Raw genomic sequence first — 55,668 nt, 5'->3', positions numbered from 1 at the left:
ACAGCACCGACATGAGCGCGAACCAGCCATAGGCCGTTTCGCGCCGCCGCAATAGCCACAGCGCAGCGAAGAAGGCCGACACCGCCGCGCTCACCGCCAGGCCGAGCATCTGGAGATCGCGGCGCAAGAGGCGCTCATGCCCGTATGACGCCTGCATGGCCGCCGGCGGACCGAGGCTGACCGGACCGAGCCCTGCCTGATAGGCCGAAAGGCCCGAAACCCGTATCAGCAGCGTGTTGCGGCCCTCGCGCAGCAGCGGCGGCGCCAGCAGCCAGTAGCGCGGGCTGTTCCAGGCCCGCGTCAGCGGTTCGACGAGGCTTTCGTCGCGCCAGATGGGGGTGCCGTTGAGCGACACCGCACCGGCCATGTTGAGGTAGTGCAGCAGCAGGCCGGTTTCGGCAACGTGCGCGGGCTGGTTCCAGGTCAACCGGTACCAGACCACGCCATCGAAGCCGGGCCAGCGCGCGGCCCAGCTGTCGGGCAGGGTGACGGGCGTCCAGTCGCTGGAGGGCGGCGCGGTCTGGTCCCAACCGCTGCCACGCACGGCTTCGACGTACAGCTCAGGGGAAGGCTGCGCCAGCACCTTTCCGGCAATCAAGAGAAGAAGGAGGAAGAAACAGACGCCGATCGGCGCAACAAGCCATGCCGCGAGGCTTGGGCGCGCGGCCCGCGAGGGAGATCGTTCGTATGGCAATTACCAGCTTTCGGGGATGGCTTGGTCGAAATCGGAAATACACACTTCGTCTTACTTGTTTTATTTGCTTTCAAGAAAGATGTCTATGCCCACACGAATTCACACCGGCGGCTTCTTGGGCGGCTGGTACACGGCGCGGTGCCTGTCTGTGGTCGCGTTGCTGGCAGGAGGGAACGTCTACGCGGCCGGATTTGTCGACGGCTCCGCGGGCAATGCCGGGCCCGAAACCATCAACGGAACGGCGGGAACGGGAGGCGCTGCGGCCAGTGTTTCGGGAGACGGGGCCACCGCACTTGGTGCGGGCGGCGATGGCGGCTTGGGAACGGCCGGTGGCACCGGCGGCACGGGCGGAGCAGGGGCCAGCGCAACTGCGAACGGCGCAACGGCTGTGGGCGGTGGTGGCACTGGCGGCGAAGGCGTCGCCGGGGGAACGGGAGGCACGGGAGGACGTGGCGCGCAAGCCTCGGCGGGCGGTGCGATTGCGCTCGGTGCGGGAGGCACAGCCCTCGCGGCGTGTTGCGGCAACACCGGACCGGCAGGTGGCAGCGGCGCGCAGGCTTCGGGCACTTCCGCGATAGCCATCGGGAGCGCTTCAGGCACCAGCCAAGGCGCCGTGGCATCCGGCAGCGGCAGCACTGCGATCGGCGGCGCCAACGGCGGCGCGTCGGGCGCGGCCGCATTGGCCACGGGCAGCGTGGCGATGGGTTCCGGCAGCCGGGTTGCAAGCGGCGCGAACGGCAGCGTGGCCATCGGCGCGAATTCTGTCGCCACGGCGGCCAACACGGTGTCTTTCGGGACCGCGGGCCAGACGCGTGGCCTGGTCAACGTGAGCGCCGGAGCGGTGACCGCCGCAAGCACCGATGCAGTCAACGGCAGCCAGCTGTACACCGTGCAGCAGACAGCCAACACGGCGGCATCCGCAGCCGCGGCCGCACAAGGCACGGCCGACTCCGCACTCGGCCTGGCGCAGAACTCGGCGCAGTACGGCGCGGGTGGCACATCGCTGCAACTCAATGCGAATGGCGGCGCCGGCACGACCATCAGCAACGTCGGCGCAGGCCAGGTGGCAACCGATGCTGCCAATGTCGGCCAGGTACAGCAGGCCCAGCAGACCGCCATCACCACGGCAAACAACTTCACCGTCCAGCAGGTCACCGCATTGCAGGCCTTGATGAACCAGGCACTGTCCAGCGGGGTCTGCGCGGTGGGAGCGGGCGGCGCCGTGGCCTGCGGGCCTGGGGCGGGCGCGAGCGGTGCCGGCAGCACGTCGATGGGCACCAATGCACAGGCCAATGGCCAGGACACCGTCGCCGTCGGCAACGGCGCACAAGCCAGCCATGCGGGTTCGGTAGCCATTGGTGCCGGCGCCAGGGCGCTGGCAGACCCCACCACGGCCGTCGGCAACAACGCGGTGGCCACAGGCAACAACGCCGTGGCGCTGGGGGCCAACACGCTGGCAGCGGGCAGCAACGCGGTCGCGCTGGGGCAGGGTTCGGTGGCGGAACGCGACAACACCGTGTCGGTGGGCAACGCCGCCACCGGTCTGTTGCGCAGCATTGCGAATGTCGCGCCCGGCCTGCTGGGCACCGATGCCGTCAACGTCAACCAGCTGCAGCAGGCGGTGAGCAACGCGACCAGCCAGGCCAACGCCTTTGCAGCGCAAGGCGTTGCGGCCGCACTGGCCATGCCTTCGATGCCGACCTTGGCCGTGGGCAAGAAATGGATGGGGGCCGCCATGGGCAACTACGCCGGAGCTTCGGCCGTCGGCTTTGCTTTTGGCTATCAGGTCAGCGACAACTTCAACCTGGGGCTGGGTGTTTCCACCGCAACCAGCAGCGGCAGCGGCAACCGCGTCGCCGCTCGCGTGCAGGCGGGTTACGCCTGGTAAGCCGCGGAGAGAATAAAAAAGCCGGCGCCGCTCACTGCAGCAAGCCGTGCCTGCGGGCCTGGTAGACAGCCTCGGTGCGTGAGTTGACGGCCAGCTTGCGGTAGATGTTCTTGGTGTGGCATTCAACCGTCAGCCTGGAGATCGACAGCGACTCGGCCATGCTCCGGTTGCTGAACCCTTGCGCCACCAGTTCCAGAATCTTTTGCTCCCGCGGTGTCAGCGCCACGGGAAGCGGGGCCGGCGCATCGGCCGCCACCGCCGGCAAAGCCAGCTGCGTTGCCAGCCAAGCGAGGATATGGCGTGCAATGGCCGGGTCGATCGGCGCGCCGCCTTGTTCGATGCTGCGCAGCGCAATGCTGAGCTCGAGGTCGTCGCGCTCCTTCAGCAGGTAGCCGATGGCGCCGGCTCGCAGCGCCGCAAAAATGGTTTCTTCAGTGCGCCAGGCTGAAATCACCACCGCAGGCACCTTGGGATGGGCCGCCTGCATCCAGCCGATGAGTTCGACCCCGCTGCCGTCCGGCAGGCCGATGTCGACCAGCGCGACCCCAAAGCTCTGTGTGCGAAGCAGTTCCTTTGCCGAGGCAATGCTCTCCGCCCAGGCGATCTGCGGCCCACCGTAGCCGAGCATGGCCAACACGCGGGCCAGGCGCTCGCGCATTGCGGGGTCGTCTTCGACAACCAGCGAAGGGTTCAGGGAGACCGCTTCGATCACTGCCGATTGCGAGGAAGGCATGGGGCTCCAATCAGTCCAGCAGATTGCGCAGCGCGGCCTCGACGGCCGCTGCAGTGGCCAGCGGCTTTTCCATGGGAAACAGGTGCGTGCCGTCGAGCATTGCAATGCGCCCCTTGGTCACCTTCTGGGTCATGGCCATGCCCACCTGCTTCATCTCGGCCGACTGGCGCCCGCCGATAAAGGCCACCTTGCATTTGAGCGGATGGCGGCGCAGCAGGGCGCCCAGGTTGTGGGGCAAGGTGTTGTAGATGGCCGTTTCCACGTTGCGGTCGAAGCTCAGTTCGCGCGTGTCTTCGCTGTCGAATGTGCCGTGGTCGATGTAGTCGTGCAGCACCTGCTCGTCCCACTTGGCAAAGGCCTTCTTGCTGCGGAAGTGCTCGAACACTGCTTCCCGGTGGGCCCAGCTGTTCTTGCGCTTGCGGCTGACGGCACCGGGAGACACGGTCTTCATCAGCGGGGTGCGCTTCACAAGGTTCAGCGTGTTCGCGCGCCAGCCGCCCAGAATCGGCGAGTCGAGCAGCACCACGCCACAGGCGAGCGCCGGATGCAGCGCCGCGCACATCAGGCTCAGAAACCCGCCGAGCGAATGGCCGACCAGAAACACCGGGCCGCCGGCGCGATCGGCGCGCTGCTGGGCAAAGTCGGCCAGCTGCTGCACCAGGTGCGGCCAGTTGTCGGTAACGGGGTACTTCGGGTCGTGCCCGAACTTCTCGATTGCGTCGACCTCGAAGCCGCGATTGCGCAGGCTGTCGAGAACGACGCGGTAGGTGCTAGCCGGAAAGCTGTTGCCGTGCGAGAAGACGATGGGCGGCATCGCCATGGCTGCAGCCGGGCTCAGATGAGCTTTTCGTCGGGCGTGGAAATCTTGCGCAGCGGGCTGTGCCGCGTGGCCGGCATCTTCAGCGGGTGCTCGGTAGCGGAGTCGTCCCACACCGGGTCTTCGATGCTGTCGAACACCTCGCGCAGCTTCTGGCCCCAGCTGTTGTGCATCATGCGGTAGTAAGGGTTGTCGGCGTCGATGCAGATCACGCGGTCTGTCTCGAACTTGTTGGCCTCGTACACCACCAGATCGAGCGGCAGGCCGACGGAAAGGTTCGACTTCATGGTCGAGTCCATCGACACCAGCGCGCACTTGGCGGCTTCGTCGAGCGGGGTTTCGGGCGTGAGCACCCGGTCGAGCACCGGCTTGCCGTATTTCGACTCGCCCACCTGGAAGTAGGGCGTCTCGGTGGTGGCCTCGATGAAGTTGCCGGCCGCATAGACCAGGAACAGGCGCATGCCTTCGCCCTTGACCTGCCCGCCGAAGATGAACGACACGTTGAAGTCGAGCCCCGCATGCTTGAGCGCCTCGGCGTCGCGGTCGTACACGTGGCGCACGGCCGAGCCGAGCACGCGCGCGGCATCGAACATGCTCTTGGCGTTCCAGATGGTGATGGGGTCGCCCTGGGAGCCGTCCTCGCGGGTTTCGCGCAGTTCCTCGATCTGCAGAATTTCGCGCACCGACTGCGAGATGCTCAGGTTGCCCGAAGACAGCAGCACCATGACGCGGTCGCCCGGCTGCTCGTAGACGATCATCTTGCGGAAGGTGCTGATGTGGTCCACCCCCGCATTGGTGCGCGAGTCGGAGAGAAACACCAGTCCGGCGTTGAGTTTGATGCCTACGCAATAAGTCATTTTTTCATCTCGCACGAAGAATGCCCGCTCACATGGCGCTGCGTTCGCGCGTGTTCAGTTTTTGTAAGGCATAGAGCGCGTCGAGCGCCTCCCGTGGCGTCATCGCATCGGGGTCGAGCGCGGCCAGGGCGGATTCTACGGCGCTGGCCATCGGCGTTTCGGCCACCGGCGGAGGCGCGAACAGATCGACCTGCGCGCGCGTCTGGGCATGCTGCGACTCCAGCGCCTCGAGCGCCTGGCGCGCGTGGTTGACCACGGCGGCGGGCATGCCCGCGAGCCGCGCCACCTGGATGCCGTAGCTCTTGCTGGCCGGGCCGGGCTGCATTTCGTGCAAGAACACGATGTCGCGGCCCGCCTCGGTGGCGCTCACGTGCATGTTCACCGCGCAGTGGTGCGTGGCCGGAAACTCGGTCAGCTCGAAGTAGTGCGTGGCAAAGAGCGTGAAGGCCTTGCTGCGGTCGTGCAGCTGGGCCGCAATGCCGGCGGCCAGCGCCAGGCCGTCGAAGGTGCTGGTGCCGCGGCCGATTTCGTCCATGAGCACCAGCGACTGCGCGGTGGCGCTGTGCAAAATTTGCGCAGCCTCGGTCATCTCGAGCATGAAGGTCGACTGCGCATTGGCCAGGTCGTCCGCCGCGCCAATGCGGGTGTGAATCGCGTCGATGGGCCCCAGTCGGCAGGCCGCCGCCGGCACGTGCGAGCCGATGGAAGCCAGCAGCACGATGATCGCCACCTGCCGCATGTAGGTCGACTTACCGCCCATGTTGGGGCCGGTAATGACCTGCATGCGCTGCTGCGGCCCGAGCACCGTGTCATTGGCAATGAACCCGCCGGACGATTTTTCGGCCAGCCGCGCTTCGACCACGGGGTGGCGGCCCTGCTGGATTTCGATGCACGGGTGCGAAACGAAGCTCGGCGCGCGCCAGTGCAGGGTGTGCGAGCGCTCGGCCAGCGCGCACAGCGCATCGAGCGTGGCAATGGCGCCGGCCAATTGCGTGAGCGCCGGCACCGAGGGCTGCAGCGCATCGAGCAGCTGCTCGTAGAGCCATTTCTCACGGGCCAGCGCGCGGTCTTGCGCGCTCAGTGCCTTGTCTTCGAAAGCCTTCAGCTCGGGCGTGATGAAGCGCTCGGCGTTCTTCAGCGTCTGGCGGCGGCGGTAGTTGTCGGGCACCTTCGAGAGCGCGCTTTGCGTCACCTCGATGTAGAAGCCGTGCACGCGGTTGAACTGCACCCGCAGGTTGCTGATGCCGGTGCGCTCGCGCTCGCTCACTTCGAGCTTCAGCAGAAAGTCGTCGCAGTTCTCGCTGATGGCGCGCAGTTCGTCGAGTTCGGCGTCGTGGCCGGTGGCGATCACGCCGCCATCGCGCACCAGCGCCGACGGATCGGGCTTGATGGCGCTCACCAGCAGGTCCGCGCAGCCGGGCGGCGGCGCGAGGCGTTCGGCAATCTGGTCGAGCAATGCAACCGATGGCGGCAGAAGCGGCGCCAGTTGCTCCGCCTTGGCGAGCGCGAGCATTAGCGCCAGCAGTTCGCGCGGGCGCACCTGCCTGAGCGCAATGCGCGCCGCAATGCGCTCCACGTCGCTCGTGTTCTTGAGCTGCTCGCGCAGCGTGCGCCAGGGCGCGGCCGTGCCGCCCAGCACCGTGGACTGCAGCGCGCCGATGGCTTCGAGCCGCGCCTGCGCCTCGCCGCGGTCGCGTCGGGGCGAGAGCAGCCAGCGCTTCAGCAAGCGGCTGCCCATGCCTGTCATGCAGGTGTCGAGCAGCGAGAACATGGTGGGCGAATCTTCGCCGCGCAGCGTCTGCACCAGCTCGAGATTGCGCCGCGTGGTGGGCGGCAGCTCGATCAGGTCGCCGTCGCGTTCTACCGAAAGGCGCTGCACGTGCGAGAGGGCGCGGCCCTGCGTGTGCTCGGCATAGCCCAGCAGCGCGGCGGCCGCGGCATGCGCGTTGGTCAGCGATTCGGCGTTCCAGGCGGCGAGGCTGTTGCTGCCCATCTGCTCGCTGAGCTTGCGTTCGCCCAGGCGGCCGTCGAACTGCCAGGCCGGGCGAATCGAGAGCGTGAAAGGCGTGGCCGAGCGCGCGGCCTTCAGCCGCTGCTCGAACGCCGGCGTGACTTCGGCGCTGTAGAGCAGCTCGCTCGGCGCGATGCGGGCAATCCAGGTTTCAAGCGCATCGGCCGGGCACTCGGCCAGCCGCAGCTCGGCACCCGTGACGCTGAGCCACGCCAAGCCGCAAAAGTTGCGCGTGCCCGCGTGCACCGCGAGCAGCAGCGATTCGCTCTTGTCGTTGAGCAGCTCCGAATCGGTCAGCGTGCCGGGCGTAACCACCCGCACCACCTTGCGCTCGACCGGCCCCTTGCTCGCGCCGACTTCGCCCACCTGTTCGCAAATGGCAACGGATTCGCCCAGCTTGATGAGCCGCGCAAGATAAGTGTCGACCGCATGAAAGGGCACGCCACACATCACCACCGGCTGGCCCGCCGACTGGCCGCGCTGCGTCAGCGTGATGTCGAGCAGGCGCGCGGCCTTTTCGGCGTCGGCCCAGAACAGTTCGTAGAAATCGCCCATCCGGTAGAACAGCAGGGTGTCCGGATGGTTAGCCTTGAGGCCCAGGTACTGCGCCATCATGGGTGTGTGCCCCGAGAAGTCGCTGGTCGAGGGGGAGGGTTGGGCAGTCGTCGTTTTCACTCGGGCGATTATCGGGGACGAGCGGGCGGCAAGCCGGTGCGCATTGCGGCGGTTGCGGCCGGCCGGCGTGCACCCGCCGCTCTAAAATCCGCCGACGCAAACCCCGCGTGAAGAACAAGGCGCCCATGGCCCACCCGGATGAATTCAAAGGCCCTGAAGCGGACGCGCTGCCCGACACCGCCACCTTGCCCGCAGAGTTTGCCGCGCTGTACCTCTGCATGTCGCCTGCCCAGCTTGCCGACTTGCGCAAATCGAAGCGGCCCGACGGGCGCGCAGGCAACGGCCCGCCCGTCATCAGGCCGGTGGAAGGCGGTGCAGCCGGGCCGAAAGACCCGCTGCTCTACACGCTTGGCACATTGCGCGACTTCGCCAAGGCGCACACCGCCCCCACCGCCTTCGACACCGCGTTGAACTCCGGAATGCTGGGCTGGGTGTCCGCCAAGCTGCCGTTCTTCGCCGAGCTGGAACCCCGCATCAAGCGCGGCCGGCGAGTGCTCATCGGCGGCGCCTGGGACCGGGCCGACCCCCTGCGCGAAAAGCGCTTCACGGAACTGGCAAGGGGCCGTATCCGCTTCACATCATTGACATGCGCCGAAGCCGCAGGCAGCCTGTGGGCCGACGTTGCAAGCCACTCTGCGTTGGCCGAGAAAGGCCTGGCGCTGCTCAGGAGCGAGACGCAGGCCATCGAAGTTTCGCTGGCCGCCACCGCGGCGCTGGCGGCCGCTTCGAATCCGGCCGCGGCGGCCTGACTCCGATTCAAAGATCGACCATGGACGAGTACCGATGCTGATCAACTGCGTGGCCTATGAAAACGGCGCCAAGCTCGGCGATATCCCGGTCGAGGACATCAGCGAATACATCGTCCGCCCCGGCTGCTTTGTGTGGGTGGCGCTGAGCGACGCCACGCCCGAAGAGCTGGCGCAGATGAAGGACGAATTCAACCTGCATCCTCTGGCGGTAGAGGACGCACACCACGGCCATCAGCGGCCCAAGGTCGAGGAATACGGCGATTCGCTCTTCGTGGTGATGCACCTCGTCGAGCCCTCTACCGAAGGCGGGCATGCCTTGAACGTGGGCGAGGTCGACGTGTTCGTCGGCAAGAACTACGTGCTTTCGGTGCGCAACCGCAGCCAGCAGGGCTTTCTGGGTGTGCGCGAACGCTGCGAGCGCGAGCCCGACTTGCTGCGCAACGGCGCGGGTTTTGTGCTGTATGCGCTGATGGATGCGGTGGTCGATCGCTACTTTCCGGTGATCGACGCGCTCGAAGTGGAGCTTGAATCCATCGAGCAGCAGATCTTTACGCAAGGCGGAGCGGCGCGCGACAAGATCAAGCAGCTTTACGACCTGAAGCGGCGCAGCATGATCCTCAAGCGCGCGGTGGCGCCGCTGACCGAAGCGGCCGGCAAGCTGCACGGAGGGCGGGTGCCGCAGATCTGCGTGAGTTCGCAGGAGTACTTTCGCGACGTGGCCGACCACCTGGTTCGCATCAACGGCTCCATCGACGCGATGCGCGACACCATTGGCACGGCCATTTCGGTGAACCTGTCGATGGTCACCATCGAAGAGAGCGAAGTGACCAAGCGGCTTGCCGCCTGGGCCAGCATTTTTGCGGTGTGCACCGCGTTTGCCGGCATCTGGGGCATGAACTTCGAGCACATGCCGGAGCTGAAACTCCGCTACGGCTATGCGGCCGCGCTGGCACTGATGGGCGGCACCTGCAGCTATCTTTACTACCGCTTCAGGCGCGCCGGTTGGCTCTGAATTTCTTTCTCCCTCCCCCTCTGGGGGAGGGCAGGGGTGGGGGCAGGCGGCGTATCAAGAACAGCGAACGCTTGATACGCTGCGTGCCCCCATCCCTACCTTCCCCCAAAGGGGAAGGAGCAATGCGGGTTACTCGTCGTGCGTGTCGTGCGTGGCCACGGCACCGCGGCGCCAGTAGCCTGAAGCGCGAACCCACTTCGGATTGGCGCCGCGTTCGCCCACCAGGTGCGCGCGCAGCGCCTTCGCAATGGCCGACTCGCACCCCACCCAGGCGTGAAAGTCACCCGCCGGCAGCTTCATTGCCTTGAGCGCGTCGAGCAGCACCGGGCTCAATCCCGGTTCCGCGCCCTTGCGGTGCACCCACTGCAGCGTGAGCTCGGCCCGCGTTTCGAACGGCACCTGGTCCGCCTCGCTGTCGACCTCGGCCAGCACCACCACTCGCGCACCGGCCGGCAGCTCGGCCAGGCGCCGTGCGATGGCCGGCAGGGCGGTGTCGTCGCCGATCAGCAGGTGCCAGTCGAAATCGGTCGGCACGATGAACGAGCCGCGCGGCCCGCCCACGCCGAGCACGCTGCCGGGCTTGGCCTGTTCGGCCCACTGGGTGGCAGGGCCGGCTTCGTGCAGGGCGAAGTCGAGCTCCAGCGTGTTGGCCTGTGCGTCATACCGGCGCGGCGTGTAGTCGCGCATGGTCGGCCGGCCGCTTGCGGGCCACACCGGGCCGTCGGGCCCCGTGGTCGGCAGCGTGAGCTCGCCTGTCGCGGCATCGGGAAAAAAGATCTTCGAGTGGTCGTCGAAGCCCGGGCTCGTGAAGCCCGTGAGGTCGTCGCCCGTGAGCGTGACGCGGATCAGGTGCGGCGTGATGCGCTGCACGGTTTTTACCGTGAGCTGCCTGAAGCGAAGCTCGTGCCGCACGCGGCGCGGCGTGCGGTCGGGCAAGGAGGATGCTGTAGGTGTGTCGGTCGAGAAGTCGGTCATTTCAGAAAAAGCCTTCTAGATGCGTTCCAGTTGCTGGGCGGCGCTGTCGAGCACCGCGGCGAAATCGTGGGCTTGTTGTTCTGTGAGGGGCGGGCCCGAAAGGCGCATGCGCATGGCGAGCTTCAGGTTCTCGATGGCGCGCGTTACCTGCGGCGGGCGCCCGCCGCGCGGGCCGGCACCGTCTACGCCGCCGTTCATGCGGGCCATCATCGCGTCGGCGGTGTCGCTGTTGGCGGCCAGAAACTCCTGGCCGCTGGCCGTGATGCTGTAGCGCTTGCGCCCGCCTGTGTCGGCGGTTTCCACGCTCAGGTATCCCATTTCTTCGAGCAGCGTGAGCGTGGGGTACACCACGCCGGGGCTCGGCGCATAGCTGCCGCCCAGGCGGTCTTCAATGGCCTTGATGAGCTCGTAGCCGTGGGCTGGCTTGTCGGCAATGAGCCGCAGCAGCACAAAACGCAGGCCGCCATGGCCGAACACCCGCCCGCCGCCGCGCCCGCCACGGCCACCGGAAAGGCCGTCTTCGTGCTCGCCACGGGGCGTGTGGCAGTGGTGGTGATGGTGGTGGCCGAAGTGGGGGTGTCGCATATCGATGTCCTCTCGAAGTATGTCGAAATTATTTTCGATATATCTAAAAAAGTCAAACGACTGTGCCTGCCGCATCGTCGTGCGGCACCGTTCAAGGCGCGGTCAGAGGGGAGAGGAAGAAGGAGGCGCTGGCCGGAGCCAGGCAAAACAGGGCGGCAGGCACCGCCCTCAACGGGCAGTCAAACGACGATCAGGCGATCATCGATTCCAGGTCGGACGCCAGTTCACGGGGGGCCGGCATGTCCTGCATCACGTCTTCAGAAAGACCGATGGCATCGGCCGGTTGCGCCGGCCACACGTGCTGCGCGTCCCCAATGCGCAGGCCTTCGCGCTCCAGCGCAACGCGCCAGACGGCAAGGTGCAGCACATTGGCCAGCGGGTCGACCTGCTCGGCTTCCATCGGGTTGGCAAAGCAAGAGAGGGCGCTGATGAACTCGGGCGCAAACTCCCATCGGGCAGCCAGCCGGGCGCCCACTTCGCCGTAGTGAAAGCCGAACTTCTGCCGCTCGACCTCGAGCCGGCCCATCATGTCGAAAGGATGCACGGCGTTGAGCTTGGCCATTTGCTCCTTCATGGCGCCGGCCATGATCAGGTGGCCGATGGCGTGCATGCTGCCCACGGTGAACGCAAGGCTCTGGTCCACGCTGCGGGTCTTGCCGGCAAGGTAGCGCGCCACCGCCGCCACGCGCAGGCTGTGCGACCAGAAAGACGGCAGGTGCACCCCGTCGACCTTGCGGAACGTACCCGTAAGGCCAGAGCTCACCACCAGCGAGCGGATGGACGAGAAGCCCAGCAACTGGATCGCGTCCTGAATCGAGAGGATTTTGCGGCGCAGCCCGAAATACGGCGAGTTGGCCATGCGCAGCACCCGGGCCGTCAACACCTGGTCGAGCTCGACCTTGCGTGCAACCACGGGAATGGAGGCGTCCTCGTTGCGCAAGAGCTCGATCAAGTCGAACACCACCTTGGGCACCGTGGGAAGCAAATGGCTTTCGGCAAACAGTTCATCCAGGGTCATGGCGATCTCAGGCTGTAGTTTTCGCTGCCCGGAATTGTGCTGCAACTATAGTGTTACATGTTGATGTCTTCAGGGATCGGGTCAACTCCCATAGCCTGAATGCAGACTTCCAGCAACAAAGCCGCCATTGTCCGGAGCCGCCTGCCTAATGCCATACCGCTTTTGAGTGATGCGCCTGCACCCCGCGCTGCTAAAAGTGCGGGATTCGTCAAAAAACGAGGGGGCGGGCGCATGGCAGCACACCGGTTCGTCAGTTTGCGCGCGGACGGAAGCCCCGTTCACCTCTTCGACGACAAGAAGAAAAAGATTCGCGAAGTCATCTGGGGCGACTTCCTCAAGGTCAAGAAAGACCTTGGCGACGGCTGGCTAGAAATCGACTGGGCCGCCCGCTCGTCCACCAGCGACCATTACCTGGGATTCAAGGACATCTTTGCAGACCCCGGCATCGGGTTCGGCGCGGTCTATCACAACGGGCTCGTCGAGCGGCCCGTGAGCGGAACCTGGGAGAAGCTGGGCGGCAAGCCCGTGAAGGAAGACGGCGCTTCCGTTGCCTACATCGGCGACCTTGCGACCGACTACGCAACGGTAAAGACCATCTTCGAGAACGCCGGCACCAACCACCTGTTTCCGCAGGTCATGAAAGCCGCGCTCGAGAACCCGAAGATCCAGGACATCTGCATGCTCTCCGTGCAGCACGCGACAGTGGAAGACGACATTGCCTGGATGCCCGACTTTGCTCCGTCCGACGACCGCGGCTACACGATTCGGGTGCTGGCCCCTGTCGTCGAAGAAGGCCCCGACGGCATGCCGGCGCTGCGGCAGCTGGGCTCGTTCAACGAAACCAAGAATGGGCATTCCGTCATCCTGCGGCTCCAGTACGGCAAGTTCAGCGTGCTGTTCGGCGGCGACCTGAACGAGGGAGCCGAAAAATTCCTGCTGCAGCACTACACCGGCGCGAGCAAGTTCCCGAAGACCGGCACGACGGCCTACGACGACATGGTGACCAAGGCGCGAGATACCTTCAGGTCAGACATCATGAAGTCGTGCCACCACGGCTCCGAAAAGGTGACCGACGCGTTTCTGGACGCCGTGAACCCCGCCGCCTTCATCATTTCGTCAGGAGACGAAGAGGGCCACATCCACCCCAGGCCCGACCTGCTCGGCCGCCTGGGCCGCTTCGGCCGCGGTGGCGCGCCGGTGATTCTTTCCACCGAGCTCCAGCGCTCCTCGCGCGCGATGGAAAACAAGAACTCCGTCGACAAGCTGCTGGCCGGCATCGACAAGCTCGCCGCAGGCACGCTTTCGCCGGACAAGATCACCCAGCTCAAGGCCGACGTGAAAGAACTCGCGCGCAGCAACGTCGAGGTGTACGGCGCGATCTATCTGAAGACCGATGGGGAAAGGCTGATTACGGCTTTCCGCATGGAGGCCAAGTCGGAGATTGAGAAGTGGTTTTATTTTCGGTATCGGTTTGAGGGGGATGTGCTTGTTCGGGAGGATTGAGGGCGCGGAGGTCCGTTTTTGGCTCTCTCAACCACTGCAATTTGCGCCCATCTGGATTGCGTGCAGCTGAGTGCCTCCGTGGCTGGCGTTGTCGGCGGAATTGGGCACGCATTCAGGTTGCTTCGATCACGAACACGAACACGGACTCGAAGTTCGATTCGAAGCGACAGCGGACGGCCAATACAAGCCGTGGGACGGAGTAGCGCTCAAAAAATGAAGCGGTCATAGAAACTTCGCTTGCTGTGGTCGGTTGTTTTGGGGGATGGTTTCCTAAGCCAGCGCGGTGGTGCGAATGGGTCGGTAGGAAACAGGTCGACGGAGTTGGGCAACTTCGAGGACGAATTAAGACCTCGGCCGGCGAAGCAAGAAGAGCTACTCTGCTTGACAGTAAGATCGGGAAACCCCTGTTGCCGCTTGCATTAGCTTCTCCGAAACCCTTTTTCTGAACTGACCAATGAGCGATCACAAGATCCGATTCTCGGTGGACACGCACCTCTTTCGAGAACTGGGCGAGTTGCTTGTGGGCCGAGAATCTACTGCCCTGATTGAGCTTGTAAAAAATGCTTATGACGCGGACGCAACCGAAGTCACTGTCTACGGAGAGGGGTTGGACGATCCAGAGCACGGAGTGATCCGCATCTCGGACGATGGTGTGGGAATGACGCCTGACACATTCGAGCGGGGATTCCTGCGGATAGCAGGTCGCTTGAAGGGCGAGGGGTCTCGAAGATCAAAGAGGTTTGGGCGCCGCTATACAGGAGCCAAGGGCGTTGGTAGGCTCGCCGCCCACAAGCTTGCAAGAGAACTTGGCGTTGTTTCAACTCCGTGGCATGAAGCCAGTGATGCAATTGCTGCAGAGAGTCTGGAGTTCAAGGGCGTTTCCGGCAGCATCAAGTGGGACCAGGTAGAGTCTGCTGAAACACTTGACAAGATCGCCGACGACGCCGTCGTGGTGAACGAGATTTTGTTAGATGTACCCACGAAGGCAGGGACTACGCTGACGCTTACCCGCTTGCGGCGAAAGTGGAGCAAGTCCCAGTTAGGCCGGTTCTTGCTCGAAGTGGAAGCGTTACAGGCACCTCCCGTGATCACCGGGGTGCTCCCAAAAGCGGTCTTGAGTGATGCGGGATTGTTCGAGTCGCCGATGGTGGTCGACGCCAGCACGCAGGATCCGGGCCTGAAGGTCAAGCTGGAAGGTGCCTTCGAGACCGGAGATAACTACTGGACCTCAGTAGTCGACGCAGCTCACTGGATACTTGAGATTGACGCCTCGATCGAGGGCGTTCGATATTTTGTTTCCCCCACGGCTCAATGGACTAAGAAGAACGGTGCATTTGAAGCGCGGACTTGGTTCGAGGAGCACCCATCCCCTGAAGAGGGGCCGTTCTTTCAAGGTCGACTTCTAATTCGGGAAGGGTCGGCCAAGGGGCGCAATGACACACGCGCTTGGGCATCGCGAGTCAGCGGCGTTCGCGTCTATATGGAGGGATTTCGGGTACTTCCGTACGGAGACGAGTCGGACGACTGGCTGTTCCTCTCGCGTGATGTCACCGCCCGCGACCGAAAGCTTCGATTCCTCTCCGACGACATAGACAACTTGCCAGAAGCTGAAGATGAGGGGCTGCTGCTGCTACCAAGTAAGCACTATCTCGGTGGCGTATTTCTGACAGTTGATCGAGCGGGCTCCCTAGACATGCTTGTTAACCGGGAAGGATTTGTTCCGGGGGAAGCTCTCGATCGCTTAGTAACCGTCGTCCGAAAGGGCATTGACCTGGCGACAAGAGTTCGCGCATCAGCGAAGGCCACTCCGCCGTTACCGCTCCCTATTCGTGAGACGCAGGGCTCCCTTGAATGGCAAAATGAAAAGGCTCAATCCGGCCCCCGCGATGCACTCAAGGGCCGAGCTGAAGCGACGTTTCAGACGCTAGAAAATCAGGCGACCAATCTTGAGCGGCTTGCACAATCGCTGCCCATTGCCTTTCGGCCGCAGCTGCTCAATGCAGCGAGCGAAATTCAACATGCGGCATCCGTATCACGGGAGTTGATGCCATCCGCGTCGATGGTTTTGGTGCTCGCATCGGTTGGTACCCAGTTGGCTGCGTTTACCCACGAGGTCAGCAGACTGGTGTCGACCGCATCAGATTTCGAAGCTCTTTTGGGGACCATCAGGGCTCAGGTTCCATCACCCGTGTCACAGCAGCTTTCTAAAGTTTCCAGCGCTGCTGCCGACCTCAGAAGAGCCATCGAGCGGCAAGCCGCATATTTGCTGGATATCGTCACGCCGGACTCACGACGCCGCCGCTCGCGACAACCGTGCTCTGAAATATTGGACGCGGCTTGGCGGCTTGTATCTACCTCTGCAGAACAGCGAGGCATCGTGTGGCAAAACAACGTGTCCGCCGACGCGCGCACTCCACCAATGTTTAGGGCGGAGCTAATGGCCATCTTTAGCAACCTCTTGACAAATGCAGTGAAAGCGGCAGGAAAGAATGGGCGCATCCAGGCGCTCGACACGCTACACAGCGATGGCACGCTGGTCCTGCATATCGAGAATACTGGGGCGGCTGTTGACCCCTCGGAAGGCGAACGATGGTTTCGGCCGTTTGAGTCCAGTTCTGTTGAAGTAGACCCGGTGTTGGGCCAAGGGATGGGCTTGGGCTTGGTCATCACGCGCGACCTATTGTCTGACGTCGGAGGGACCGTTGAGTTTGTGCGGGCCCATCATGGCTTTGCCACTGCGCTGGCACTAAAGTTTCCGGGAGCACATAGAGAATGACACAGCAGGCCACTCCATTTGTCCTTCATGTGGATGACGTCCCAGACGACCTGAGAGCTTGGGAGGAATTCGTCAATGGGAAAGGTGAGGTAAATATTCGGGTTTGCCACCCCGAAGCGGTCAGTGAATCAGACCTCCGAAGGGCTTGCGTGGTTCTGGTCGATTTCAAGATCGAACATTGGCCAGCGCGAAACGAGCTTGATCAAGTTGGACTCAAGCCGTCCAATGGCTTGGCTCTGCTGCCAGTGCTTCAAGAGGCGGCGCATGCTCTGGATCCACAAACACCTCGAGCGTTCGCGCTGTATACGGCTGAAACTGTTTCAATAGCCAGAGGCCTCTCTCAACAGCCACATATCGTTGCTCGTGCTCACAACCTTGAGTGGGTTTTTTACAAGCGTGCAACGACCGATCAGCGCTACGCTGCAGTTGTGGATCTCGCGAAGTCTGTGGCAGACCTGCCTAAACCTTGGCCCGAAAAATCCCCTGAGGCAGGTAGCTCTCTGCGCAACTGGCTTGGACTTAATCCGGATTGGCCTTGGTGCGACTTCGCGTGGGAAGCTATCCAGCGGTGTCACCCTCCCATTCACGAATTCGCTAAACACACCAATGGGGTGGGCGTGATTCGCTGGCTACTTCATCGGATTCTTCCCTACCCCACCTTCTTGGTCGATGATTCCCATCTTGCGGCGCGTCTTCGCGTCGAGGTTCAATCGCTGAAAGCCAGCCTCATAAAGGTCGATTCGCCATTCTCCGAAACTCTTTCGACTGCACGGTACCAGGGACACCTATTCAATGTGGTCGGTCGTAGATGGTGGCGTGCTGCAGTTGACGAGATGGTGTTTTCGCTCGTACCGGAAGACCCAACAAATCTGACGAAACTGCACGAAGCAATTCGCAAACTCGATCCAGACTTAAAGACGCTCGAAGCAGCCAGGCTCTTTCCCGTCATTGATCACAATTTCTCCGCTAGCGAAGTGCTGGCTACAAATGAAGAGGTAGTACAAGTCGCACCGGACGACTGGCCTCCGTTTGCCGAGCCCGCTTGGGCGAGGAAGAGCGACGTGAACAATGATGAAGTACTACGCGCAATCGTAGTTAACCCTCAAACGTTGCAGAGCCATTGATGCCTCCCCGTGGACTGATATTCGCGTTTGCAGACGTGGCCCGCGAATGCGAGGCGTTAAGGGGCATTGCCAGTGGGTTCATTGACATGAACACCGCGTATGTTCTCGACCAAGCTGCTGACTTTCTGAAGCGCATTCAAAGAAGCGGTTCGACCACTACAACTACGAGATGGTCGATACCTGTTGAACAGCCACTTTGCACAGTCTGGAGCGAAGGGGAAAGCCAGCGCGACAAAAAGAGTGGCTTTCATGCACGCGCTGAGTTCTCTTTTTGTTGGGAGATTCGAGCGCTCGACGAAGTGCAATGGGCAGGTCGCAGGCACTTTCTCTTGGATGGTCTCGCGTCATCCGTAACTCGAATCGTCTCGAAGGAGGGAGCTACGCTTGCATGCTGGAGCACCGATGTTGGTGATCATCAATCACCAGGTACTCACTTCCACGCCCAATTTAATCATTTCGATGCGCCACCTTTTCCCAAGGGGTTCGACGTTCCACGGCTGCCCGCGCTGCCGATGAGCCCCTTCTTGGCGTTCGAGTACGCAATCGGCGAACTTTTCCAAGACCGATGGGCTAAGCACGCTGCTTCAGATTCACACGACATGCAGCAATGGCGAGGTATTCAAGCGCCGCGGCTTGAGAAGTTTTTTGAATGGCAGACCCAGCAAATGCGCGAGCAACGCACCGGAAGTCCTTGGATGACCCTTAAGCTTCTCAAGCCGGCGCCGAATCTCTGGGTATGAGTCTGGTGATGGCCCATACGCTGATTCCAGCTTCCTCGACCGTCTACACGCCTCAAGCCCTAGCACACGCCATGGTTGAAGCGGCGAACGATGGACAAAGGTGCGTCTGGCTCGACCCTTGTCTTGGCGACGGCGCGTTCGTCGCGGAGATGGCCGCATTGGGCATCGCGAAGGACCACATACTCGCGCTCGACATTTCAGTGAAGAGCTCTCAGAAAGACGCAATGGCATTGACTGAGCGCGGAGTGGACTTTATTGCATGGGCTAAAGGTCATGCCAGCTCCGTGGACCGGGTTGTCATGAATCCACCATACGTGGGCCTAAGCAAGATCAAGGGGGCTCCTCTTGAGCAGGCACTTCAAGTCTCCCTGCCACAAGGCGATCGTCTGACCCGACGTTCAAACTACTGGTGTGCCTTCATCCTCCGCGCCATCGAATGCCTTCGGCCTGGTGGTCACTTGGTAGCAGTACTCCCAGCAGCGTGGGACTACGCGATCTATGCTAGGCCGATCCAAGAGGCGGTGTACCGGGCGTTCGGACTGGTGGGTGTAGTGAGGTGCTCCAAACCACTGTTTTCGACGGTGCAGGAAGGGACGGTAGTCCTCGTCGCACGCAATCGGGGAGCGCCAGAGTCAACCCGAGTTCGCGTGGAGGTATCTGACCTTCAGGAGACCATCGACGCACTGCGCGTGCTCGGTGCCGGCGGTCGCCCATCATCTGCTGCTGTGGTCCATGCGCTCCCTGCGCAGCCCTCCTCTTTTCGGCGCCTAGATGAATTGATGAACATTCGAATAGGCGCAGTAACTGGAGATTCAAAATACTTCCTGCTCTCGGAACAAGAGCGCGCAACCAACAACCTTCCGGTTGGTGCATGTACGCCGGTGCTCACCCGAGCACGTCATCTGACTTCAGCGTTCATGGACCGTTCTGCTTGGGAACGCTTGAGGGATCGTGGTGAAAGAGTATGGCTATTTAGACCGACCCCGACTACGCAAGCTCATGCCGCGGTGATTCGGTATCTGCAGCGAGGACTGGATGGAAGCTGCAACGTGCAGGCGCATAAGGTTAGATCGAGGGATCCGTGGCATCGGACGCCACTGCCACCAAAAGCGGACGGTTTTATCTCTGGAACTGCTGGAGGACTCCCGTTTCTGGTTCTCAAAGAGATGAAAGGCCTCTCAGCAACAAACACGCTCTATGTTGTTTCGTTCAGTAGAAGGGTCGAACTCTCTGAGCGCGCAGCCATCGGAATTCTTTTGCTAACGTCGAGCGTGCGACGACAACTGGTCGATGGTGCTCGAATTTATGCCGACGGCCTGCGAAAGTTTGAGCCTTCCGACCTTGGAAGAATAAGAATTCCTGTCGTCAGCAAGCTGAGTGAGAACACCGCTGACGTCTTCAAGTCCGTTTGCGAACGTGCTGCCACTGGGCGAATCGAGGAAGCTCAGCGCATTGCTGACCAATGGTTGACAGAGAATCTGAGAGAGCCGGAGGCGCTTCCGCTACGGCTGCCGTGCAGATCCGCAGCTTAAACACAGTTGCATTGCACCAGCATCGTAGGCTCTCAACCGCGTGATTAGTCTGTAGTGAGGCGCGAATAAACGACGCCCGATCGTTGGTACCAAACGTTAAGCGGCCCGCCCCCGGCTTGCCCTAAAGCTAATACCAGTCTTAAGCAGTCGCTGATCCATGCCCACTCAGCCTACCTCTGCGGCATATCCTTAACCGAATACCCCAAACTAACAGTCGCATCCTCCGGAATCCCAGGCATCGTTGCATTCCACGCCGCCCAGTCTTCCCGCATCGCGGCCAGCCTCTCCGGCTCCTTCTTCCCCAGATTCGCCCGCTCGCGCTCATCGGCAGGAACGTTGAACAGGTACTCGTTCCCGTCCACCTTCAGGTACTTCCAATCCCCATCGCGCATCGCTTCCTGCCCGCGATGGTTCATGCGCCAGTGCAGCGGCCTGCGGAAGCTGTGCTTCGGGTCCTTCAGCACGGGCATCAATGACACGCCGTCGAGCGGATAAGCCGCATCGGCCTGCACGCCGGCCGCGTCGAGCATGGTGGCGGACCAGTCCATGGTCATGCACAGCTGCTTGCTCTCGCTGCCCTTGGCGATCACTGCGGGCCAGTGCGCGATCCATGGCACGCGGATGCCGCCTTCGGTCAAGTCCATCTTGCCGCCGACCAGCGGCCAGTTGTCCGAGAAGCGTTCGCCGCCGTTGTCGCTGGTAAACACCACCAGGGTGTTGTCGGCTAAGCCGTGCTTTTCGAGCGCGGCCATGATCCAGCCAATGCCTTCGTCCATGTGATGGATCATGCGGCGGTACACGTGAATGTTGCCGCCGGCCAGGTCGAAGAGGTTGTCTTTGACGGTGGGCGCCTTGTCTGCATCGTCGCGAGTTTCCCACGGCCAGTGGGGGGCGGTGTAGTGCAGGCTCAGGAAGAAGGGGGCTTGTTCTTCTTCCTTTTGCTGCTGCTTCTGTTTGGCGGCCATGCGCTCGACGTAGTCGACTGCGCGCTTGGAAAGAATGTCGGTCAGGTAGCCGTCTTCTTTCTTGTCTTCTTCGCCAAACCACAGGTCGTGCTGGCCGGTGGAGTCGCAGTGCGTAAAGTAGTCGACGCCGCCCGACATGGGGCCGAAGAATTCGTCGTACCCCGATTGCAGGGGGCCGAAGTGGGGCGGGTAGCCCAGGTGCCATTTGCCGATGAGGGCGGTCTGGTAGCCGCCGGCCTTCAGCAGTGACGGCAGGGTGGGGTGGTCGGTTGGCAGGCCGAGCGTGGTGCTGCCGCGGCTGCTGCTCCTGATGGGCTCTTCGGCCGCGCCGCGCAGGCGGTACTGATACCGCGCGGTAATCATCGCGAAGCGCGTGGGCGAGCACACGGGCGAGTTCGAGTAGCCCTGCGTGAGCTTCAGGCCGTTGGCGGCCAGGCCGTCGAGCACGGGCGACACGGGGCCGAACGCGGCATCGCGACCGCCGTAGCAGCCAAGGTCGGCATAGCCGAGGTCGTCGGCCACGATGAAGATGATGTTGGGTCTGGTCATGTGTCGTCTGGAAAGCTTCAGGGCTGGTAGCCGGACTTCTGGACGACGGGTGCCCACTGCGCGCGGTAGGCCTTGAGCATGGCGGCGGTCTGCGCCTGCGTGCTCACCACCGGGGTCATGCCGGCGTCCTTGAACTTGCGCTGGGTGTCCGCGTCTTGCATCACCTCGCGAATCATGTTCGACAGGCGTTCGACCTTGTCCTTGGGCATGCTGGTGGGCGCGAAGAAGGTGTTCCAGCCGGTGGCGGCCAGGTCGAGGCCGGCTTCCTTGAAGGTTGGAATGTTGGGCGCAAAGGGCGAGCGCTTGGCGCCGGAGAGGGCGAGGATGCGCAGCTTGCCCGCGTTGTGCTGCGGCAGCACCACGTCTTCGGTGTCGACGGAAATCGGCACCTGTCCGCCGATCAGGTCGTTCAGCAGCGGGGCCGAGCCGCGATAGCCGATGATCTGCGTCTGCACCTTGGCCTTTTCGCCCACCATGAGGCCGAAGAAGTGCGGCAGGCTGCCGGTGGCGGGCACGCCCACGTTGGCCTGGTTGGGGTTGGCGCGCATCCAGGCGAGCAGGTGGTTCAGTTCGCGCACGGGCAGGTGGGGCGACACAGACAGCGCAAAGTCGTAGGCGTTGACGTGCGACACGGGCACGAAGTCGCGGTCGGGGTCGTAGTTGTTGTCCTTGAAGACCAGCGGGGCCACCACCATGACGGCGGGGTTGGCAAGCATCAGCACGTTCTGGCTGGCGGGGGTGTTCTTGACCTGTTGGGCCGCAAGGCGGCCGCCGGCGCCGGGCTTGTTGTCGACAACCACCGGCACGCCCAAACGCGTTGCCAGCTTGTCGCCGACGATGCGCGCTACGCGGTCGGTGGCACCGCCCGGCGCGTAGCCGACCACGATGCGCAGTGGGCTGTCGAGCGTCTGGGCGCTCGCCTGGGGCGCTACGGCGGCCATCGAGGCCATGAGGCCGGCTGCGGCAAGCAGCGCGGCTAGGCGGCGGGTAATGGGGGTGTTCGTGGGCGTGTTGGTGGGCGTGTTGGTGGGGGTGTTGTTCAGCATGTCGAGTTCCTCCTCGTTCGGTCGATCAGTGTCGTTTGGTTGTTCAGTCGTTCAGTCAATCGTTGGCCTGAAAGTTCACGGCCTTCATGATGCCTGCCCAGCGTGCCGTGTCTTCGCGCATGGTCTTCAAGAGCGCCTCGCTGTTGTCGCCCACGGGGTACATGCCGTTCTGCAGCAGCTGCTGGCGCACTTCGCGCGAATTGATGGCGCGGGTGAATTCGGCGCGCAGCTTGTCGACGATGGGCTGCGGCGTTTTACGGGGTGCGTAGTAGGCAAACCAGGCGGTGGCCACCACGTCCTTGTAGCCGCCCTCCACAAAGCAGGGCAGGTTGGGCATCAGCGGAGAACGCTTGTCGCCGCTGGTGGCCAGCACCTTCACGCGGCCCGAAGGCAGCAGCTGCTGCGCGCCGCCAATGGTGTCGAAGTACACGGGCACCGAGCCGCCCATTACGTCTTGCCGTGCCGGCGTGGAGCCGCGGTACGGCACATGAACCATCTTGAGTCCGGCCGCGCGGTTGAGCATTTCGCCCAAAAAGTGTGAAGGCGTTCCGGCGCCGTAAGAGGCAAAGCTCAGCTTGTCGCCCTGCGCCTTGGCCCAGGCGGTGAATTCGGCCAGCGTGTTGGCCGGCACGTCCTTGTGCACGACCAGCGCCAGCTCGAAGCGCGCCGCGTTGATGATGGGCACAAAGTCCTTAATCGGGTCGTACGACAGCTGGCGGTAGGCGCTCGGAAACATGGTCATCATGCTGGCGGTGCCCAGCAGCAGCGTGCGGCCGTCGGGCGCCGCGGTTTTTACCGCTTCCACCGCAATGCGGCCCGCCGCGCCCGAGCGGTTGTCCACGATGAGTGGGCCCAGCGTGTCGCGCACCTGCTCTGCAATGGCGCGCGTCAGCACGTCTTGCGTGCCGCCGGCGGGCACGCCAATCAGCACCTTGATGGGCTGGCCGGGCGTGAACGCCTGTGCGTTGGCCAAGGTTGCAAGCGGAGCCAGCGCAAGGCCGCCCAGGGCGGCAACGATCTGGCGGCGGTCGAAATCAGGGCAGGGCATGTCGATGTCTCCGGTTCTCGTTCGGTGGCGCCGCTCGGGCCAGGTGCCGCGGCTGCGAACGACTTTAGAGACGCTACATTCGATTGATCTAATCAACCATCCCCCGGACTAACCCCCAATGACCGCGCCGCGCCGCCCGCTGGACGATTTGCTGCTGTACCGGCTGTCGCGCCTGCTGTCGGTGGCGGGCAGCATGGTCATCCGGCTGTGCGAGGGCCGCTTTGGCATTACCCGGCGCGAATGGCGGCTGCTTGCGGTGCTCGCAAGCCGCGGGGAGCTCAGTTCTTCCGAACTGGCCGAGCATGCGCAGCTCGACCGGGCCCGCACCTCCAAGTCAGTGGGTTCGCTGGTTGCCAAGCAGTTGGTGTCGCGCGTGGTGCGGCCCGGCGACCGGCGGCAGGTGCGGCTGGCCCTTACCGAAAGCGGGCAGGCGCTGTATGAAGAGCTTTTTCCGCTGGTCACGCAAATCAACACCGAACTGCTGGGCGCATTGAGCGACGACGACGCGGTGCGGCTCGATGACGCCCTGCGTCGGCTGCACGCCCGGGCCGAGCGCATGGTCGAAGAAGCGGTGCTGCCCAAGGCAGACCGCGGCCGCCGAGGCGCTGGCGGCGCCAATGCAACAACCCTGAAGCCCCGCAAACCTGAATGACGCCTGCCCCTGAAGAGACTTTGCCGAACGAGCGGCAGCACATGGTCGATGCGCTGCGCGGCTTTGCGCTGCTGGGCATCCTCGTCGTAAACATCGCAAGCTTTGCATCGACCTACTACGGCCTGGGCATTCCCGATCCGCTGGCTGTTTCGCTGGCCGACCGCAGTGCCTCGTTCGTGCGTGCCTTCGTGTTCGAGACCAAGTTCTACCTGCTGTTCTCGTTCCTGTTCGGCTACAGCTTCACGCTGCAAATGCGGGCGGCGGAGCGCGACGGCAAGCGTTTTGCGCCGCGCATGGTGCGGCGGCTGGTGGGCCTGTGGGTCATCGGCGTGCTGCATGCCGTGGTGCTTTATTACGGCGACATCCTCACCACGTATGCGGTGCTGGGCGCCGTGCTGCTGTTGCTGCGGCGGCGCGGAGATGTGTTCATGGCGTGCGCGGCCATCGGGCTGGTGCTGCTTGTGTCGCTGGCATGGGCCGGCGTTGGCTACCTGTTTACGCATGCGGACATGCGGCTGGCAACCGAAGCTGCCTACGCCGATGCCGCCAGGGCGCTGGCCGCCTACCGCGCCACGCCCGCCATGGTGATGGTGCAGCACCTGCGCGACCTGTCGCAGGTGTGGTGGGTTACCGCGCTGGTGCAGGCACCCGAGGCGCTGGCCATGTTCTTCGCTGGGTTCATTGCCGGCAAGCGCGGGCTGCTCGCGCATGCAGAGGTGCATGGCAAGCTGCTGCGGCGGGTGTTGTTCTGGGGCTTGCTCGTCGGCGTGCCGGGTGCGGTGGCCTATGCCTTGCCCGCCATGCGGCTGAACGACGCGGTGCGAGAGATCCACGGCCTGGCGGCCACGCTGCTGACGGCACCGTTCCTGGCGGCCGCTTATGCAGCCGGCATGCTGCTGGTGTTCCAGACCGGGCCTGGCCGCGTGCTGGCGCAATGGCTGGCGCCGGCGGGCCGCATGGCGCTGTCCAACTACCTGCTGCAGTCGCTGGTGTGTGCGTGGATCTTTCTGGCCTACGGGCTGCGCTGGATCGGCACCATCGGGCCGCTGGCAACATTTGCAGTGGCGCTGGCCATCTTTGCGGGCAACCTGGCGCTGAGCCGCTGGTGGATGCACCACTTTGCCTACGGCCCCGCGGAATGGCTGCTGCGGGCGTTCACCAACCTGCAGCTGCAGCTGCCGCTGCCGCTGCTGCGCCGCCGCAGCCATGCCGCGGGTCAGCGCGGCGACGGCACGGGCTGAAGCTGCATGTCTTGAGTGTCTTGCCGGCCCGGCTTTCCGTCGCTTTCGATGCGCATCCGGGGCAGGAACTGCGGGTACTCCCGCTGCATGAAGTCGATGAGCCCTTCGCGCACCTTGCAGCGCAGGTCGAAGGCAAGGCTGGAATTGCCGGCGGTGCAAAGCACGCGAAGCTGCATGGTGCGCTCGGTGGCGTCGGTTACCTGCAGGTTGAAAAACCGGCCGTCCCACTCGGGCGCCGACTTCACGATGCGCTCGACCTCCGCGCGCAGCGGCTGCAGCGGCATGCCGTAGTCGGCATAGACGAAAACCGCGCCCAGCAGCTGCGACGAACTGCGCGTCCAGTTCTGGAAAGGCTTCTCGATGAAGTAGCTGAGCGGCAAGATCAAGCGCCGGTCGTCCCAGATCTTCACCACCACAAAGGTGCCGGTAATCTCTTCGACCCGGCCCCATTCGCCCTCGACCACCAGCACGTCGTCGATGCGTATGGGCTGGGCCAGCGCAATCTGCAGCCCGGCGATCAGGTTGCTGAACACCGGCTTGGCCGCCAGGCCGGCCACGATGCCGATCACCCCCGCCGAGGCCAGCAGGCTCGCACCCACCTGCCGCGCGCCCGGAAAAGTCATCAGCATCATCGCGCCGCCGGCCACCAGCACCATGGTCATGGCCGTGCGTGCAAGCACGCGGGTTTGGGTGAGCACGCGGCGCGCGTGCAGGTTGTCTTCCACGTCGTACGGGTGCTGCACGAGCACGCCGTCGGCAAAGCCGCTGATGGCCTTTACCGCAAGCCACGTGGTGGCGGCAATCAGCAGCAGGCCGTTGAAGTGCCGCACGCTGCCTATGAAACGAAGATCGCTCGGCGCGGCCTGGAACACCAGCAGCAGCGCCACAAGGGGCAGCACCACCCGCGCCACGGGTTTGCAGTTGATCACCATCGAATGCAGCGCGGGCGCCGGACGGGTGATTCGCATCAGCACAAGGCCGCCGATACGGTGAACAAGCAGCGCGAGCGGAACGGCAATCAGGGCTGCGAGCCAGGTGCCGAACCAGGGGTGGGCAAGTATCTCTTCAGTCATTGGGCGGTGGTCGTGGCTTGTGTCTCCAGGGGTTGAAGAATGCGCGCCGCATCGTCGCGCAGCTGCGTGGCGAGTGCCGTGGCCAGATCGAGACGGCGCAGCAGCCAGGGGCTGATGTCGTTGTCGAACGGGTCGGGCAGGGGAATCGGGCCGCCCACGGTGGTGGAACCGGGGCTTTCGGGCAGCGTGGGACCGGTGGTGGGCGCGGTGCCGATGGCTGCCTCGATGCGCTGTGCAGTGCGTGCGAGCGGGCCTTCGATTTCGCCCGGGGTAAGCCGGTCGCGCCGCAGCACGAGCATCGATTTTACGGCGCTCAGTTGCGCGAGCAACTGGTAGCTGTGCGCCTGCAGGTGCTCCAGCGGCTCGAGCGGCGGCTGCACCGCGCGCGGCTCTGACAGCGAACGCTGCGTGGCTTGCACCAGCGCCGAAAGGCTGTCGTAGGCCTCGCGGCGCGCAAGCCGCCATTCGAGTTCGGGGCTGCTGTCGACTGCCTGCAGTTGGCCCAGGCCCAGTGCCAGGCGTGCATGGCGCGCCTGCGCGGTGAGCGTGCGCGCCACCAGCGCCGGAATCTGCCCGCGCTCCCATGACGGCAGCACATAGCAGAAGCCCCAGGCCAGCGCGGCGCCGATGAGCGTGTCGGCAATGCGCTCGAACAGCGCAAAGATGGGCGCGGCACCCGTGTTGAGCATGTGCGCCTGCAACAAGCCGAGCACCGTGGCCGCTACCGCGGTAATGAGGTAGCGCCGCACCGCAAAGCTGTGCGCAATGGCCTGCGAAACGGTCACAAAGGCCAGCAGCAGCAGCGGCGACGGGTGCGCGGAAAGCAGGCCCACCGCCAGCACGCAGCCCAGCAGGGTGCCGGCCACGCGGCTGTTGCGCCGCTCCAGCGTTTGCGAAAGGCTGCCGCGCAGCACCACCACAATGGTCAGCAAGATCCAATAGTCGTGCGAGCCCCAGGGCAGCGACACCGCAATGGCATAGCCGGCCGCAATGGCCAGCGCGGCCCGAATGGCATGCCGCAGCGGCGGCGCGTCCCAGCTCCAGAGCGTGAGAAAGGGCCGCAGCGACCAGTCGGTCGGGCTCACGAACATCTGCCAGTTGGCGCGCACCACGGCCAGGTTGGGCTCGGCATCGCCGCGCGCCATGGCCGAAAGGCGCAGCACCTCGTCGTTGATGTGGCCGATGCGGCTTGCCAGGCCTCGCGCGAGCATGGCGGCGTTGGGGCCGGGCATGCCGTGGCTTGCCACGTGCTCTTCGGCGGGAAGGTGAATGGATGCCAGGCGCGGCCGGCGGTCGGCCACCGGCTCGGGCTGACGGCCCATCAGCAGTGAGTCGCCGAGCGCGGTGGTTTCGTCGGCCAGCTCTTCGAGCACGCGGCGCATTTCAATGAGCGCCTCGGCATGCGCGGGGTGGCTCTTGAGCGCGTCGAGGTCGAGCTCGCTCGCAAGCAGCTGGTCGCGCATTTCGAGCACGATCACCAGCATGGCGGCCAGCCGCTGCCGCCGTGGCGTGCGCGGCGACTCGAGCACGATGTCGCGCGTGGCCTGCAGCTGGTCGGCCAGTGCGGCTTGTTCACGCAGCAGGCGGCCGAGCAAGGGGGCGGGGGTTTCGCGGATGTCGCTGGTGTCGTCGCGCGGCGTGAACTGCGTGGCCTCGGTGCGCATCAGCGCGGCCAGCGAATACAGCACGTCTGACACCGACTGCACGCGGTAGCGCCCGTTGAGCGCATGGTTGGCCAGGTTGGCCCAGATCACGTAGAGGCCGGCGCCCAGGCCAAAGTGCCAGGTGCGCTCCAACGCCTCGGCCATGCCGCTCGGCGCGGGCGTGGCCATCGAGAAGACCATCGAGAACATCACCGCAATGGCAATGGGAATGCCGCGCTTGCCCCATGCCATGGCCAGAAAGGCGACGAAGGTGGCGGGCACGAGCACCAGCCCAAGGCGAATGGGCGCGGTGTGCAGCAGCTGCACCAGAAAGAAGAGCGGCAGCCCGATCAGCGGGGCCGGCAGCATCTGGAAGAACTTGCCGCGGCGCGGGCCGGGCAGGTCGGGTGGGGCCGTGACGATCACGCCCACCGCGGCTGCGGAGGCCGCGATGGTGCCGAGCCACAGGTGCGCGCCGGCCGAGATAACCAGCAGGCCGAGCGCAACGCTGAAGCCGTTCGCAACGTACTGGCTCAGCGCAACACGCAGCGCCGCACGAAAGCGAAGGGCGGCACCGGGCCCCTGCATCACTTGGCGGAAGCGTCGCCTTCGGAGGGGCTGCCGTCGGCAGGCGCGTCGCGGCGAATGCGCGTGAGCTTGCGCGACACCGGCGCTGCCGGCGCGGCCGCGGGAGCGGGCGCTTCGCCGTCGAGCGATGCGGCGGGCAGGTCAGGCACCGTGCTGCGCGCATACAGGTCGACCGATTCGTCGGCGTTGGGCCGCGCTGCGGCGGAGACGGCGCGCACGCGGTCGCTGGCGCGCATCTTGTCGTCGATGCCGGCAAACTTGGAGTACTTGGCGAGCAGCGGCACCAGTTGGCCGTAGATGCGCGGTGCGCCGGCCAGGCATTCGCGCTGTTCCAGAAAGTCGGGTTCGCCCGTGAAATTGCCGATCAGGCCGCCGGCCTCGGTGACCAGCAGCGAACCCGCGGCCACGTCCCAGGGGTTGAGGCCGGTTTCGAAGAAGCCGTCGGTAAAGCCGGCGGCCACGTAGGCCAGGTCGAGAGCGGCCGCGCCCGGGCGGCGCAGGCCCGCCATGCGCGGCATCATGTCGGCCATGATGGCCAGGTACTGCTTGAAGTTGTCGCCCGTGCGAAACGGAAAGCCGGTGGAAACCAGGCATTCGCTGAGCTTGGTGCGCTTCGAAACGCGGATGCGGCGCTCGTTCATGTAGGCGCCGCGGCCCTTGGTGGCGGTAAACAGGTCGTTGCGGCTCGGGTCGTAAATGACCGCCTGCTCGATCTTGCCGCGCACCGACAGCGCAATGGAAACGCAGTAGACCGGAAAGCCGTGGATGAAGTTGGTGGTGCCGTCGAGCGGATCGATGATCCAGACGTAGTCGGAATCTTTTGCACCGTGCTCGGTGCCCGATTCTTCGGCCAGGATGCCGTGCCCCGGGTATGCGCCAAGCAGCGTTTCAATAATGGCTTGCTCGCTGGCGTGGTCGACTTCGGTGACGAAGTCGTTGACCTGCTTTTGCGAAATGCGCACGGCCTCGACGTCGAGGGCGGCGCGATTGATGATGGCGCCGGCGGCGCGTGCGGCCTTGACGGCCACATTGAGCATGGGATGCAGGTTGGGGGACGACATTCTGGATTGTGAGAAGAACGGTGGAGGAGGTCCCCTGTAGGCGACCCTGCGGCCCGGCGATGCGGGCGGCGAGAATCGGGCATTTTACCGGCTCTGCCCGTTCCGTGCCTCCAAACCCTCCATGCGCACCCGTTTTATCCTGATCCAGACCAGCCACGCAGGCAATGTGGGCGCCGCCGCCCGCGCCATGAAGACCATGGGTTTCGACGACCTGGTGCTGGTAACGCCCCGGTGGGCCAACGTGCTGCGGCGGGAAGAAACCATCCAGCGGGCCAGCGGCGCGCTGGACGTGCTGAACAACGCCCGCATCGTCGAAACCCTGGACGAGGCGCTCGACGGCGTGACCCACCTGTGCGCCACCGCCATGGTGCCGCGAGACTTCGGCCCGCCCACGCGCACCCCGCGGGAGCACCTGGAGCCGCTGGCCCAGCAGGGCGACCAGCACGTGGCCTTTCTCTTCGGCTCCGAGCGTTTTGGCATGCGCAACGAAGACGTCTACCGCTGCAACGTGGCCCTGAGCATTCCGACCGATCCGAAGTTCGGCTCTCTCAACCTGGGGGCGGCCATCCAGGTGATTGCCTATGAATGGCGCCTTGCGCTGGGCGGCTACGCGGTGCGCGACGCCACGGCGCCGGTGCAGGCGGCCGATGCGAAGGCGGTGGCCGGCATGCTCGAGCACTGGGAGCGCTCTTTGGTGGACATCGGCTTTCTGGACCCCGAGGCGCCGAAGAAGCTGATGCCCCGGCTGCAGCAGCTTTTCAACCGCGCCCAGCCCACGCCCGAAGAGATCCACATCCTGCGCGGCATCGCCAAGGCCATGGCCGACGCCGCCAACGGCCCGCGCAAGGGCTAAAACCCCATCGCGCGTGCGCGAAAGACCGCTGGCTTTAGACTGCGCGGCCCCTATCGATATAACGACAACAAAGGCAGCGATGTTCTCTCGTTTGCGCGCCGACATCCGGTGCATCCTCGAACGCGACCCGGCCGCGCGCAGCGCCTGGGAAGTGATCACGGTCTACCCCGGCTTTCATGCCGTGGTGCTGCATCGCTGGGCGCACGCGTGTTGGACGCACGGTTTCAAGTGGCCGGCCCGCTTTATCGCGCATGTGGCGCGCTGGCTCACGGGCATCGAGATTCACCCGGCCGCCAAGATCGGCGAGCGGGTGTTCTTCGACCATGCCATGGGCGTGGTGGTGGGCGAAACCGCAGAAATCGGCGACGGCTGCACCATCTACCAGGGCGTGACGCTGGGCGGCACCTCGCTCTACAAGGGCGCCAAGCGCCACCCGACGCTGGGGCGCAACGTGGTGGTGAGCGCGGGCGCCAAGGTGCTGGGCGGTTTCGAGGTTGGCGACGGCGCCAAGATCGGCAGCAACGCGGTGGTCATCAAGCCGGTGCCTGCGGGGGCAACGGCGGTGGGCATTCCCGCGCGCATCATTCCGTCGAAGGCGGGTGAGAGCGCCGATGTGGCCGCGCCGCAGAAGTTCTCGGCCTACGGCATCACGCAGGAGGACGACCCGCTGAGCCAGGCCATGCGCGGGCTGATCGACAACGCCGCGGGGCAGGAGCACCAGATCGCGCTGCTGTGGCAGGCCATCGAGAAGCTGTCCGCGCACCCCGGCACCAAGGACTGCGTGCCCTGCGACGCGGCGCGCGACGAGAGCTTCGAGGCGGAGAAGCTCACCCAGCTCATAGGCAAATAGCAGAACCATGAAGACGCAAGAACTGCTCCGGACATTGCAAGCCCGCTTCGAGAAGAACATGCAACGCCACAAAGGCGTCGCGTGGGCCGAAGTGCAGGCCAGGCTCGAAAGCAACCCCGCTGCGCTGAAGTCGCTTGGCGCAATGGAAGAAACCGGCGGCGAGCCGGACGTGATCGGCCAGGACAAGAAAACCGGGCAAGTCACGTTCTGCGACTGCGCCCCCGAGAGCCCGACAGGCCGCAGGAGCCTTTGCTACGACCGAGAAGCGCTCGACGCGCGCAAGGAAAACAAGCCGCAGGACAGCGCTCTTGGCATGGCGGCCGCCATGGGCATCGAGTTGTTGACGGAAGAACAGTACCGGGAGCTGCAGAAGCTCGGCAAGTTCGATGCAAAGACTTCCAGCTGGATCGACACGCCGCCCGACGTTCGCTCACTTGGCGGAGCGCTCTTCGGCGACTACCGCTATGGCAAGGTGTTCGTGTATCACAACGGTGCCCAGTCTTACTACGCGGCAAGAGGCTTTCGCGGGTTGCTCCGCGTGTGAGCACGCGGTCGATGTGATCGCGCCCTGATCACGTCAGGGCATCTCAAGACGAGCGTTTGGCGGATGTGCTGCTGTGCAGCGAGCCGTGCACATGCCCCGCGTGCTGCCCGAAGGGCTCCGTTGCGAGCGTGGCGGTGTCCAGCTCCTGCAGGATGCCGCAGTTCTGCGCCGACTCTGCCCCGCAGCATTGCTGGCGCAGCGCCTTCAGCTGCTTCTCCAGCAGCTTCAGTTCCGAGATGCGCGCGGCCACGTGGCCGATGTGGTCGTCCAGCAGCTGGTTGACCTGGCCGCAGTCTTCCCCCGGCGCATCGCGAAAACGCAGCAGGCTGCGGATTTCATCGAGCGTCATGTCCAGTGAACGGCAGCGGCGGATGAAGCCCAGGCGCTGGGCGTGCTCGTCGTCATAGATGCGGTAGTTGCCTTCGGTGCGCGCCGGCTCGGGCAGCAGCAGCTCGCGCTCGTAATAGCGGATGGTCTCCACCGGCGTGTTCGCGACCTTGGCCAGTTCTCCGATTTTCATGATGCGGCAAGAACGAAGTGAAGGAATTGCCGTTTGACTCTACACCTGCTTCAGGGTTTCCAATTGCTTTCATGACGAACCAGAATGCTCTGAAACCACTGGCACCGCACGCCCACGCGCCTGCCGAAACGGCCTGTTGCGGCAACTCCGCGTGTGGATCAGCGACCACCGCCCCCATTGCCGCTGTCGACACCGCCGACGTTCCGAAAGGCGCCTTGCTCTTTCGCATTCCCACGATGGACTGCGCCGTGGAAGAGTCCGAAATCCGGCGCGCGCTCGAGCCCGTTCGCGGCATCAGCGGGCTGCGCTTCCGGCTCGGCGAACGCACCATGGCCATCACGGCCGATGACGGCGCATTGCCTGATGCGCTGGCAGCCATTCGCAAGGCGGGCTTCAAGCCCGAGCCGCTGAACGAGGTGGCGGGCGGGCAGCCCACCGCTGGCGGAACGGCGCGCGCCACCGGCTTCATGACGCCGAAACTCTTGCGGCTGGTTGCCGCGCTGGTGCTGGCCATTGCGGCCGAGACGATTTCCTTTCTCGCGCCCGAGGGGGCAGGGTTCACTGCGGTGGAGATGGCGCTTGCGCTCGGTGCCATCGGTTTGGCCGGGCTCGACACCTACAAGAAGGGCTTCGCGGCACTGGTGCGCGGGCGGTTGAACATCAACGCCCTGATGGCCGTGGCCGTGACGGGCGCCTTCCTGATCGGCCAATGGCCCGAGGCCGCGATGGTGATGGCGCTCTATGCGATTGCCGAAATGATCGAGGCGCGCGCGGTTGATCGTGCGCGCAACGCCATCCAGGGCCTGCTGGCGCTGGCGCCCGAACAGGCCGAGGTGCGGCAGCCCGACGGCAGCTGGAAGACGGCGAAGGCCGACACCGTGGCGCTGGGCGCCGTTGTGCGCATCCGCCCCGGCGAGCGCGTGCCGCTGGACGGCGTCGTCACCCAGGGAACCAGCGCCATCGATCAGGCACCCGTCACCGGCGAGAGCATTCCGGTCGACAAGTCGGCCGGCGATGCGGTGTTCGCGGGCACCATCAACCAGACGGGTGCGCTTGAATTCCGTGTGACGGCGGTGGCCGCCAACACCACGCTGGCCCGCATCATCCATGCGGTCGAAGAGGCGCAAGGCTCGCGCGCGCCCACGCAGCGTTTTGTCGACAAGTTCGCGAGTGTCTACACGCCCGCGGTCTTCGTGCTGGCGATTGCCGTCGCGGTGCTCACGCCCTGGCTCATGGGGTGGACCTGGCTGCAGGCCATCTATAAGGCGCTGGTGCTGCTGGTCATCGCGTGCCCTTGTGCGCTCGTCATCTCGACGCCCGTTACCGTGGTGAGCGCGCTGGCCTCGGCCGCGCGGCGCGGCATTCTCATCAAGGGCGGCACCTACCTCGAAGAGGCGCGCAAGCTCAAGGCGGTGGCGCTCGACAAGACAGGCACCATCACCGAAGGCAAGCCGCGGCTGGTCGAGTCGAGCCTGATCGGGGTCGCGGCTGACAAGGATGCGGTCTTCGCGATTGCGGCAAGCATTGCCGGCCGCTCGGACCACCCGGTGTCCAAGGCCATTGCCGAGGGCCTGAAGCTCGAAGCGCTGGAGGTCGGAGACTTCACGGCTTTGCCAGGGCGCGGCGTGCAGGCTACGCACGAGGGCCGTGGCTATGTGCTGGGCAACCACCGGCTGATCGAAGAACGCGGGCTGTGCACCCCGGCGCTCGAAGCCGAGCTGAAGCGTCATGAAGAAGCAGGGCGCACGGTCACGCTGCTGGCTTCCGGCCAGGAAGTGCTCGCGCTGTTCGCGGTGGCCGACACCATCAAGCCATCTTCGCAGGCCGCCATGGCCGAGCTGCGCGCGCTCGGCGTTACGCCGGTGATGCTGACCGGCGACAACGCCGCCACGGCCAGGGCCATTGGCGCGCATGCGGGCATCGACGACGTGCGCGGCAACCTGCTGCCCGAAGAGAAGCTTAACGCCGTCAAGGCGCTCCAGCAGCGCCACGGCGTTGCAGGCATGGTGGGCGATGGTATCAACGACGCGCCAGCGTTGGCTCAGGCAAACATCGGCTTTGCAATGGGCGGCGCCGGTACCGACACGGCCATGGAGGCGGCGGACGTGGTCATCATGAACGACGACCTGCGCCGCCTGCCCGAGACCATTCGCCTCTCGCGCCGGGCGCATTCGGTGCTGCGGCAGAACATCACGCTGGCGCTGGGCATCAAGAGCGCGTTCTTCGTGCTTGCGGTGTTCGGCAGCGCCACCATGTGGATGGCGGTGTTCGCGGACATGGGGGCGAGCCTGCTGGTGGTGGCCAACGGGTTGCGGCTGATGCGCACACCGAAGACGAGTGAAGGCAACTGATGCAACTGAGGCAGGCGATTGAAGCCCGGTCTCACCGGCCTCACCAACGCGCTGCCCATTGCTCGAGCGGCACGCGCGCCGCATTGCACACGTAGCTCACCGCGTGGTACCAACCCGCGAGCATCATCAGTTCGATGAGTTGCGGCGAGGTCCAGTGGGCGCTCAGCGCCTCCCAGAGCGCGTCGTCCACATGGCTGGTGTCGTGCAGCTGGTCCACCAACTGAACCAGCAGGCGGTCTCGCGGCGCGAGCAGTTCCAGGTCTTCGGTGATCGAGGCCATCACACGCCGATCGGTGGCGCTGAAGCCCGCTGCATCGCCGAATGCCGCGATGTGCACACCCCATTCGTATTCGGCGCCGCAGCGGGCGCAAACGCGCGTGATCACCACTTCGCGGTCGCGCAAGCCGATGGCTGCCTTGCGGCCCAGAAGATAACGGCCCAGGCCCAGCGTGCGCTCGGCCAGTTCGGGGTTGATGGCCAGCACGCGGAAGAGCGCCAGGATCTCGGGCCTTCCGGGCGGATTCATGCGGGCCAGCAGGTCGGCAATGGGTTCGGGGTAGGGCGCTTCGAGCGGTGCAATGCGGGGCGCACGAGTGTCTGGCGCGGCGAGAGTTGTCATGATCGAATCCTTTGTAGAATGCGCTTCAAGTCGCTACGAAAATCGTAGCGATATTTGCAGTCTATCGCTACGAAATGCGTAGCTCAAGAGTCATCTAGACTTTCATTGGGAATTCCAGGCATGAACGACAGTGAGTCCCCGCAAGAGCCAGTAGTCGACACAGCCGTATCGCGCCGGCCGGTGATGCGGCTGCTGGAGCAACTGAGCCGCAAGGGCACGCTGCGCATCCTGTGGGAGCTGCGCGACGGCATGCCGCAGAGCTTCAGGGCGTTGCGCGTGAGCACGGGCGATATGTCGCCTTCGGTGCTGAACGACCGGCTGAAGGAACTGCGCGCGAGCGGCATCGTCGCGCTTGCCGACGCGGGCTATGTGCTCACCGAATCGGGCGGCGAACTCGTCAAGCGGCTCAAGCCGCTGAACCAATGGGCCGACCGTTGGTTCGAGGCGCTCGAACAAAACTAACATCGCGTATTCACGTCCACCAGCGCTTCGGTCCATGTCCGCCACCTCTCTCCTGCTGCAACTCATCGTCATCCTGAGCACCGCGCGCATCTGCGGCTGGGTGCTTCGCCACGTGGGCCAGCCGAGCGTGGTCGGTGAAATGGCGGCCGGCCTCATGCTCGGGCCGGTGGTCATGGGGGCGCTGTTTCCTTCGCTGCATGCGCAGCTTTTCTCCAAGAGCCACCTCGAGGGGCTCTCGTCGCTTTCGACGGTGGGCCTGGTGCTCTTCATGTTCGTGGTGGGGCTCGAACTGCGGGCCGCTCAAGGCGTGCGCGCGCAGCTGAAGGCGGCCGGCTATGTGGGCGCGCTCAGCGTTGCCGTGCCCATGGTGCTGGGCATTGGGATCTCGCCGGCCTTGCATCCGTCGCTGGCACCCGCGGGCGTGGGCTTCTGGCCGTTTGCGCTGTTCATGGCAGCGGCGCTTTCGATCACTGCCTTTCCTGTGATGGCGCGCATCCTGAAAGACCGCGGCCTCACGCGCACGCCGTTCGGCCAGCTTTCGCTGAGCGCGGCGGCGGTGGTCGACGTGTTCGCGTGGATCTTGCTGGCGCTGGTGGTGGCCCTCGCGGGCGCGGGGGAGGGCTATACCGGCCTGCTCAAGACCACGGCAGGCGTGGTGGTGCTGCTGGCTGTGCTGTTCTTCGGCATGAAGCCGGCCTTTGCGTGGCTGCTGCGCACGCGCGCGCCCAACGGCGAGCCTTCGACCGCCATGATGGCCTCGCTGATGATCGGCCTGCTGGTGTGCGCACTGGCAACCGAATGGCTGCACCTGCACGCGGTGTTCGGCGCCTTCCTGTTCGGCGCCTGCCTGCCGCGCGACGACCGTTTGCTGAATTCGCTCACCGAGCGCATCGAGCCGATTTCCATCGTGGTGCTGATGCCGTTGTTCTTCGCGCTGGCGGGGCTGGGCACCACCGCCAATGCCTTTACGGGCGCGAGCGTGGGCGCAATGCTGCTGATCGTCGGCGTGGCCACCATCGGCAAGCTGGCCGGCGGGGCCATCGGCGCGCGCATGGCGGGCTACGGATGGCGCGACAGCCTTGCCACCGGTTCGCTCATGAATGCGCGCGGGCTGATGGAGCTCATCGTGATGAAGATCGGCCTGGACGCCGGCCTGATCGGGCCCGAGCTCTTCACCATGCTGCTGGTGATGGCGCTGGTCACCACCGCGATGACGGGGCCGCTGATCAACCTGGTGATGGGCCGCACCAAGGCGCCCACCACGTCAGACGAAGCACCGGCCCGCGCAAAACCGTAGCCGGCAACCGGCGCGCTTGCTCAAGACCAGGAGCGGTCTTCGAGCACGTAGCCGCTGCCGCGCACCGTGTGCAGCAGCTTGAGCTCGAAAGGGTCGTCGATCTTGCTGCGCAGCCTGCGAATGGCCACTTCGAGCACGTTGGTGTCGCTCTCCAAGGGCGTGTTCCACACCTGATCGGCGAGCGTGCTGCGCGACACGATCTGTCCGCGATGGTGCAGCAGCACCGTCAGCAGCGAGAACTCCCTGGCCGTGAGTTCGACTCGCATGCGGTTGCGAACACACCTGCGGCTCGCAAGATCGAGCTCCAGGTCGGCCAACCCAAGCGTGGTGAGCGCCTGCGGCATGCCGCGTTGCAGCAGAGCCTGCACACGCGCCAGCAACTCAGGCAACCGGAAGGGCTTGACGAGATAGTCGTCGGCGCCTTGCCGGAGGCCCTTGATCCGGTCTTCGACCTTGTCTCGCGCGGTGAGAACCAGCACGGGCACCTTGCTTGTACGCCGTATGGCCTGGAGTACTGCAAAGCCGTCACCACCCGGAAGCACGACGTCGAGAAGGACCAAGGCATAGTCGCGTTCCGCGCAGAGAGAGCGGCCCTCGGCGTCACCGGACGCGACGTCGACTGCATACCCGTTCTCTTCCAGGCCCTTCTTCAGCCGGTCGCCCAACCGGGGCTCGCTCTCGATGACCAAGATTCGCATCCGCGGATATTAGCGATGGAATTTTCGCCGCGGAGATTGAGAACCCGGCATGAACGCCAGACAGGAGGACGCCCATTTGTCATACATGGCGCCGCCGTGGGTCCGTGGAGAGTCAGCTCCTGATCGCCGACTTCGGCCGGAACGCCTTGCAGACCGAATCGTCGGTCTCGAGGTACGGGCCGCCAATCAGGTCGATGCAATACGGCACCGCGGCGAAGATGCCCGGCACGACCTGCTTGCCGTCGGCATCCTTCAGCCCTTCAAGCGTTTCCGCAATCGACTTCGGCTGCCCCGGCAGGTTGATGATCAGGCTCTTGTCGCGGATCACCGCCACCTGACGCGAAAGGATGGCGGTGGGCACGAAGCGCAGGCTGATCTGGCGCATCTGCTCGCCGAAGCCAGGCATTTCCTTGTGGGCCACGGCCAGCGTGGCCTCGGGCGTCACATCGCGCAGGGCCGGGCCGGTGCCGCCCGTGGTCAGTACCAGCGAGCAGCCGGCATCGACCAGTTCGATGAGCGTGGCGCTGATGAGCGCGGTTTCGTCGGGAATCAGCCGGGACTCGAAATCGATGGGGTTCTTCAGCGCCCGGCCGAGCCATTCCTTCAAGGCGGGCAGGCCCTTGTCTTCGTAGGTGCCGCTGGAGGCGCGGTCGCTGATGGAGACGATGCCGATGCGAACAGAGTCGGGTGTGCTCATGCGTCCTCTTCCCGGTCTTGCGCGGCAGCCGCCGCGGCATGGTCCGCACCGCCGTGCACCGCGAGTTGCGCGCGCACCAGCTGGAAGATCTCGCGGTAAGCCTTGCCCTGGCGGGGCGCCTCACCGGCGGGGCCGGTCTTCATGTCCTTGCGGGCCTGCCGCACCAGGGCGCGCAACTGCTGGGAGTCGGTGGCGGGGTGGGTTTCGATCCAGCCGCCGAGCGCGTCGTCGTCGGCAATCAGCCGGTCGCGCCAGCGTTCGGCCTCGTGCAGGGCGGCGGCTTCGGCGGCCGGCACGGTGTTCTGCTCGGTCAGCGCCTGCTTCACGGCTTCCAGCACTTCGGGTTCGAGCTTGCGCATCAGCTTGCCGATGAACTGCATCTGGCGGCGTTTGCCCTCGAAATTGGTGATGCGCTTGGCCTCGGTGACGGCATCGACGAGCTTTTCGCCGAGCGGCAGCGCGTCGAACAGGGCTGCGCGCAGGCCGAGCAGCTCCTCGCCGAGCTTTTGCAGTTCATCGCTTTCGCGCTTGAGATCGGTGCGGCTGGCTTCGTCGGTGCCCTTGAGCTCGCGCTTGAGCTCCAGGTCGAGTTCGCTGCCTTCGGCAACGAACTGGCCACGGACGAAATAGCCTTTTTTGGGTTTGCGGGACATGGGGTGGATTCTGGGCCGCACCGTGCGGCGTTGCAACGCGTGCAATGCGCAGTGGGAAGCTGGGGGAAACAGAGAATAGGGGGCGCAAGTATCATAGCCACCACATGACGACATCCTCCTCGCGCGCCGATTCCGGCTTCGCCTACAGCCGCTCCTTCTTCGAAAACCTGGTCGACACGGCCCTGGCCCACGCCAAAAAGCTCGGTGCAACCGATGCCGGCGCCGAGGCCTCCGAGGGCTGCGGCCTCAGCGTCTCGGTCCGCAAGGGCGAGCTTGAGAACGTCGAGCGCAACCGCGACAAGTCGCTGGGCATCACGGTCTACGTGGGCCACCGCCGCGGCAACGCCAGCACCTCCGACTTTTCCGAGGCCGCCATCGCCCAGACCGTGCAGGCCGCATACGACATCGCCCGTTTCACGGCCGAAGACCCGGTCAGCGGCCTTCCCGACGAGGAAGACATCGCCAAGGTGCACCCCGAACTCGACCTGTTCCACCCCTGGGACGTGACGAGCGAACAGGCCGCCAAACTGGCGCTGGAGTGCGAAGCCGCGGCGCTTTCGACCGACAAGCGCATCACCAACAGCGAAGGCGCGGGCGTGTCGGCCCAGCAGAGCCACTTTTTCAGCGCCCACACGCACGGCTTTCGCGGCGGCTACGCCAGTTCGCGGCATTCGATTTCGGTTGCGCCCATCGCCGGCAAGGGCGACGACATGCAGCGCGACTCCTGGTACAGCTCCATGCGCTCGGCCGATGAGCTGGCCAGCCCGCAAGCCGTGGGCCGCTACGCCGCCGAGCGGGCGCTGAGCCGGCTCAAGTCGCGCAAGATCAAGACCACCGAATGCCCGGTGCTGTTCGAGTCGCCGCTGGCTGTGGGCCTCCTGGGCGGACTGGTGCAGGCCGTGAGCGGCGGGGCGCTGTACCGCAAGAGCACCTTCCTGCTCGATTCGCTCGGCAAGCCGGTGCTGCCCAAGCACGTGGACGTGGCCGAAGACCCGCATGTGATGCGCGGCAAGGGCAGCTCGCCGTTCGACGACGAAGGCGTGGTGACCCGTGCGCGCAAGGTGGTGGATGCCGGCCGGCTCGAAGGCTACTTTCTCTCGACCTATTCCGCGCGCAAGCTCGGCATGAAGACCACCGGCAATGCCGGCGGCTCGCACAACCTGATTTTGAGCTCGCGCCTCACCAAGGCCGGCGACGACCTCGACGCCATGCTGGCCAAGCTCGGCACCGGCCTGTTCGTGATCGAGCTGATGGGGCAGGGCGTGAACTACGTGACCGGCGATTACTCGCGCGGCGCGAGCGGCTTCTGGGTCGAGAAGGGCCGCATCGCCTTCCCGGTGCAGGAGATCACCATTGCCGGCAACCTGAAAGACATGCTGATGGGCATCGAGGCCATCGGCGCCGATGCCTACACTTTCGGCGCCAAGACCACGGGCTCGGTCCTGATCAACCGCATGAAGGTAGCCGGCAGCTGAGGCCGGCGGCCGCCTTCCTCGCTCAGACGATGCGAACCGAAAGGTTCGGCAGCCCGTCGATGTGGATCTCGATCAGGTCGCCGCGTACCACCGGGCCCACGTTCTCCGGCGTGCCCGAATAAATGATGTCGCCGGGCATCAGCTCGAAGGCCTGCGACAGGCGGCTGATCTGCTCCGCCACCGACCAGATCATGTGCTTGAGCGTGGCGTTCTGCTTGGTCTGGCCGTTCACCTTGAGCCAGATCGCGCCGTCGGTGTAGTGGCCGACCTTGACCACCGGGTGGATCGGCCCGATGGGCGCCGATTTGTCGAAGCTCTTGCCGATTTCCCAGGGCTTTTTCTGGTCGCCCATCTCGCGCTGAAGGTCGCGGCGGGTCATGTCCAGGCCGAGCGAATAGCCATAGACGAGGCCCAGCGCATCCGCGGGCGCGATGTTGCGGCCGCCCTTGGCGAGCGCCACGACCAGTTCCACTTCGTAGTGGTAGTTTTTCGTGAGCGTCGGGTACGGATGGTCGGCCACGGTGCCGGGCATCACGACCTGGATCGCATCCGCCGGCTTCTGGAAGAAGAACGGCGGCTCGCGGGTCGGGTCGGAGCCCATTTCGCGCGCATGGGCCGCATAGTTGCGGCCGATGCAGTAGATGCGCCGCACCGGAAACGCCTGCTCGCTGCCGACAATCGGAACCGTGGTCTGTGCGACGGTGAAGGGCGTTTGCGGCGCGCGCGATGCGCCGGCCGGCAGGGCGCAACCGGCAACTGCGCCGGCCGCCATGGCGGCAGAGCCGGCCAGCAGGCCGCGTCGTGAACTGGACATGATCTTGTCTCCTGAATCTTTTGTTGGGCGATGAAAACCGGCCGAGGCCAGCCGGGCCATTCTGAAGCGCGCTGGCGCGGCGCTACCGCACGCATCTACGCAAAAACAGGACGCAAGCAACACCCGCCGCCGCTCGGCAGCCCCGGGGCAAAGGCTTACCATCGCGCCATGTCGGCCCTTCAATCCAGCCTTCGCCTCTACGGCATGCAGGAGCGCGCGAACCACCTCGACTTCGACATCCGCTTCGAAGGCGCGCGGGACGTACTGGCACGGCCGCACCGGCACGAGTATTTCCAGATCCAGGTCAGCATCCATGGCGGCTCGCAGCAGGTGGTGGGCGGCGCGGTGCGCCCGTTCACTGCCGGGCACCTGAGCTTTGTGCTGCCCTACCGCGTGCACGTGGTGCCGCACCCGCCCGGCGCCCGCTATGCCATCGTGAACTTCGACCAGGGGTTTCTCTGGCCCGAGCTGCCGGTCGAGGCGCTCGACCTCGAAGAGGTGCCCGTGTCGCGCCAGCCCGAGCTGGCACCCTTCCTGTTCCAGGAGTACATGGACTTTCATTTCGGCGACGCCGATTTCGCGCGCATCCTCGGCTGGCTCGAAGAACTTGCCGTGCTGAACCGCGAGCGGCGCTTCGGCAGCGTGGGCGCGATCCGCGGCATTCTGCTGCAGCTGATGGGGCTCGTCTGCGACCGGCACGAGGCTCAACTGCTCGCGCAGGCCGCGCTGCAGAGCGGCCGCAGCTCGGGCGGCGATGCGCTGCAGCGCGTGATGCGCTATGTGCGCGAGCACCTGGGCGAGGACATGTCGCTCAACGATGCCGCCGCGTCGGCCATGCTGTCCCCCAACTACCTTGCACACCTGCTCAAGAAGCAGACCCACCGCACCTTCACCGAACTGGTGACCGAGCGCCGCCTGGAGCGCGCGAAGGAACTGCTGCTGACCTCGAACGCCCGCATCGCCGACATCGCGCGGCAGTGCGGTTTCGGCGATGCGGTTTACTTCAGCCGCCGGTTCAGGCTGCGCAACGGCGTTACGCCGCGGCAATTCCGCAATGCGGCTGGTGCCGGGCTTGCGACCGGGACAATCGGCGGATCAAGGATGTGCCCTCCATGAACTTCAAGCCAGAAGCCGCTGTACGTCCGCAGATCTACCTTGCCGGGCCGGACGTCTTTCGCCCCGATGCCAGAGACCACTTCGTGTGGCTCGCAGCCGCGTGCGACGCATTGGGCCTTGCGGCTTTGCTGCCGGCTGACGGCAACGAGGAGCAGAGTGCCGAAGCGCCGGAGGCGCGAATCTACGAGGCCAACATGCAGCGCCTTCGCGGTGCCGACGGCGTGGTGGCCAACCTCGCGTGCTTTCGCGGCCTGGAACCCGATTCAGGCACGGTGTTCGAAGTTGGCGCCGCGGTGGCGCTGCAGATCCCCGTCGTGGCCTACGGTGTGCCGGCAGGCAGCTATGCGGACCGTGCCCGGTCTGCGTTGCCGTGCGCAGTCGATGCAAGCGGCGTGCTGCGCGAGAACGACAGCGGCATTGCGGTGGAAGATTTCGGCCAGCCGCTGAACCTGATGCTGGCCTGTTCGATCCACATCGCTCCCACACCCGAAGCGGCGCTGCAGAAGATGGCAGAGCTGCTCGCGCTTCGGCCGCGCTGAGCCGCCGCCGGCCTCGCATTCAGGCTACTTTACCGCCGCTCTCTCAGCCGGCGCCAGCAGGTGCTCGAGCATGCGCCGCGCATTGAGCGGCAGGTCTTCCGTCGAGCGCACGCAGGCCATGAGTGTGCGCTCGGCCCACGCATCGCTCAGTCCGGCGCGCGCGATCTTCATCGACCTGGCGCAGCGCACGGCCGCGGTCTGCGGCACGATGCCCACGCCGATGCCGTGCTCGACCATGCCGCACACGGCCTCGAAGTTGCGCACGCGCACGCGGTAGGCCAGCTGCTTGCCCATGGCGCGGGCATGCTGCGTGACCAGCCGCTGCAGCGCGCTGTCCTCGGTCAGGCCGACGAATTCGCTGTCGGCCACCTCGGCCAGGTGCACGCGCCGGCGTCCGGCCAGCGCGTGGCCGCGCGGCATCACGAGCACGAGGTCGTCGCGGCGGAAGGGGTGGCACTCGAGGCCTTCGGTGCCGACCGCGTCGGAGACGATGCCGATGTCGCAGAGGCCCGCGCGCAGGGCCTCGACGGAGTCGGGGCTCGGCCGTTCTTCCAGATCGACCGAGATGCGTGGGTGCTGAGCGAGAAAGCGGCTCAGCACCTCGGGCAGGTGCTCGTTCAGCGCCGAGGTGCCGCACATGAACCGCACGTGACCCTTGAGGCCCTGGCCGTATTCGCCAAGCTCACCGCGCATGCGCTCCATCTGCTGCAGCACGACGCGCGCATGGTGCAGCAGCGTGCGGCCCGCCTCCGTGGGGCGCACGCCCTGCGCGTGCCGTGTGAGCAGCGGGCTGCCGAGCGCGTCTTCCATGCCGCGCACGCGCTGGCTCGCCGAGGCGAGCGTCATGTGCGAGCGCTGTGCGCCGGCGGTGAGGCTGCCGGCTTCCACAACGTGAAGAAACAGCCGAAGGTCTGTGAGGTCGAAGCGCATGGTGAGCCCGCAAGGTAGCACGGGAGCCTCAGTCTGTGCCTGAGGCCGGCTGCGCCAAAGCCGCATTTGCAGGCGCGGTCCCGGCCGGCAGACTGGGCATCGATGGACATATCGAATCAACTGGCCGGCCACTGGCTTGCCGCCGCCGCTGTGTTTCTGCTGGCCGGCACGGTCAAGGGGGTGATCGGGCTCGGCCTGCCGACGGTGGCGATGGCGCTGCTCGCACTCTGGATGCCACCGGCCCAGGCGGCCGCCTTGTTGATCGTGCCGTCGCTGGTCACCAACCTCTGGCAGACCGGCCCGCGCGCGACTTTCAAGCCGGTGCTGTGCCGCATCGGCGGCATGCAGGCCGGCATCGTGGCGGGCACGCTGGGCGGCGCGTTGTGGCTCGGCGTGCCCGGAGGCGCGTGGGCCTCGGTGGCGCTCGGGGTGGCACTGGTGGCCTATGCGCTCTGGGGGCTCACAGGCCGGCAACTGCATGTGCCGCCGGGGCGTGAACGCTGGCTTGGCCCTGCCGTGGGTGCCGCGACGGGCCTGGTTACCGCGGTGACCGGCGTGTTTGCGATGCCGGCCGTGCCTTATATGCAGGCCTTGGGATTCCAGCGCGATGCACTGATCCAGGCGATGGGCATTTCTTTCACCACGTCGACCGTGGTGCTCGCCATCGGGCTCGCGGGCAACGGGGGGTATCCGGTGTCGGCGCTCGGCGGGTCCATCGCGATGCTGCTGCCCGCCATTGGCGGCATGGCGCTGGGCACGTGGCTGCGCAAGCGGCTGCCCGTGGCGGTGTTCCGGCGCTGCTTCCTGGCCGGGCTGGCGCTGCTGGGGCTTTATATGGTGGCTCGCGCGCTGGGGTAAGGCTCTTGCCGCCCGGCGCCGCCGGCAGCGGAACCTCAGGCTGCGAGCAGGGCTTCGCGGACGCGCTCGATGGCTTGCCGGTAGGGCAGGGTGAAGTTCTCGACGTCGTCGCCCTGCGCCAGCCAGCTGAACGAGAACACCAGGCCGTCTTCTTCCGGGCTGCCCATGGCCACGTGGTCGAAGGTTTCGGGCAGCGGCGCTTCGGCGCGCATCAGGAACAGGTGCCACAGCTGCGGATGGCGCAGCGTGTTGCCCTCGGTGCCGGCCTCGCAATCGCGGGTAAGGGTGCCGAGTGATTGCAGTTCGCCGACGTAGTCGATGCCCGATTCCTCGAGCAATTCGCGGCGCACCGCCACCTCGGGCGATTCGCCGGGCTCGATGGTGCCCTTGGGCAACTGCATGTTCCCGTCGCCGGGATGGCGGAACACCAGCAGCCGGCCTCGTGCATCGATGAGGCAGGCGCAGGCCTTCAGGACGGTGGTGGCGCAGCCGCCGTCGTTCATCAGGCGCCCGCGAGGGCGGCCTTGACCGCCGCGCTCACCTGGCCCATGTCGGCCTTGCCGGCGAGGCGGGTCTTGACCGCGCCCATCACCTTGCCCATGTCGCCGGGGCCCTTTGCGCCTAGCTCGGCCACGATGGCCTTCACCTCGGTGGCCATTTCGTCGGCGCTCATGCGCTGCGGCAGGTACACCTCGAGCACCTTGATCTCGGCGGATTCCTTGTCGGCCAGGTCGGTGCGGCCGCCGGTCGTGAACGCGGCGATCGAGTCCTTGCGCTGCTTGACCATCTTGTCGACGATGGCCACGATCATGGCGTCGTCGAGCTCCACGCGCTCGTCCACTTCCTTCTGCTTCAGGGCGGCCATCAGCAGGCGGATGGTGCCAAGGCGCTCCGAGTCCTTGGCGCGCATCGCGGTCTTCATGTCTTCGGTGATCTGTTCCTTGAGGCTCATGCTCGGGGCTCCTGGTTCGGAAAAAACAAAAGCCGCGGCAGGTTTCCCTGGCGCGGCTGAGGCAGCAATCGGGTCGCTGGGCCGACTTGCGTCAAAGGCCGGCGACCCTGTTGCCAACGGGCATCAGTACAGCTTCTTGGGGAGCTGCATGCTGCGCACGCGCTTGTAGTGGCGCTTGACGGCAGCTGCCTTCTTGCGCTTGCGCTCGGCGGTCGGCTTTTCGTAGAACTCGCGGGCACGCAGGTCGGTCAGCAGGCCGAGCTTTTCGATGGTGCGCTTGAAGCGGCGCAGGGCGACGTCGAAAGGCTCGTTTTCTTTAACGCGGATGGTGGTCATTGATGAATCGTTGAACTGAATTTGGCTCGGGGAGATCGAGGCCCCAAGCCGGGGTTCCTCAACTGAAAATTTTTTGCGGCCGTTGAGGGAAGGCCAAAGTTAGCCCGCGATTATAGCGCGGTTGCGCACGCATGTGCGCTCGCCCAGGCCCATTGAAAGTTGTATCCGCCCAACCAACCGGTGACATCGACCACTTCGCCGATGAAATAAAGGCCCGGCTGTTTCGATTCCATGGTCTGGGAAGACAAGTCGCGGGTGTCGACCCCGCCCGCCGTGACCTCGGCCTTTTTGTAGCCCTCGGTGCCGCTGGGAGTGATCTGCCAGCGCGCAATGCGCTCGGCCAGGGCCGCGAGCGCCTTGTCGGCGGCCTCGTTGACGGGGCGCTGCAGGGCCGGGTCTTGCCCCACCCAGGCGTCGGCCAGCCGGGAGGGCACCAGCGCGGCCAGTTCGTTGGCAATGCGCTTCTTCGAGCGAAGCTTGGCTTCGCCCAGGGCTTCGGCCACGTTCACACCCGGCGCAAAGTCGAGTGTCAGCGGGGTTCCGGGCTTCCAGTAGCTCGAAATCTGCAGCACGGCCGGGCCCGAAAGGCCTCGGTGCGTGAACAGCAGGTCTTCGAGGAACGCCATCTTGTCTTTCTTCGCGCCGGTTTCGATGCGCACCGGCAGCGCCAGCCCGGCCAGTTCGGCGTACGGCGCCCACGCTTCGCCGCCAAAAGTCAGCGGTACCAGCGCCGGGCGGGGCGTGACGACCCGCAGGCCGAACTGCTCGGCCAGGCGGTAGCCGAAATCGCTGGCGCCGATCTGCGGAATCGAAAGGCCGCCGGTGGCCACCACCAGTCTGGGCGTTTCGATGAGACCCTTGCTGCTATCGATTCGGTAGCTGCCGGCGCCCGTTTCGCCAGCCTCGGTCGCCGAAAACGCGATCTTTCCAATCTTGCAGGGCTGCCAGCGCGTGACGTGGCCCGCATCGCACTCCGCCAACAGCATGTCGACGATCTGCTGAGAGGAGCCGTCGCAGAACAGCTGCCCCTTGTGCTTCTCGTGAAAGGCGATGCCGTGCTTCTGCACCAGTTCGATGAACTGCTGCGGGGCATAGCGCGAGAGCGCCGATCGGCAAAAATTCGGGTTGTCGCCGATGAAGTGGCGCTGCGGCGCGCGCACGTCGAGGTCGCGGTTGGTGAAGTTGGCGCGGCCGCCGCCCGAGATGCGGATCTTCTCGCCGACCTTCTCGCTGTGGTCGACCAGCAGCACCTTGAGTCCGCGCTGGCCCGCCAGCCCGGCGCAGAACAGCCCGGCCGCACCGGCGCCGACCACGACGACATCGAACTGGAAAGGAGCGCTCAAATCGGTACGAGGGAATCAGGGGCCATCGGCCGCAAGAAGCGGCGGCGCGTTGTACTTCAGGTGCCCGACGTAGCGCAGCGGCTGCGTGGCGGCAATCGAGGGCACGTCGCCCTCGCGCATGTGCAGCAGGTCGGCCGGGCTCACCCAGCGCGGGTCGGCGTCGGTGATCGGCATGCCCGCCTGGCGATAGGCCTCGAGCACGAACTGCGAGCAGAAGAACTGGTCGTCCCGGCTTGCGCCCAGCTGCACCATGGCCATGCCGCTGATGCAGTAGTGGCTCACGGCCGAAGGAATCAGCGGCAGCTCGCACAGGCGCCGGTTCAGCACGAAAGGCGCGTTCAGCAGCACGCCGGTGGTGTTGTAGCGCGTGCCGACCTGCGAGTTGGCCCATGCGCGGAGCTTTTCGACACCCGCGGCGTCGAGCCCGGGCACGCGAAAGGCGACGACCATCTGTTCTTCGTCGATCACATCGGCCACCCGCCGTGCGCGCACACCGGTGCCCACGGCTTCGGCAATCAGCCTGTCGCCCAGGTACAGCACCGCATGGCTCACCGGCGAGAAGGTGCCCAGGCGAATGCCGAACGAATTGACCGTGGCAATCGAGGTCAGCAGGATGTCGCCGGGCTGCAGCGCATCGGCGGCGATGAGCTCGCCCCCGTTGCCGGGTGCAATGACCGAGCTTTGCACGCGCAGGCGCAAGCTGGTGTCCTTGGAGGGCAGGTCGACCCGCGTGGCGCAGGCCGTAAGAAGCAGCGCCGCGGTGGCCGCCGCCATGAGAAGGGCGGTACGCATCATCCCTTCCAGACGAACGGGAACTTCAGCTGCTTGAAGAAGCCGTTGGGCACGTAGTTGCCCAACACGCCGTATTTCTCGGGCCAGAGCTTGGTGCTCTTCACCGCGGTGCCGAAGATGTAGTCAAGAAAGGCGTAGTGCGCCGAATAGTTCTTGTCGAGCGCCTCGACGTCCTGGCTGTGGTGCCAGTGATGGAAGTTGGGCGTCACGATGATGTAGCGCAGCGGCCCGAGCCGAACGCTCACGTTGCAGTGGTTGAACACCGCCTGGAAGCCCACCACCACGATGTACGCGTCGATCACTTCCTTCGAAAAGCCGAACACGTAGATCGGCGCAAGCACCAGCGTGCGCGTGATCAGCAACTCGAGGATGTGCTGGCGCGAGCCGGCCATCCAGTCCATGCTTTTCACGCTGTGGTGCACCGCATGCAGGCGCCACAGCACCGGCACCTCGTGATAGGCGCGGTGGGTCCAGTACTGCACCAGATCCGCCACCAGGATGATCAGCAGCAGCCCGGCCCAGAAAGGCAGGTTGCCCACCCAGCCGCGAATGCCGTCGTTGGCGGCCCAGCCGAAGAACTTGTGCACCATCAGGTTGGTGGCCAGCAGCACGAAGCCCACGATCATGTGATTCACCACAAAGTGGTGAAAGTCGGTTTGCCATTCGGCGCGAAACACCGGCTGGTCCTTGCGCAGCGCGAACAGCTTTTCGATGAAGATGAAGATCAGCGACGAGCCCAGCAGGTCGAGAATGAACCAGTCCAGGCCGATGTAGGGGGTGTTGTCGGCAAAGTCGTTCACCGGCACCTTGTGCCCGCCCAGCAGCGCGGCCGCGGCCACCAGCAGGAACGCGGCCGACGAGAGCCAGCGCGAGCGGTTGAAGATGATGTTCACCAGCGCCAGCCCGCCCGAGACCACCATGGCCGCCAGCAGGATGAAGCGCATCACGTCGACGTTGTAGCTCCGGCGCAGCTCGGGCGTCGTGAGGTACTGCGGAAAGTGGAATGCCAGCACGCCGAGGAAGCAGAGGATGCCCAGGCTCAGGGCGATGGTTCCTGTCACCAGGCCGCGGCCGCGCTGCAGCTCGCCATGGTTCTGGGTGAATTCGTTGAGTTTGTCGATGTCCAGCATGCCGGCCCTCTCTCTGTCTGCGCTTTTGTTGGAGCGCGATTTTAGGCGGCTGTAGGAACATGCCCACGTCCGCCAAAAGGTCTAGATGGGGCCGCCGGTCTTCGGTGGCGGCACGGCCGAGATGCTCAGGTGCCGAACCGGCCGGCGTCCGAGCCCAGCGGCAGCGCCGCGGCGGCCAGCCCGCGCAGCACATCGCCCACGACGATGACCGCGGGGCTCGCAAGCCCGGCTTCGGCAATGCAGGCTTGGAGCCGGTCGAGCGTGGCCGTGACGTGGCGCTGCTGCGGCAGGCTCGCGTGCTGGATGACCGCCACGGGCGTATCGCCGGGCAGGCCCTGCAGCAGTTCGCGTTCGATGTGGCCCGCACCCGCCACCCCCATGTAGATCACCAGCGTGAGCCGCGCGCTGTGCGCGGTGGCGGCCAGCGCACGCCAGTCGGTGGCGTCTTCATGCGCGCTGGCACCGGTCTTGGCGTGGCCCGTGACGAACACCACGCCCTGGGCATGGTCGCGGTGCGTGAGCGGCACGCCCAGCGAGGTCACGGCGGCAAGGCCGGCGGTAATGCCGTTGATCACCGTGCACTCGATGCCGGCTTCGCGCAGGTGCTCGACCTCTTCGCCGCCGCGGCCGAAGATGAACGGGTCTCCGCCCTTGAGCCGGACCACGGTTTCGCCTTCGCGCGCCGCCGTGATCATGAGCCGTTCGATGAATGCCTGCGGCGTGCTCTTGCAGCCGCCGCGCTTGCCCACGTGCACGATGCGCGCATCGGGCCGCGCATACGAGGCCAGGATGCTCTCGCTCACCAGGTCGTCCACCAGCAGCACGGTGGCGGCCTGGATCGCCTTCACCGCCTTGATCGTCAGCAGTTCGGGGTCGCCCGGGCCGGCGCCCACCAGCGTGCAGCTTCCGGCGGTGAATGGGGATGCGGGTGCGTTCATGCGTGGGCTGCCAGTTGGGTGATGTGCCTGACCTGGGTGGCAATGGCTTCCGGCACGGGAAGCTCGCCATTCAACACGCGGCGCGTGTAGTCTGCCGTGGTCGCGACGTCGATCTCTTTCGGCAGCCCCGGCACTTCGTTCGACGTGCCCGCGGCCTGCGCCTGCAGCTCGCTGCGCATGCCGCGCACAAAGCCGTCGATCTGCGCGGTGCGGCGCGGGTCGGACACCACTTCGCCCTCGAGCCCGCGCGAGAGCAGGGCGGTCATGCCCATGAGCTCGAAGGTCTCGCCCATCGTGCGCGCGTATTCCGGATGGGTGTAGCTTGCCACGACCACGCAGGGGCCTGCGGTCGGCTGCATGAGCTTGACCACGCTGTGGCCAGGGTTGCGCAGGCCCACCACGCGGCGCACGTCGAGCAGCCGTTTGAGCGCGGGGTTGAGCAGTTCGGTCGGCGCAAAGCCGACCTCGCCGCATGCAATTTTTCGGACGGCCGTGAGCATTGGGATGTCCAATGCCTCCAGCACGTTCGATGCCAGCACGCGCGATGTTTCGGTGGCGCTGCCGTGCACCAGCACCGGCAGTCCCTCGCGGGCGAGCAGCAGCGCGAGCAGCGGCGTGAGCACTGGCAGCTTGCGCGCGCCGTTGTAGCTCGGCAGCACGATGAGGGGGCGGTCGGCGGCCGGAACGTGGTTGAGCCGCGCATGCGTCGCATCGAGAAAACCGGCCATCTCTTCGGGCGTTTCGCCCTTGATGCGCATGGCCAGGCAGAAGCCGCCGATTTCGAGGTCGGTCACGGTGCCGTCCAGCACCTGGCCGAACAGGTCCGTGGCCTGTTCGCGCGTGAGTGGCTTGGCGCCTCGCGCGCCGCGGCCGATTTCCTTGATGTATTGGCTGATTCCCATGGGTGCCCCGATTGTCCAGCAATGCTTATGCCGGAATGCAAGGCGGCTTATGCACCTTCTGTGAGAACCTCCGCCGGCGTTGCCCGCACCATGCGCTTGAGCTCGGGCAGGCAGGAGCCGCAGTTGGTGCCGCATTTGAGCGCACCCTGCAGCGACGCCAGCCGCTCCTCGGGCGTGCCGCTGCAGCGGCCCAGTTCACCCTGGATGGCCAGGTCGGTCACGTTGAAGCAGGTGCAGACCGTTTGCCCGCGGGACTGCACCGCCACCGGCGCGCGGGCGCCCGGCGAAAGCAGCAGCCGGCCGTAGGTTTGCGCCGGAATCTCCTCGCGCAGCAGGGTGCCGATCCAGGCCTCGGCGGTGGTATCGCCGCCCAGCAGGAAAGCTTCGAGCCCGGCGTTGCCGTCGGCGCGGCGCACCAGCCGGGCCACGCGGCGCTGGCCGCGGCGGCGGTCGGCGTAGCGCAGGGCATCGCTGCCGCGCAGGCCGAGCAGGCCTTCGATGCGATCGATGAGCTCGTCGTCCGGCGCGTCGTGCGCGGCCGCGCGGAACAGGATTCCGCTGCGTTCTTCGCCCGGCGTATTGCCCGAGAACGGCACGCAGGTGGCAAACGGAAACATCGCCATCAGCGGCTTGAGCGCCTGCTGCGCGGCAAAGGCGGCATCGGGCGGCAGCCAGGCCATGGCGAGCAGCGACCACGGCAGCTCGGCCTTGAGGATCTTGACCGGCGTGTGCTTGAGCTCGGGCTGCTTCGAGGTGGGGCAGTAGGCCGGCGTGGTCAGCGCATTGATGCCGGCCAGCGGCGTGCCGGTCGACGAGCAGCCGCTCAGGTATTCCTCGCCCCAATGCATGGCGACGAAAGCTTGGCTCAGGCCGATCTCGGCGCTGGCGCGGGCGGGCAGCAGGATGGAGCCGCGCTTGGAGGTGAGGTGCACCAGGTCGCCGTCTTTCAGGAGGCGGCGCGCCATGTCCTGCGCGTTCATCTGCACCACCGGCTCGGCCACGTGGCCGAACAGTCGGCCGACCGTGCCGGTGCGGCTCATGCCGTGCCACTGGTCGCGCAAACGGCCCGTGTTGAGCGAGAACGGGTAGCGGGCCTCGCGCGCCTCGGCCACGGGTTTGTAGACGGTATCGACGAAGCGTGCACGGCCGTCCGGCGTGGGAAAAACGCCGTCTTCATAGAGCCGGGCGCGGCCGGTGGTCTCGCCTTCCTTCAGCGGCCATTGCTGGGGGCCGGCCGTTTCGAGCATGGCGTAGCTCAGGCCGGTGATGTCGAGGTCGCGCCCGCGGGTGGATTCGCGATGCTCGTTCCACACCTGCTCGGCCGAGCCGTAGGGGAACAGCGTCTCCGTGCGGCCGAGCCGCTGTTCGAGACGGCGTGCAAAGTCGACGGCAATCGACCAGTCGTGGCGTGCCTCGCCGGGCCCCGCCACCGCGGGGCGCACGCGCGAGATGCGGCGCTCGCTGTTGGTCACGGTGCCTTCCTTCTCGCCCCAGGTGGTGGCGGGCAGCAGCAGGTCTGCGAAGGCGCAGGTCGAGGTGGTCGAAAAAGCCTCTTGCACCACCACGAACTCGGCGCGCTCGAGCGCGCGGCGCACCGTGGCCTGGTCGGGCATCGATTGGGCCGGGTTGGTGCAGGCAATCCACAGCGCGCGGATCTCTCCGTCGGCGGCGGCCTGGAACATCTCGACCGCGGTCTTGCCGGGCTTCTCGGGCACCGAGGGCAGGTTCCACAGCGCGGCCACTTCCGCGCGGTGCGCGGGGTTGGCCAGGTCGCGGTGCGCGCTCAGCAGGTTGGCCAGGCCGCCCACTTCGCGCCCGCCCATGGCGTTGGGCTGTCCGGTGAGCGAGAAGGGGCCGGCGCCGGGCTTGCCGATCTGGCCGGTGGCCAGGTGCAGGTTGATCAGCGCCGCGTTCTTCGCAGTGCCGCTGGATGACTGGTTGAGGCCCTGGCAATACAGGCTCAACGTGGCAGCCGAGGTCGCGAACATGCGCGCCGCGGCAAGCAGGTCGTCCTTCGAGATGCCGCAGACCTGCGCCACCTTGTCGGGCGTGCATTCGCGCACCGTGGCCTTCAATGCATCGAAGCCCGTGGTGTGGGCCGCGATGTAGCGGTTGTCGGTCCAGCCTTCCCACAGCATCAGGTGCAGCATGCCGTTGAACAGCATCACGTCGGTGCCGGGCTGAATGGGCAGGAACAGGTCGGCAATCTCGACCGTGTCGGTGCGGCGCGGATCGGCCACGATGATCTTCATGCCCGGGTTGGCGGCCTTCGCGTCCTCGATGCGGCGAAAGAGAATCGGGTGCGCCCACGCGGCATTGCTGCCCACGATGAACAGGCACTCGGCGTGCTTCAGGTCGTCGTAGCAGGCGGGCGGCGCATCGGCGCCCAGCGTCTGCTTGTAGCCGGCCACCGCGCTGCTCATGCACAGGCGCGAATTGGTGTCGATGTTGTTGGTGCCGATCAAGCCCTTGGCGAGCTTGTTGAAGACGTAGTAGTCCTCGGTGAGCAACTGGCCCGAGACATAGAAGCCCACGGCGTCGGGCCCGTGGTCTCGGATTACCTGCGCGAACTTGTCGACCGCGCCATCGAGCGCGGTGTTCCACGCCACGGGCGCCGGCTCGGCGCCGCGCGCGGCGCGCTGCATGGGCTGCAGCAGCCGGGTCTGGCGCGTGACCGTGGCCGTTGCCGTGAGGTGCAGCGTGGAGCCCTTGGTGCAAAGGCGCCCGAAGTTGGCCGGGTGGTCGGGGTCTCCGCGCACGCCGGTGATCTGCGCGCCGTCGGACTCGATGATCACACCGCAGCCCACGCCGCAGTACGGACAGGTGGAGCGAGTTTCTTCCATGCGTCGATGCCTCTGTTTGGCGTTCAGCTGCTGTGCGGCGCCTGCACGTCGAAGGTCTCGTCGCCCAGCTTGCCGGCCGTTGCGGCGCCGGGGCCGGCGCGGGGCGGCGCCAGGTCGATGGCATGCGTCTTGAGTTCTTCCGCATCCAGGTGCACCACGCCCTCGGCGAGCTTCACCGCGAACTTGGGCGTGCATCCTTCGTCAGGCGACCTGGCGCACCCGTCGTCCAGGCCGATGGCCCAGTTGTGCAGCGGGCAGGCCACGCTGGTGCCGAACACGATGCCCTGGCTCAATGGGCCGCCCTTGTGCGGGCAGCGGTCCAGCAGTGCGAACACCTGGTCTTCTGAATTGCGGAACACGGCGACGGCCACGCCCACGGGGCGCGCCACGCGGCGGGCGCCCAGTACGGGAATGTCGTCGATGCGGCAGATGGCTTTCCATTCGCTCATGGTGGGGTCTCTAGGTTTTGAGGTCGGAATACAGGCCGGTCACGCGGTCCATGATGGCCAGCAGGTTCTCGCTGGCCACGAACACGTCGGACATCAGGGCGGGTGAGGTGGCAGCGCCTTCGAGGCGCTGGAGGCCGCGGTTGAAAAACATCCACTGCGCATCGGCCAGCACCAGTTCCTGCCGGATCTGCGCGGTGGCTTCCGGCGCGTTGCGCAGGATTTCGAGCGCGGCAAGGAATTCGGCGCGCGCCTTTGCAATTTCAGCCGTGCTGCCGGTGGCGTCGATCTGCATCGCGCCGGCCAGGTAGAACTTGGCCATGCGCTGGGACAGCATGCGCTGCCGGCCTGCGATATTGACCAGACGGCCCACGGGCTTGCCCGAGGCGGCCTCGTACTGCATGGTGCCCTGGTTCGCAAGCGTGAGCACGGCGGCATCGAGCTTGACGATCCGGGCGGCTTCTTCCTTGCCGAGCGCAGGGCCGGTGAGCTCGCGTTTGAATTCGCTCCATGCGCCGTCGAGTGCGTCGTAGGTGCCGCGAATGGCGGGGCTCGGTGCGAAGGCCTTGAGCTCGGTCAGTTGCCTTTCGAACAGCGCAATCGATTTGTCGAGCACCTGCTGCGCGCTGCGCGTTTCCACTTTCTGCGCCAGCGCGAGATAAGCCTTGCTCGCGCGCTGCGACAGCATGCGTTGGCGGCCCGCCTTGTTGATGGCGTCGTTGAGGTCCGCCACCTGGGCGCGGGCACCCACCGCGGCGAGCGCGGAAGAAGCGATGAACAGTCGTCTTTTCAAACCGCTTCCTCGCCTACACCGTGAGCGGCGTGAACTGCCGCACATCCACCTGCGCCTGGCTCGACGCGAACCACGGATCGGGCTCCCCATCCAGCGCGAACTGCAGCCGCTCCCACAGCGCACGGCGGCCGGCTTCGTCCTCCAGGATCTTCTTCTTCACATAGTCCAGCCCCACCCGCCCGATGTAGTGCACCGTGCGCTCCAGGTACCAGCCTTCCTCGCGGTACAGCTGCAGGAAGGCCCCCGAGTACTCCATCACCTCCTCGGCCGTCTTCACCTTCACCAGGAACTGCGCCACCTCCGTCTTGATGCCGCCGTTGCCCCCCACATACAGCTCCCAGCCGGAGTCGACCCCGATCACG

52 protein-coding genes and 1 pseudogene (1 of these 53 only partly in view) are annotated in these 55,668 nt (G+C 65.5%); 20 read left to right on the top strand and 33 right to left on the bottom strand.

What is annotated here, in order from left to right:
* Positions 1-598, bottom strand: the beginning of a protein-coding gene (locus EJI00_RS03710) for an ATP-binding protein (protein WP_260590445.1). It extends 1,193 nt beyond the left edge of the window; only the first 598 of its 1,791 coding nucleotides appear in the window; it begins with the start codon at positions 596-598; its stop codon lies off the left edge, out of view.
* A 181-nt stretch (positions 599-779) separates the two neighbouring features.
* Between EJI00_RS03710 and EJI00_RS03705 the strand changes: the two genes are divergently transcribed.
* Entirely contained in the window at positions 780-2,582 is a 1,803-nt protein-coding gene (locus tag EJI00_RS03705; RefSeq protein ID WP_185868060.1) for a YadA family autotransporter adhesin, read from the top strand.
* Positions 2,583-2,613: 31 nt separating this feature from the next.
* On the opposite strand, the gene EJI00_RS03700 is transcribed toward EJI00_RS03705, so the two are convergent.
* Genes EJI00_RS03700 through mutS form a run of 4 tightly spaced genes read right to left on the bottom strand, consistent with a single transcriptional unit; the run spans position 2,614 to position 7,615 of the window.
* Complete coding sequence (locus EJI00_RS03700) at positions 2,614-3,315, bottom strand: response regulator transcription factor (protein ID WP_126746126.1); 702 nt, start codon at positions 3,313-3,315, stop codon at positions 2,614-2,616.
* Positions 3,316-3,325: 10 nt separating this feature from the next.
* Positions 3,326-4,135 carry an alpha/beta fold hydrolase gene (locus EJI00_RS03695; RefSeq protein WP_185868059.1) on the bottom strand — a complete coding sequence of 270 codons (810 nt, stop codon included), beginning with the start codon at positions 4,133-4,135 and terminating at the stop codon, positions 3,326-3,328.
* Between the two features lie 14 nt (positions 4,136-4,149).
* On the bottom strand, positions 4,150-4,989 hold the full coding sequence (locus tag EJI00_RS03690; protein ID WP_126746125.1) for a proteasome-type protease: 840 nt from the start codon (positions 4,987-4,989) through the stop codon (positions 4,150-4,152).
* A 28-nt stretch (positions 4,990-5,017) separates the two neighbouring features.
* Positions 5,018-7,615: a DNA mismatch repair protein MutS gene (gene mutS, locus EJI00_RS03685; RefSeq protein ID WP_260590454.1), complete on the bottom strand. Its 2,598-nt coding sequence runs from the start codon at positions 7,613-7,615 to the stop codon at positions 5,018-5,020.
* A gap of 167 nt (positions 7,616-7,782) precedes the next feature.
* Here mutS and EJI00_RS03680 point away from each other — a divergent pair, with 167 nt between their 5' ends.
* Together EJI00_RS03680 and EJI00_RS03675 are read left to right on the top strand one after the other, a co-directional pair.
* A complete protein-coding gene (locus EJI00_RS03680; protein WP_260590444.1) occupies positions 7,783-8,424 on the top strand; it encodes a hypothetical protein in 642 nt (213 codons plus the stop codon).
* 34 nt (positions 8,425-8,458) lie between these two features.
* The gene (locus EJI00_RS03675) at positions 8,459-9,436 is read left to right on the top strand and encodes a magnesium and cobalt transport protein CorA (protein ID WP_126746123.1); all 978 of its coding nucleotides are present in this window, start codon (positions 8,459-8,461) and stop codon (positions 9,434-9,436) included.
* 129 nt (positions 9,437-9,565) lie between these two features.
* Here the strand turns inward: EJI00_RS03675 and EJI00_RS03670 are convergent, their stop codons facing one another.
* From EJI00_RS03670 to EJI00_RS03660, 3 genes are all read right to left on the bottom strand, one after another.
* On the bottom strand, positions 9,566-10,411 hold the full coding sequence (locus EJI00_RS03670) for a siderophore-interacting protein (RefSeq protein ID WP_126746122.1): 846 nt from the start codon (positions 10,409-10,411) through the stop codon (positions 9,566-9,568).
* 15 nt (positions 10,412-10,426) lie between these two features.
* Positions 10,427-10,996, bottom strand: a complete 570-nt coding sequence (locus EJI00_RS03665) for a PadR family transcriptional regulator (protein WP_126746121.1) — start codon at positions 10,994-10,996, stop codon at positions 10,427-10,429.
* A gap of 190 nt (positions 10,997-11,186) precedes the next feature.
* Positions 11,187-12,014 carry an HDOD domain-containing protein gene (locus EJI00_RS03660; protein WP_126746120.1) on the bottom strand — a complete coding sequence of 276 codons (828 nt, stop codon included), beginning with the start codon at positions 12,012-12,014 and terminating at the stop codon, positions 11,187-11,189.
* Positions 12,015-12,245: 231 nt separating this feature from the next.
* On the opposite strand from EJI00_RS03660, the gene EJI00_RS03655 reads away from it, so the two are divergent.
* From EJI00_RS03655 to EJI00_RS03635, 5 genes are all read left to right on the top strand, one after another.
* Positions 12,246-13,517, top strand: coding sequence for a hypothetical protein (locus tag EJI00_RS03655; RefSeq protein WP_126746119.1), 1,272 nt, complete (start codon positions 12,246-12,248; stop codon positions 13,515-13,517).
* 454 nt (positions 13,518-13,971) lie between these two features.
* The gene (locus tag EJI00_RS03650; protein WP_126746118.1) at positions 13,972-16,293 is read left to right on the top strand and encodes a sensor histidine kinase; all 2,322 of its coding nucleotides are present in this window, start codon (positions 13,972-13,974) and stop codon (positions 16,291-16,293) included.
* Positions 16,290-17,417 (top strand): hypothetical protein, encoded by a 1,128-nt coding sequence (locus EJI00_RS03645; protein ID WP_126746117.1) that lies wholly within the window; start codon positions 16,290-16,292, stop codon positions 17,415-17,417. Before EJI00_RS03650 ends, EJI00_RS03645 begins: the two co-directional genes overlap by 4 nt.
* Positions 17,418-17,503: 86 nt before the next feature.
* Positions 17,504-18,157 (top strand): hypothetical protein, encoded by a 654-nt coding sequence (locus EJI00_RS03640; RefSeq protein ID WP_126746116.1) that lies wholly within the window; start codon positions 17,504-17,506, stop codon positions 18,155-18,157.
* An 8-nt stretch (positions 18,158-18,165) separates the two neighbouring features.
* Positions 18,166-19,689, top strand: a complete 1,524-nt coding sequence (locus EJI00_RS03635) for an Eco57I restriction-modification methylase domain-containing protein (protein WP_185868058.1) — start codon at positions 18,166-18,168, stop codon at positions 19,687-19,689.
* Between the two features lie 170 nt (positions 19,690-19,859).
* On the opposite strand, the gene EJI00_RS03630 is transcribed toward EJI00_RS03635, so the two are convergent.
* The 3 genes from EJI00_RS03630 to EJI00_RS03620 form a co-directional block, all read right to left on the bottom strand.
* Complete coding sequence (locus EJI00_RS03630; protein WP_126746114.1) at positions 19,860-21,203, bottom strand: sulfatase; 1,344 nt, start codon at positions 21,201-21,203, stop codon at positions 19,860-19,862.
* Positions 21,204-21,220: 17 nt separating this feature from the next.
* Entirely contained in the window at positions 21,221-22,153 is a 933-nt protein-coding gene (locus tag EJI00_RS03625; RefSeq protein WP_260590453.1) for a Bug family tripartite tricarboxylate transporter substrate binding protein, read from the bottom strand.
* 151 nt (positions 22,154-22,304) lie between these two features.
* The gene (locus EJI00_RS03620) at positions 22,305-23,297 is read right to left on the bottom strand and encodes a Bug family tripartite tricarboxylate transporter substrate binding protein (RefSeq protein WP_126746112.1); all 993 of its coding nucleotides are present in this window, start codon (positions 23,295-23,297) and stop codon (positions 22,305-22,307) included.
* A gap of 118 nt (positions 23,298-23,415) precedes the next feature.
* On the opposite strand from EJI00_RS03620, the gene EJI00_RS03615 reads away from it, so the two are divergent.
* Positions 23,416-23,949, top strand: coding sequence for a MarR family winged helix-turn-helix transcriptional regulator (locus tag EJI00_RS03615; RefSeq protein WP_126746111.1), 534 nt, complete (start codon positions 23,416-23,418; stop codon positions 23,947-23,949).
* A complete protein-coding gene (locus EJI00_RS03610) occupies positions 23,946-25,190 on the top strand; it encodes a DUF418 domain-containing protein (protein WP_126746110.1) in 1,245 nt (414 codons plus the stop codon). The genes EJI00_RS03615 and EJI00_RS03610 overlap by 4 nt, the downstream gene beginning before the upstream one ends.
* Here the strand turns inward: EJI00_RS03610 and EJI00_RS03605 are convergent.
* Genes EJI00_RS03605 through EJI00_RS03595 form a run of 3 tightly spaced genes read right to left on the bottom strand, consistent with a single transcriptional unit; the run spans position 25,166 to position 29,555 of the window.
* Positions 25,166-26,263: a mechanosensitive ion channel family protein gene (locus tag EJI00_RS03605; protein WP_126746109.1), complete on the bottom strand. Its 1,098-nt coding sequence runs from the start codon at positions 26,261-26,263 to the stop codon at positions 25,166-25,168. The two genes, EJI00_RS03610 and EJI00_RS03605, sit on opposite strands and share 25 nt — an antisense overlap.
* Positions 26,260-28,494, bottom strand: coding sequence for an FUSC family protein (locus tag EJI00_RS03600; protein WP_126746313.1), 2,235 nt, complete (start codon positions 28,492-28,494; stop codon positions 26,260-26,262). The genes EJI00_RS03605 and EJI00_RS03600 overlap by 4 nt, the downstream gene beginning before the upstream one ends.
* Entirely contained in the window at positions 28,494-29,555 is a 1,062-nt protein-coding gene (locus EJI00_RS03595; protein WP_126746108.1) for an inositol monophosphatase family protein, read from the bottom strand. Before EJI00_RS03595 ends, EJI00_RS03600 begins: the two co-directional genes overlap by 1 nt.
* 121 nt (positions 29,556-29,676) lie before the next feature.
* Here EJI00_RS03595 and EJI00_RS03590 point away from each other — a divergent pair, with 121 nt between their 5' ends.
* From EJI00_RS03590 to EJI00_RS03580, 3 genes are read left to right on the top strand one after another with little or no spacing between them, the layout of a single operon-like run.
* Entirely contained in the window at positions 29,677-30,408 is a 732-nt protein-coding gene (locus tag EJI00_RS03590) for an RNA methyltransferase (protein WP_126746107.1), read from the top strand.
* A 58-nt stretch (positions 30,409-30,466) separates the two neighbouring features.
* Complete coding sequence (gene cysE, locus EJI00_RS03585; RefSeq protein WP_260590452.1) at positions 30,467-31,258, top strand: serine O-acetyltransferase; 792 nt, start codon at positions 30,467-30,469, stop codon at positions 31,256-31,258.
* A gap of 7 nt (positions 31,259-31,265) precedes the next feature.
* Positions 31,266-31,802 carry a DUF4256 domain-containing protein gene (locus EJI00_RS03580; RefSeq protein WP_126746105.1) on the top strand — a complete coding sequence of 179 codons (537 nt, stop codon included), beginning with the start codon at positions 31,266-31,268 and terminating at the stop codon, positions 31,800-31,802.
* A 43-nt stretch (positions 31,803-31,845) separates the two neighbouring features.
* Here the strand turns inward: EJI00_RS03580 and cadR are convergent, their stop codons facing one another.
* A complete protein-coding gene (gene cadR / locus EJI00_RS03575; RefSeq protein WP_126746104.1) occupies positions 31,846-32,322 on the bottom strand; it encodes a Cd(II)/Pb(II)-responsive transcriptional regulator in 477 nt (158 codons plus the stop codon).
* Positions 32,323-32,393: 71 nt separating this feature from the next.
* On the opposite strand from cadR, the gene EJI00_RS03570 reads away from it, so the two are divergent.
* A complete protein-coding gene (locus EJI00_RS03570) occupies positions 32,394-34,673 on the top strand; it encodes a heavy metal translocating P-type ATPase (RefSeq protein WP_126746103.1) in 2,280 nt (759 codons plus the stop codon).
* Between the two features lie 40 nt (positions 34,674-34,713).
* Here EJI00_RS03570 and EJI00_RS03565 read toward each other — a convergent pair whose 3' ends face one another.
* Positions 34,714-35,292, bottom strand: coding sequence for a carboxymuconolactone decarboxylase family protein (locus EJI00_RS03565; RefSeq protein WP_126746102.1), 579 nt, complete (start codon positions 35,290-35,292; stop codon positions 34,714-34,716).
* A gap of 120 nt (positions 35,293-35,412) precedes the next feature.
* Between EJI00_RS03565 and EJI00_RS03560 the strand changes: the two genes are divergently transcribed.
* On the top strand, positions 35,413-35,754 hold the full coding sequence (locus EJI00_RS03560) for a winged helix-turn-helix transcriptional regulator (protein ID WP_126746101.1): 342 nt from the start codon (positions 35,413-35,415) through the stop codon (positions 35,752-35,754).
* Positions 35,755-35,788: 34 nt separating this feature from the next.
* A complete protein-coding gene (locus tag EJI00_RS03555) occupies positions 35,789-37,051 on the top strand; it encodes a cation:proton antiporter (RefSeq protein WP_126746100.1) in 1,263 nt (420 codons plus the stop codon).
* A 20-nt stretch (positions 37,052-37,071) separates the two neighbouring features.
* On the opposite strand, the gene EJI00_RS03550 is transcribed toward EJI00_RS03555, so the two are convergent.
* The 3 genes from EJI00_RS03550 to yjgA form a co-directional block, all read right to left on the bottom strand.
* The gene (locus EJI00_RS03550) at positions 37,072-37,749 is read right to left on the bottom strand and encodes a response regulator (RefSeq protein ID WP_126746099.1); all 678 of its coding nucleotides are present in this window, start codon (positions 37,747-37,749) and stop codon (positions 37,072-37,074) included.
* A gap of 112 nt (positions 37,750-37,861) precedes the next feature.
* A complete protein-coding gene (gene mog, locus EJI00_RS03545; RefSeq protein ID WP_126746098.1) occupies positions 37,862-38,446 on the bottom strand; it encodes a molybdopterin adenylyltransferase in 585 nt (194 codons plus the stop codon).
* Complete coding sequence (gene yjgA, locus EJI00_RS03540; RefSeq protein ID WP_126746097.1) at positions 38,443-39,099, bottom strand: ribosome biogenesis factor YjgA; 657 nt, start codon at positions 39,097-39,099, stop codon at positions 38,443-38,445. The genes mog and yjgA overlap by 4 nt, the downstream gene beginning before the upstream one ends.
* 104 nt (positions 39,100-39,203) lie before the next feature.
* On the opposite strand from yjgA, the gene pmbA reads away from it, so the two are divergent.
* Positions 39,204-40,574: a metalloprotease PmbA gene (pmbA, locus tag EJI00_RS03535; protein WP_126746096.1), complete on the top strand. Its 1,371-nt coding sequence runs from the start codon at positions 39,204-39,206 to the stop codon at positions 40,572-40,574.
* Between the two features lie 22 nt (positions 40,575-40,596).
* Here pmbA and EJI00_RS03530 read toward each other — a convergent pair whose 3' ends face one another.
* Positions 40,597-41,388, bottom strand: a complete 792-nt coding sequence (locus tag EJI00_RS03530) for a fumarylacetoacetate hydrolase family protein (RefSeq protein ID WP_126746095.1) — start codon at positions 41,386-41,388, stop codon at positions 40,597-40,599.
* A gap of 204 nt (positions 41,389-41,592) precedes the next feature.
* Here EJI00_RS03530 and EJI00_RS03525 point away from each other — a divergent pair, with 204 nt between their 5' ends.
* Positions 41,593-42,504, top strand: coding sequence for an AraC family transcriptional regulator (locus EJI00_RS03525; RefSeq protein WP_126746312.1), 912 nt, complete (start codon positions 41,593-41,595; stop codon positions 42,502-42,504).
* Entirely contained in the window at positions 42,501-43,043 is a 543-nt protein-coding gene (locus tag EJI00_RS03520) for a nucleoside 2-deoxyribosyltransferase (RefSeq protein WP_126746094.1), read from the top strand. Before EJI00_RS03525 ends, EJI00_RS03520 begins: the two co-directional genes overlap by 4 nt.
* 24 nt (positions 43,044-43,067) lie before the next feature.
* Here EJI00_RS03520 and EJI00_RS03515 read toward each other — a convergent pair whose 3' ends face one another.
* Positions 43,068-43,973: a LysR family transcriptional regulator gene (locus tag EJI00_RS03515; protein ID WP_126746093.1), complete on the bottom strand. Its 906-nt coding sequence runs from the start codon at positions 43,971-43,973 to the stop codon at positions 43,068-43,070.
* Positions 43,974-44,075: 102 nt separating this feature from the next.
* Between EJI00_RS03515 and EJI00_RS03510 the strand changes: the two genes are divergently transcribed.
* On the top strand, positions 44,076-44,831 hold the full coding sequence (locus EJI00_RS03510) for a sulfite exporter TauE/SafE family protein (protein ID WP_126746092.1): 756 nt from the start codon (positions 44,076-44,078) through the stop codon (positions 44,829-44,831).
* Positions 44,832-44,866: 35 nt separating this feature from the next.
* Here the strand turns inward: EJI00_RS03510 and EJI00_RS03505 are convergent, their stop codons facing one another.
* The 12 genes and pseudogenes from EJI00_RS03505 to EJI00_RS03450 all read right to left on the bottom strand — a co-directional run.
* Complete coding sequence (locus EJI00_RS03505; RefSeq protein WP_126746091.1) at positions 44,867-45,334, bottom strand: NUDIX domain-containing protein; 468 nt, start codon at positions 45,332-45,334, stop codon at positions 44,867-44,869.
* Entirely contained in the window at positions 45,334-45,783 is a 450-nt protein-coding gene (locus EJI00_RS03500; RefSeq protein ID WP_126746090.1) for a GatB/YqeY domain-containing protein, read from the bottom strand. Before EJI00_RS03500 ends, EJI00_RS03505 begins: the two co-directional genes overlap by 1 nt.
* 123 nt (positions 45,784-45,906) lie before the next feature.
* The gene (gene rpsU / locus EJI00_RS03495; RefSeq protein ID WP_007833691.1) at positions 45,907-46,119 is read right to left on the bottom strand and encodes a 30S ribosomal protein S21; all 213 of its coding nucleotides are present in this window, start codon (positions 46,117-46,119) and stop codon (positions 45,907-45,909) included.
* A gap of 110 nt (positions 46,120-46,229) precedes the next feature.
* Positions 46,230-47,462, bottom strand: a complete 1,233-nt coding sequence (locus EJI00_RS03490) for an NAD(P)/FAD-dependent oxidoreductase (protein WP_126746089.1) — start codon at positions 47,460-47,462, stop codon at positions 46,230-46,232.
* A gap of 15 nt (positions 47,463-47,477) precedes the next feature.
* On the bottom strand, positions 47,478-48,257 hold the full coding sequence (locus EJI00_RS03485) for a YaeF family permuted papain-like enzyme (RefSeq protein ID WP_126746088.1): 780 nt from the start codon (positions 48,255-48,257) through the stop codon (positions 47,478-47,480).
* Positions 48,254-49,384, bottom strand: a complete 1,131-nt coding sequence (locus EJI00_RS03480; protein ID WP_126746087.1) for a sterol desaturase family protein — start codon at positions 49,382-49,384, stop codon at positions 48,254-48,256. Before EJI00_RS03480 ends, EJI00_RS03485 begins: the two co-directional genes overlap by 4 nt.
* 125 nt (positions 49,385-49,509) lie before the next feature.
* Positions 49,510-50,322, bottom strand: coding sequence for a uroporphyrinogen-III C-methyltransferase (cobA, locus tag EJI00_RS03475; protein ID WP_126746086.1), 813 nt, complete (start codon positions 50,320-50,322; stop codon positions 49,510-49,512).
* Positions 50,319-51,224, bottom strand: a complete 906-nt coding sequence (gene ybiB / locus EJI00_RS03470; protein WP_126746085.1) for a DNA-binding protein YbiB — start codon at positions 51,222-51,224, stop codon at positions 50,319-50,321. The genes cobA and ybiB overlap by 4 nt, the downstream gene beginning before the upstream one ends.
* A 47-nt stretch (positions 51,225-51,271) precedes the next feature.
* Positions 51,272-54,067 carry a nitrate reductase gene (locus tag EJI00_RS03465; RefSeq protein WP_126746084.1) on the bottom strand — a complete coding sequence of 932 codons (2,796 nt, stop codon included), beginning with the start codon at positions 54,065-54,067 and terminating at the stop codon, positions 51,272-51,274.
* 23 nt (positions 54,068-54,090) lie between these two features.
* Positions 54,091-54,516: a nitrite reductase small subunit NirD gene (nirD, locus tag EJI00_RS03460; RefSeq protein ID WP_126746083.1), complete on the bottom strand. Its 426-nt coding sequence runs from the start codon at positions 54,514-54,516 to the stop codon at positions 54,091-54,093.
* A 10-nt stretch (positions 54,517-54,526) separates the two neighbouring features.
* Complete coding sequence (locus EJI00_RS03455) at positions 54,527-55,306, bottom strand: type IV pili methyl-accepting chemotaxis transducer N-terminal domain-containing protein (RefSeq protein WP_126746082.1); 780 nt, start codon at positions 55,304-55,306, stop codon at positions 54,527-54,529.
* A gap of 13 nt (positions 55,307-55,319) precedes the next feature.
* A pseudogene (locus EJI00_RS03450) lies at positions 55,320-55,668 on the bottom strand (nitrite reductase large subunit); the annotation flags it as partial.

The sequence above is a fragment of the Variovorax sp. DXTD-1 genome (genome assembly GCF_003984625.1).
Lineage (GTDB): Bacteria > Pseudomonadota > Gammaproteobacteria > Burkholderiales > Burkholderiaceae_C > Variovorax.
Note: the sequence above shows the minus strand (reverse complement) of the source record. Positions and strands in the feature narration are given on the sequence as shown.

Bases quoted from the DNA above. Each gene is read 5' to 3' on its own strand.
- EJI00_RS03625 (WP_260590453.1), bottom strand. From the start codon at position 22,153: ATGGCCTCGATGGCCGCCGTAGCGCCCCAGGCGAGCGCCCAGACGCTC.
- cadR (WP_126746104.1), bottom strand. From the start codon at position 32,322: ATGAAAATCGGAGAACTGGCCAAGGTCGCGAACACGCCGGTGGAGACC.
- EJI00_RS03630 (WP_126746114.1), bottom strand. From the start codon at position 21,203: ATGACCAGACCCAACATCATCTTCATCGTGGCCGACGACCTCGGCTAT.
- cobA (WP_126746086.1), bottom strand. From the start codon at position 50,322: ATGAACGCACCCGCATCCCCATTCACCGCCGGAAGCTGCACGCTGGTG.
- EJI00_RS03600 (WP_126746313.1), bottom strand. From the start codon at position 28,494: ATGCAGGGGCCCGGTGCCGCCCTTCGCTTTCGTGCGGCGCTGCGTGTT.
- yjgA (WP_126746097.1), bottom strand. From the start codon at position 39,099: ATGTCCCGCAAACCCAAAAAAGGCTATTTCGTCCGTGGCCAGTTCGTT.
- mog (WP_126746098.1), bottom strand. From the start codon at position 38,446: ATGAGCACACCCGACTCTGTTCGCATCGGCATCGTCTCCATCAGCGAC.
- nirD (WP_126746083.1), bottom strand. From the start codon at position 54,516: ATGAGCGAATGGAAAGCCATCTGCCGCATCGACGACATTCCCGTACTG.
- ybiB (WP_126746085.1), bottom strand. From the start codon at position 51,224: ATGGGAATCAGCCAATACATCAAGGAAATCGGCCGCGGCGCGCGAGGC.
- mutS (WP_260590454.1), bottom strand. From the start codon at position 7,615: ATGATGGCGCAGTACCTGGGCCTCAAGGCTAACCATCCGGACACCCTG.
- EJI00_RS03705 (WP_185868060.1), top strand. From the start codon at position 780: ATGCCCACACGAATTCACACCGGCGGCTTCTTGGGCGGCTGGTACACG.
- EJI00_RS03580 (WP_126746105.1), top strand. From the start codon at position 31,266: ATGAAGACGCAAGAACTGCTCCGGACATTGCAAGCCCGCTTCGAGAAG.
- EJI00_RS03650 (WP_126746118.1), top strand. From the start codon at position 13,972: ATGAGCGATCACAAGATCCGATTCTCGGTGGACACGCACCTCTTTCGA.
- EJI00_RS03485 (WP_126746088.1), bottom strand. From the start codon at position 48,257: ATGATGCGTACCGCCCTTCTCATGGCGGCGGCCACCGCGGCGCTGCTT.
- EJI00_RS03500 (WP_126746090.1), bottom strand. From the start codon at position 45,783: ATGAGCCTCAAGGAACAGATCACCGAAGACATGAAGACCGCGATGCGC.
- EJI00_RS03675 (WP_126746123.1), top strand. From the start codon at position 8,459: ATGCTGATCAACTGCGTGGCCTATGAAAACGGCGCCAAGCTCGGCGAT.
- EJI00_RS03700 (WP_126746126.1), bottom strand. From the start codon at position 3,315: ATGCCTTCCTCGCAATCGGCAGTGATCGAAGCGGTCTCCCTGAACCCT.
- EJI00_RS03620 (WP_126746112.1), bottom strand. From the start codon at position 23,297: ATGCCCTGCCCTGATTTCGACCGCCGCCAGATCGTTGCCGCCCTGGGC.
- EJI00_RS03640 (WP_126746116.1), top strand. From the start codon at position 17,504: ATGAACACCGCGTATGTTCTCGACCAAGCTGCTGACTTTCTGAAGCGC.
- EJI00_RS03510 (WP_126746092.1), top strand. From the start codon at position 44,076: ATGGACATATCGAATCAACTGGCCGGCCACTGGCTTGCCGCCGCCGCT.
- EJI00_RS03605 (WP_126746109.1), bottom strand. From the start codon at position 26,263: ATGACTGAAGAGATACTTGCCCACCCCTGGTTCGGCACCTGGCTCGCA.
- EJI00_RS03660 (WP_126746120.1), bottom strand. From the start codon at position 12,014: ATGACCCTGGATGAACTGTTTGCCGAAAGCCATTTGCTTCCCACGGTG.
- EJI00_RS03555 (WP_126746100.1), top strand. From the start codon at position 35,789: ATGTCCGCCACCTCTCTCCTGCTGCAACTCATCGTCATCCTGAGCACC.
- EJI00_RS03560 (WP_126746101.1), top strand. From the start codon at position 35,413: ATGAACGACAGTGAGTCCCCGCAAGAGCCAGTAGTCGACACAGCCGTA.
- EJI00_RS03645 (WP_126746117.1), top strand. From the start codon at position 16,290: ATGACACAGCAGGCCACTCCATTTGTCCTTCATGTGGATGACGTCCCA.
- rpsU (WP_007833691.1), bottom strand. From the start codon at position 46,119: ATGACCACCATCCGCGTTAAAGAAAACGAGCCTTTCGACGTCGCCCTG.
- EJI00_RS03595 (WP_126746108.1), bottom strand. From the start codon at position 29,555: ATGTCGTCCCCCAACCTGCATCCCATGCTCAATGTGGCCGTCAAGGCC.
- EJI00_RS03525 (WP_126746312.1), top strand. From the start codon at position 41,593: ATGCAGGAGCGCGCGAACCACCTCGACTTCGACATCCGCTTCGAAGGC.
- pmbA (WP_126746096.1), top strand. From the start codon at position 39,204: ATGACGACATCCTCCTCGCGCGCCGATTCCGGCTTCGCCTACAGCCGC.
- EJI00_RS03610 (WP_126746110.1), top strand. From the start codon at position 23,946: ATGACGCCTGCCCCTGAAGAGACTTTGCCGAACGAGCGGCAGCACATG.
- EJI00_RS03570 (WP_126746103.1), top strand. From the start codon at position 32,394: ATGACGAACCAGAATGCTCTGAAACCACTGGCACCGCACGCCCACGCG.
- EJI00_RS03565 (WP_126746102.1), bottom strand. From the start codon at position 35,292: ATGACAACTCTCGCCGCGCCAGACACTCGTGCGCCCCGCATTGCACCG.
- EJI00_RS03550 (WP_126746099.1), bottom strand. From the start codon at position 37,749: ATGCGAATCTTGGTCATCGAGAGCGAGCCCCGGTTGGGCGACCGGCTG.
- EJI00_RS03635 (WP_185868058.1), top strand. From the start codon at position 18,166: ATGGCCCATACGCTGATTCCAGCTTCCTCGACCGTCTACACGCCTCAA.
- EJI00_RS03530 (WP_126746095.1), bottom strand. From the start codon at position 41,388: ATGTCCAGTTCACGACGCGGCCTGCTGGCCGGCTCTGCCGCCATGGCG.
- EJI00_RS03615 (WP_126746111.1), top strand. From the start codon at position 23,416: ATGACCGCGCCGCGCCGCCCGCTGGACGATTTGCTGCTGTACCGGCTG.
- EJI00_RS03505 (WP_126746091.1), bottom strand. From the start codon at position 45,334: ATGAACGACGGCGGCTGCGCCACCACCGTCCTGAAGGCCTGCGCCTGC.
- EJI00_RS03665 (WP_126746121.1), bottom strand. From the start codon at position 10,996: ATGCGACACCCCCACTTCGGCCACCACCATCACCACCACTGCCACACG.
- EJI00_RS03515 (WP_126746093.1), bottom strand. From the start codon at position 43,973: ATGCGCTTCGACCTCACAGACCTTCGGCTGTTTCTTCACGTTGTGGAA.
- EJI00_RS03480 (WP_126746087.1), bottom strand. From the start codon at position 49,384: ATGCTGGACATCGACAAACTCAACGAATTCACCCAGAACCATGGCGAG.
- EJI00_RS03670 (WP_126746122.1), bottom strand. From the start codon at position 10,411: ATGACCGACTTCTCGACCGACACACCTACAGCATCCTCCTTGCCCGAC.
- EJI00_RS03520 (WP_126746094.1), top strand. From the start codon at position 42,501: ATGAACTTCAAGCCAGAAGCCGCTGTACGTCCGCAGATCTACCTTGCC.
- EJI00_RS03465 (WP_126746084.1), bottom strand. From the start codon at position 54,067: ATGGAAGAAACTCGCTCCACCTGTCCGTACTGCGGCGTGGGCTGCGGT.
- EJI00_RS03690 (WP_126746125.1), bottom strand. From the start codon at position 4,989: ATGACTTATTGCGTAGGCATCAAACTCAACGCCGGACTGGTGTTTCTC.
- EJI00_RS03695 (WP_185868059.1), bottom strand. From the start codon at position 4,135: ATGGCGATGCCGCCCATCGTCTTCTCGCACGGCAACAGCTTTCCGGCT.
- EJI00_RS03590 (WP_126746107.1), top strand. From the start codon at position 29,677: ATGCGCACCCGTTTTATCCTGATCCAGACCAGCCACGCAGGCAATGTG.
- EJI00_RS03655 (WP_126746119.1), top strand. From the start codon at position 12,246: ATGGCAGCACACCGGTTCGTCAGTTTGCGCGCGGACGGAAGCCCCGTT.